Raw genomic sequence first — 56,281 nt, forward strand, 5'->3', positions numbered from 1 at the left:
GTCCTCAAGGACCTCCTTGAGGGTGACGATGTCCCCGGCGCGCTCGTACTCCATGGCCTCGACCACGTTGAGCGCCTCGTTGAGCATGACCTCCTGGCCGCGCCTGAGGTCCTCGAGGTCGACGCTCGGGCTGACGTTCACCCGGAGTTTCCGGCCTCCGGTGAAGATGTCGGCCGTGCCGTCCTCGTTGGCCTGTAGGAACACTCCGAAGCCGGCCGGGGGCTGCGCGAGCCGGTCGACCTCCTCTTTGAGGGCCACGATCTGGTCGCGGGCCTCACGGAGCGTGTTGGCGAGCCGCTCGTTCTGTGCGGACACGCCCGCCAGGTTGGTCTGCAACTCGACGATCCGCTCTTCGAGAATCCTCGTGTGCCGCGGAGAGTCGGCGAGCTTACGTCGCAGGACGGCGATTTCCTGCTCGAGATAGGCAACCTGGCCGGCTGGGTCATCAGACCCCCGCCCCGGCCGGATGCCGCGGTTGATGTCGTCGTCGTGGGCTGCCACGGTCCTCACCTCCTCCAAGGGGAGCTGGACGCTTCCTGACCCTACCTGGGCCGGTGCGGGTTGAAACCCCTAGATCACAAACCCGGTCGGCGTGTGTCCGATCTTCACCCTTGCGCACTCCCTCACGCCAGGTGAATACCCACCCAACAACATCGGAAAGCGACCGGTTGTATCGTCGAGATGGTCAACACCCGCCAAGGCTGGCGCTATTTAGTCAATGTTGAAACATGTATTAGGGGACGGCAGATCGTGACGGTGCGGAACGAGGAGCTCGGTGATCTTGAAGTCTGGATCGATCAGGATCTGTGCACGGGCGACGGCATCTGTGCCCAGTACGCACCCGAGATCTTCGAACTCGACATCGACGGTCTAGCTTACGTCAAGAGCGCCGACGACGAATTGTTGCAGGACAAGGGGGCGACGACACGGGTGCCGCTGCCCCTGCTCAAGGATGTCGCGGACTCCGCCAAGGAGTGTCCCGGCGACTGCATCCATGTACGGCGGGTATCCGACCAGGTCGAGGTGTACGGCCCGGACGCCGACTGACGGCGCGCCGGGCCGGCGCGGTACGTGGCGTGACGGGTCAGACACTGCCGGCGACCGGCAGCGCCTTGAGTACGAACTTGCCGTCCTCCCACTGCCAGTTGACCTTGCGCTGGAGGTCCGGGCAGCAGCGCGGCACCTGCTGCGAGGAGTATCCGAGCAGAGTGGCCGAAACCTTGGTTCCGCGCAGCGCGAAATCCGTGACGCTCATGCGTTCCTTGGGGTCGAGGAAGGTGGCCACGATCCTCGGCCGCCCCGCCTCACCCTTCCCCTTGCCATCCGGCTGGGCCAGCACATACATGCCGCTGGGCGGGGTGCCCGTCGCGGAGTGGCAGCGCACCACGGCCACGGTCTCGGGCCGGCCGTCACCGTCGAGATCCCCCGAGGCGCGGTCCGTGACGTCCACCGTCTCCGGGCCGCAGTCCACCGGGTAGTCCGCGGTGGTGGGGTCCGGGGCCTTGACGCCCGGGGCGCCGGGGGTGCCCGCGCCCGGTGCGGCCGCTGTCGTGGGGGTGTCGGTCGTGGCCTTGGCGTCGGAGGGCTGGAACACCGCCGCCCCGGCGACGACGGCGGCGAGGGCGGTCGCTGTCGCGAGCCAGTGCACCGGCCGGGGGTGGGTGTGCGGGAGGTCCGGGCCCAGGGGCTGCACGCGGCGTGACTCCTGTGAGAGCGGTGGCGTCAGGGGGTGCCCCGCATCGTGCCACATCTCACACGGCGCGGCCACCGCCTCCCCCGCGGAATTCCAGGGGAAGTCGGTGGCCGCGTACAGGTGTTGGCGCGGGGCGCCGGTACGGGTCCGGGTCAGCCTCGGTCGGCGGAGCCGTTCGCGGGGGTCTCCGCGCCCCCGGCCGACCCGCCGCTGCCCCAGCCCGCGTAGTCCTCGCCGTAGGCGCCCTTGGCGGGCCTGCGGCGGCGCAGCGGGGGCTCCACGCCGTCGGCGAGGCGGCGGGCGGTGAGCAGGAAGCCGGTGTGCCCGATCATCCGATGGTCGGGGCGCACCGCGAGCCCCTCGACGTGCCAGGTGCGGACCATGGTTTCCCAGGCCGCGGGCTCGTTGAAGGTGCCGTGCTCGCGGATGGCCTCGACGGTGCGGGCCAGCTGGGTGGTGGTGGCGACGTAGGCGCACAGGATGCCGCCGGGGACGAGCGCCTTGGAGACGGGCCCCAGGCACTCCCAGGGGGCCAGCATGTCCAGGATGACGCGGTCGACGTCGGTGTCGGAGAGGTTGTCCTGGAGGTCGCCGACGGTGAGCTGCCAGGCGGGGTGCGGGGAGCCGAAGTAGCGCTCCACGTTCTGCTTGGCGATCTCGGCGAAGTCGGCCCGGCGCTCGTAGGAGTGCAGCATGCCCTGGTCGCCGATGGCGCGCAGCAGGAAGGTGCTGAGCGACCCCGAGCCGACGCCCGCCTCGACGACGCGCGCGCCGGGGAAGATGTCGGCCATCGCCAGGATCTGCCCCGCGTCCTTGGGGTAGACCACGGCGGCACCGCGTGGCATGGACAGGACATAGTCGGGGAGCAGGGGGCGCAGCGCGAGGTACGCGACGTTTCCCGTGGTGCGCACGACGGTTCCCTCGGGGGCGCCGATCAGCTCGTCGTGGGGGAAGGAACCCTTGTGGGTGTGGAAGTTCTTCCCGGCCTCGAGCGTGAACGTGTAGTGGCGTCCCTTGGGATCGGTGAGCTGGACCTGGTCCCCGACCTGGAAGGGCCCGCGACGGCGGGCGGCACCGGTCGGTTCGGACATGTGGCCAGCCTACCGGGCCTGCGGGGACGCGCTGACCGCGGTCCGGCAAGCCTCAGCGCCCGGTGGGTGTCAGGAGGGTGTTCTTGCCATGGCGGCCACGAAGGCGCGCTCGACGTCGGCCGTCGACAGGACGCCGTAGATCTCCCCGGTCTCCTCGACCACCAGGTATTCGGTGGCGGGGGTGGCACGCAGGGTGTCCAGCAGTTCTTCGCCCGTGAGCTCGGCGGAGACCCGCATGCCGTCCTTGAGGTCCTGGGCCAGGCCGCTGACCGCGACCCAGGGGCGGCGGTGCTCGGGGATCCCGACGATGGCGGCCTCGCGGACCACGGCGGTGGGCGTGCCCTGGCCGTCGACCACGACGAGGGCTCGCGCCCCCGCCTCATTGGCGCGGCGCAGCGCCTCCGAGAGGGGGGTGTCGGCGGCGACTGGCACGGCACGCCGGGTGAGGGCGCGGGCCCGCAGGTCCGGGAGGCGTTCACGCAGCCGGGCCATGCGCAGGCTGTTTCCGGCGCCGGTCCAGATGATTGCGGCCAGTATGGCGGCGAGCAGCGCGTCGGTGAGCGAGTCGACGCTGCCGAAGCCCTCGGACTCGTCCCCGAGCCCGCCGGCCTGGGTGGCCAGCGGCAGGCCCACCAGGACCGCGACGGCGAGCGCCCGGCCGGTCCAGGCGGCGGCGATCGTGCCCGTCATGGGCTTGCCGCTGATCTTCCAGACGACGGCGCGCAGCATGCGGCCGCCGTCCAGGGGCAGGCCGGGCAGCAGGTTGAAGATGGCCACGATGAGGTTGGAGATCATCAGCCCGGCGAGCAGCACCCCGGGGACCGTGCCCGGCTCCACGACCAGCATGCCGAGGTAGAACAGGCCGGAGAGGATCAGGGAGAGCAGCGGGCCGACGAAGGCCAGGACGAACTCGCGGCCGGGCGTCTCGGACTCCTTCTCGATCTCCGAGACTCCGCCGAAGAACTGGAGCTGGATCCGGCGCACCGGGAGCTTGAAGCGCAGCGCCGCGATGGTGTGGGCGAGCTCGTGGACCAGCACGGAGGCGTAGAAGGCCACCGCGAAGAACAGCGAGACGATGTAGCGGGCGGCGCCCAGCTCGGGCAGCACCCGCTCCAGCTGGCCGCCGAAGACCCAGGTGATGAGCGCGGCGACCAGAAACCAGCTGGGCGAGACGTACACGGGCACACCGAACGGCCGGCCCATCAGGAAGCCGCCGCCCGCCTCACGGGGGCGCTGCGGCTTTTCGCCCTCGGGCTCGGTCGTACCGTCCGATCCCCCGCTGTCGGACTGCCGCTGCCCGCTGTTGTCCACGGTGTCCCCTCGTCGGATGCGTCGTTCGCACCGCTTCTTCGGTATGGTCCCCACGATCATGCAGTGCGAGGACCTCGGACGTCGATGGTATGCGTCCGGCTGTCGGTGGCGGGCCGTAGGGTCTGCGCCATGGGAACCTCCACCGGGAAGGCCGAGCGGGCCGATCGGACGCCGGAGTCCGAGCGGCCGTCCGCTGTGCCGCCGTCCGCGCGCAGCTTGTCACGGTCCGCGCCGTCGTTGTCGCCATCGCGCGCGGCGGACTTCATGCAGTGTCCGTTGCTCTACCGCTTCCGGGTGATCGACAAACTGCCGGAGAAGCCGAGCGCCGCCGCGACCCGCGGCACGGTGGTGCATGCGGTGCTCGAGCGCCTATTCGATTCCCCGGCCGTGGAGCGCACCGCCCCGCGCGCCCGCGCGTTGGTGCCTGGTGAGTGGGAGCGGCTGCTGAAGGCCCGGCCGGAGCTGGGAGAGCTGTTCCGTGCGGAGGACGGCACGGAGGACCCGGAGCGGCTGGAGCGATGGCTCGCGGATGCCGAGCGGCTGGTCGAGCAGTGGTTCTCGCTGGAGGACCCGACGCGCCTGGAGCCCGCCGAGCGGGAGCTGTACGTGGAGACGCGGCTGGACTCCGGGCTGACGCTGCGCGGCTATATCGACCGGGTCGACGTCGCTCCGAGTGGCGAGGTGCGGATCGTCGACTACAAGACCGGCAAGGCGCCCGCCCCGCAGTACGCGGCGGACGCGCTGTTCCAGATGAAGTTCTACGCCCTGGTGCTGTGGCGGCTGCGGGGGGCGGTGCCGCGCCGGCTCCAGCTGGTCTACCTGGGCAGCGGTGATGTGCTGACGTACGACCCGCAGGAGTCCGATCTGCTGGCCGTGGAGCGCAAGGTGCGGGCCCTGTGGGAGGCGATCGCGCAGGCGATGGCCGGCGGCGTCTTCCTGCCGCGCCGGACGAAGCTGTGCGGATGGTGCGACCACCAGGCGCATTGCCCGGAATTCGGTGGGACTCCCCCGCCTTATCCGCTGGCCATCGTCCCCGCGCAGTCCGGCAGAATGGGGCAGGTCTAGCGGTCCACCGAAGGAGATCCCGTGGCGATCCGCGTCCTACTGGTCGACGACCAGCCGCTGCTGCGCACCGGCTTCCGGATGATTCTCGAGGCCGAGCAGGATCTGGCGGTCGTCGGCGAGGCGGGAGACGGACTACAGGCCCTGGACCAGGTGCGGGCGCTCCAGCCGGACGTGGTGCTGATGGACATCCGCATGCCGCGGATGGACGGGGTGGAGGCGACCCGGCAGATCACCGGCCCGGGCCGGGACGGTCCGGCCAAGGTGCTGGTGCTGACCACCTTCGATCTGGACGAGTATGTGGTGGAGGCGCTGCGCGCGGGGGCCAGCGGCTTTCTGCTGAAGGACGCGCCGGCCCATGAGCTGGTGCAGGCGATCCGTGTGGTGGCGGCGGGCGAGGCGATGCTGGCGCCGAGCATCACGCGGCGGCTGCTCGACAAGTACGCGGGGCATCTGCCGTCCGGCGAGGAGCCGGTGCCGGACACCCTGCACACCCTCACCGAGCGCGAGGTGGAGGTCCTGAAGCTGGTCGCCAAGGGGCTGTCCAACGCGGAGATCGCGGCGGATCTGTTCGTCAGTGAGACGACGGTGAAGACCCATGTGGGGCATGTGCTGACGAAGCTGGGGCTGCGGGACCGGGTGCAGGCCGCGGTCTATGCGTATGAGAGCGGGCTGGTGCGGCCCGGCGCGCAGTAGCGCGCGAGCGCCTCTGCTCGCGCTTTCGCACCGGGCGCGCCCGCGCAGATCGGCGCGCGGCTATCGGCGCACGCGACAAGGGCCGTATCCCTCCGCCTCCTGGCGGCACGGGGTACGGCCCTTGTCACTGCTTGTCGCCGCCGGGCTCAGTCCCCGGTGGTGCGGCCGATCTCCCACAGCTGGAGCATGGTCGAGGAGTCGAGCAGGTACTCGGTTCCCACGATCCCGTCGCGGGCGGCCACGTACTGGTTGCCCTGCCACAGCGGCAGATACGGAACATCGTCCGCGATGATGTCCTGGATCTTCTGGAGGTCCTTGACCGCGAGGGCCCGCTGGGACTCCTGCCGGGTCTTGGGGATCAGATCGTCCTGGACGGTCTTGTTGTGGTACGGCGAGTTGAGGAAGTTGTCCTTGGTGAGGAACGGCGCGATGTAGGTGTCCGGGTCCGGGAAGTCCGGGAGCCAGCCCATGCCGTAGGCGGAGTACTCCCGCTTGGAGGCGGCCGGGCGGAACTCGGTCCACTTGAAGCCCTCGATCCGCACCGAGAACAGGCCGCTGGAGTTGAGCTGCGACTGGAGCTTCTTGAACTCCTGGGCCGTCTCCGGGCCGTAGTGGTCCGTGGTGTACGTCAGCGTCAGGTCCACCGGGGTCTCCACGCCGGCCTGCTGGAGCAGTGTGCGCGCGGCGGTGACGTCCGGGTCGCCGTACTCGTTGTGGAACGAGTTGGTGTGCGAGGAGATGTTGTTGGGGACCATCGAGTACAGCGGCTCGGCGGTGCGCTTGTACACATCGCGCACCAGCGCCTGGCGGTCCACGATGTGGGCGATGGCCTGGCGCACGGCCCTGTTCTTCACCGCCGGGGCCGTGGTGTCGAAGACGAGGTAGCGGATGCCCTGGCCGGAGGTCTCCTGGAGCCGGACGCCCTTGACCTCGCCGGTGTCCAGCCGCTCGATCTGCTCGGGCGAGAAGCCGCGGTTGACGACGTCGATATCGCCCTTGGTCAGCGCCTCCTCCATGGTCTTGGCGTCGTCGAAGAAGCGCATCTCGACCTTGTCGCTGCGCGGTTCGACGTCTCCCTTGTACTCGGAGTTCTTGGTGAAGACCACCTTCGTCAGCCGGTTGTTCCGCACCTCGGTCTTCGCGGTGTACGGGCCGGAGCCCACCATGTCGAAGCCCTTGAGCACCGCGTCCTTGCGGTAGACCTCGCTGTCGAGGATCGCGGCGGCCGGCGTGGTGAGCTTGGAGGGGAAGGTCGCGTCCGGGCTGGAGAGGTGGATGACGATCTCGCGGTCGTTGGGGGTCTCCACCTTGTCCACGTTGGAGAGCAGGGACCACACCCCGGTCTGGTCCTTGATCCGCAACACCCGCTCCAGGGAGAACTTCACATCGGCGGAGGTCAGATCGTGGCCGTTGGAGAACTTCAGCCCCTTGCGCAGCTTGCACCAGTACTGCTCGCTCTGCCGGTCCCGGAAGCCGCACTGCTCGGCGGCGTCGGGTATGGGGTCGGTCCCGGAGCGGGGCAGTCTCATCAGCGTCTGGAAGGTGCTGTGCAGCACGCTCCAGGAGGCGAAGTCATATGCCTGGGCGGGGTCCAGCGGCGCGTTCCCCACCTTCGACGCCTCGATGCGGTCGGTGCTCCCCACGATGATCGCGCCGCCGTCCGAGCCTGCGCCCTCGTCACCGCCGCACGCGGCGAGCGAGGAGGTCAGGAGGCCCGCCAGGGCCGGCAGCACCAGCGACTTGCGATTCATTCTCGGGAGTCTCCCTGGGATCGATCAACTACTCGCCGAAGAGATTAGTCCGCGGTGCCAGCCCTACTGGAACACAACGAAGTTGAGGCAATATCACGCCCCGATAACGTGTAACGGTTCACCGATATCCGGACGCCGTCATGTTTCACATGAGATGTGATCAATCCGGACACATAGGTCCACGCAAATCGCCCCAGAGAGGACCGGCAGCAGAGCGCGCGCGCCCTGTCGACGGTCCGCATGGTGAGAAACATCACGTCTATGGAGGGCCTCGCGAGGGCAAGCGGAATTGGCGCTTTCAGTTTCCCGACCCAGCTTCCGGCCCCGCTCCCGACCCGCTTCCGGCCCGCCCTTTACGGAAATACGCTCAGTGCGCGTTCAGCGCATTGCTGTGATCAGAGTGCGCAGAAATGGCACGTCGACTTCTTCCAGCGAGCCGACGACCGTGCGCCCCACCGCGGGCTCGATCGGCACCAGCGACGGCACGGCCACCACCCGGCACCCCGCCGCCTCGGCCGCCGTCACCCCGGTCACCGTGTCCTCCACCACCACACAGCGCGCCGGGTCCGCGCCCAGCCCCGCGGCGGCGTGCAGATACGGGTCGGGGTGCGGCTTGGTCCGGCCGATGTCGTCGCCCGCGACGGTGAGCGTGAAGTGCTCCGGGCCGATCGACCGCAGCACGGACTCCATCACGCGCCGGTGGGAGGCCGAGACCAGCGCGGTGGGCACCTGGTGCGCGGCCAGCTCGGTGAGCAGCCGGCGGGCGCCCGGGAGCAGCGGCACGGTGCCGTCGATCAGCTCGGTGAAGCGGCTGTTCAGCAGCCCGGTCAGCTCGGCGAGCGCGATGTCCGCGCCGGTGGCCTCGATCAGGAAGGAGGCGCTGCGGGTCATGGGCCCGCCCACGACGATCTGCCGGTACTCCTCGGCGAGTGCGTGGCCGAGCTCGGCGAAGATGGAGACCTCCGTGTCCCACCAGATGCCCTCGGTGTCCACCAGGGTGCCGTCCATGTCGAGCAGAACGGCTTGCAGGGCGGAGCCTTCGGCCGTACGGGTGTCGACGGCGGGGATGCTGCTGGTCATCCGATCACCTCCGGGCGAGGGGCAGGAAGGCCGGTCGTCATCCGCGGTTTCCGCGATTCGGAAGACGACCGGCCTCTACCGGATCGACCAGTGTACGTCGGCGCGCTCCGCGACGCCCGGCGGCTTCCCGGCGGGCGTCGCGGAGCGCGCCGGGCGCGTTACCGCGCGTTGAAGTACTTGGCCTCGGGGTGGTGGATGACGATCGCGTCGGTGGACTGCTCGGGGTGCAGCTGGAACTCCTCGGAGAGCTTGACCCCGATCCGCTCCGGGCGCAGCAGGTCGGCGATCTTCGCCCGGTCCTCCAGGTCCGGGCAGGCGCCGTAGCCCAGCGAGAAGCGCGCGCCCCGGTACTTGAGGTCGAACATGTCCGTGACGTCCTCGGGGTCCTCGGACGCGAAGCCCAGCTCGGCGCGCACCCGTGCGTGCCAGTATTCGGCGAGCGCCTCCGCCAGCTGGACGGACAGCCCGTGGAGCTCCAGGTAGTCGCGGTAGGAGTCGGCGGCGAACAGCTCGGCGGTGGCCTCGCCGATCTTCGATCCGACGGTGACGACCTGGAGCCCGACCACATCGGTCTCGCCGGACTCCTCCGGGCGGAAGAAGTCCGCCAGGCACAGGCGGCGGCCGCGCCGCTGGCGCGGGAAGGTGAAGCGGGTCAGCTCGCTGCCGTCGTCGTGCAGCAGCACCAGGTCGTCGCCCTTGGACACACACCGGTAGTAGCCGTAGACGACGGCCGCCTCCAGCAGGTTCTCGGTGTGCAGCTTGTCGAGCCAGCCGCGCAGCCGCGGCCGCCCCTCGGTCTCGGCCAGCTCCTCGTAGCTCGGCCCGTCGCCGGTACGGGCCTGCTTGAGGCCCCACTGGCCCTTGAACAGCGCGCCCTCGTCCAGCCAGGACGCGTAGTCCGCCTGCTGGATGCCCTTGACCACGCGGCTGCCCCAGAAGGGCGGGGTGGGCACCGGGTTGTCGGTGGCCACATCGGAGCGCACCGGCCCCTGCTCGGGCTCCGCCACCTCCACCGCCGCCGCGCGCTTGGCCACGCGGCGCTGCTTGAGCTCGGGCAGGGACGCGCCCGGCACGCCCCGCTTGACGGCGACCAGGGCGTCCATCAGCCGCAGGCCCTCGAAGGCGTCGCGGGCGTAGCGGACCTCGCCCTCGTAGATCTCGTGCAGGTCCTGCTCGACATACGCCCGGGTCAGCGCCGCCCCGCCGAGGATGACGGGGTACTCGGCCGCGAGCTTGCGCTGGTTGAGCTCCTCCAGGTTCTCCTTCATGATCACCGTGGACTTCACCAGCAGCCCGGACATGCCGATCACATCGGCGCGGTGCTCCTGGGCGGCGTCCAGGATCGCCGAGACCGGCTGCTTGATGCCCAGGTTGACCACGTTGTAGCCGTTGTTGGACAGGATGATGTCGACGAGGTTCTTGCCGATGTCATGGACGTCGCCGCGGACCGTGGCGAGCACGATGGTGCCCTTGCCCGCGTCCTCGCCGTCCTCGGCCTTCTCCATGTGCGGCTCCAGGTGCGCCACCGCCGCCTTCATCACCTCGGCGGACTGGAGGACGAACGGCAGCTGCATCTGCCCGGAGCCGAAGAGGTCGCCGACGACCTTCATGCCGTCCAGCAGGGTCTCGTTGACGATGTCCAGGGCGGGCCGCTCCTGGAGGGCCTCGTCCAGGTCGGCCTCCAGGCCGTTGCGCTCGCCGTCGATGATGCGGCGCTTGAGGCGCTCCTCCAGCGGCAGGGCGGCCAGCTCCTCGGCCTTGCCGGCCTTCAGGGACTTGGCGGTGGCGCCCTCGAACAGCGCCATCAGCTTCTGGAGCGGGTCGTAGCCCTCGGAGCGGCGGTCGTAGATCAGGTCGAGGGCGGTGGTGACCTGCTCCTCGTCGAAGCGCGCGATCGGAAGAATCTTGCTCGCGTGCACGATCGCCGAGTCGAGGCCCGCCTTGACGCACTCGTCGAGGAAGACGGAGTTGAGCAGGATGCGGGCGGCGGGGTTGAGGCCGAAGGAGATGTTGGACAGGCCCAGCGTGGTCTGCACATCCGGGTGGCGGCGCTTGAGCTCGCGGATCGCCTCGATGGTGGCGATGCCGTCCTTGCGGGACTCCTCCTGGCCGGTGCAGATGGTGAAGGTCAGGGTGTCGATGAGGATGTCCGCCTCGTGGATGCCCCAGTTGCCGGTCAGGTCGGCGATCAGCCGCTCGGCGATCTCGACCTTCTTCTCCGGGGTGCGGGCCTGGCCCTCCTCGTCGATGGTGAGCGCGATCAGCGCGGCGCCGTGCTCCTGGGCCAGACGGGTGACCTTGGCGAAGCGTGACTCGGGGCCGTCGCCGTCCTCGTAGTTGACGGAGTTGATGACCGCGCGGCCGCCCAGCTTCTCCAGGCCCGCGCGGATGACGTCGACCTCGGTGGAGTCCAGCACGAGGGGCAGGGTGGAGGCGGTGGCGAAGCGGCCGGCCAGCTCCTCCATGTCGGCGACGCCGTCCCGGCCGACGTAGTCCACACACAGGTCGAGGAGATGGGCGCCTTCGCGGATCTGCTCCCGGGCCATCTCCACACAGTCGTCCCAGCGGCCCTCCAGCATGGCCTCGCGGAACTTCTTGGAGCCGTTGGCGTTGGTCCGCTCGCCGATCGCCAGGTACGAGGTGTCCTGGCGGAACGGCACCGTCTGGTAGAGGGAGGCGGCGCCGGGCTCGGGGCGGGGCGTGCGCTCGGTGGGGGTCAGCTCGCGGACCCGCTCCACGACCTGGCGCAGATGCTCGGGCGTGGTGCCACAGCAGCCGCCGACCAGCGACAGCCCGTACTCGCGCACGAACGTCTCCTGGGCGTCGGCCAGCTCGGCCGGGGTGAGCGGGTAGTGCGCCCCGTCCTTGCCCAGCACCGGCAGGCCGGCGTTCGGCATGCAGGACAGCGGGATACGGGAGTGGCGGGCCAGATAGCGCAGGTGCTCGCTCATCTCGGCCGGGCCGGTCGCGCAGTTCAGGCCGATCATGTCGATGCCCAGCGGCTCCAGCGCGGTGAGCGCCGCGCCGATCTCCGAGCCGAGCAGCATGGTGCCGGTGGTCTCCACCGTCACCGAGCAGATCACCGGGACGTGGGTGCCCAGGGCGTCCAGGGCGCGGCGGGCGCCGAGGACCGACGCCTTGGTCTGGAGCAGGTCCTGGGTGGTCTCCACCAGCAGGGCGTCCGCGCCGCCGGCGATCAGGCCCTCGGCGTTCCGCTGGTAGGCGTCGCGCAGCACGGTGTACGGGGCGTGGCCCAGCGTCGGCAGCTTGGTGCCGGGGCCGATCGAGCCGAGCACCCAGCGGGGGCGGCCGTCGGCCGCGAAGCCGTCGGCGACCTCGCGGGCGACCCGGGCGCCCGCTTCGGACAGCTCGTACACCCGGTCCGAGATCTCGTATTCGCCCAGCGCCGAGTGGTTTGCGCCGAAGGTGTTGGTCTCCACGCAGTCGACGCCGGCCTCGAAGTAGGCCGAGTGGACCGAACGGACGATGTCGGGGCGGGTGACGTTGAGGATCTCGTTGCACCCCTCGAGCTGCTGGAAGTCCTCGAGGGTGGGGTCCTGGGCCTGGAGCATGGTGCCCATCGCGCCGTCCGCGACCACCACCCGGGTGGCGAGGGCCTCGCGGAGGGCGCCGACTCGGGCGGCGGAGTCGGTGGGGATGGAGGTGGGCGTGTGCGAGGCCATGGGTGAGCTCCCTGAGGTGCGACGGCTGTCGGCTTTGCGCCCTCCTCCCGGAGGGCGCACCAGGCCAGCGTAGCCGCCGGGGGGCTTCCGGCGCGGGCTGTTCCATCTGGCGGGACATCTTGTGAGGGGCCGAGGGGGTGCCGTCCACGGGGCACCTTTTGATCGTTTACCCTTTCCCCGCTGTACCGCGGGGTCGACATGGACCGATAGTGTTCAGCATTGTCGAACCGTAGTGTCAGGAGGGGTGCGCGATGGCACGGACCATCCAGTCGCTCGAGCGAGCTGCCGCGATGCTACGGCTGCTCGCCGGGGGCGAGCGCCGTCTGGGCCTGTCCGACATCGCCTCCTCGCTGGGGCTGGCCAAGGGCACCGCGCACGGCATCCTGCGCACGCTCCAGCAGGAGGGCTTCGTCGAGCAGGACGAGGCGTCGGGCCGCTATCAGCTCGGCGCCGAGCTGCTGCGTCTGGGCAACAGCTATCTGGACGTGCACGAGCTGCGCGCCCGCGCCCTGGTGTGGACCGACGACCTGGCCCGCTCCAGCGGGGAGAGCGTGTATCTGGGCGTGCTGCACCAGCAGGGCGTGCTCATCGTCCACCACGTGTTCCGCCCCGACGACAGCCGCCAGGTGCTGGAGGTCGGCGCGATGCAGCCGCTGCACTCCACGGCCCTGGGCAAGGTGCTGTCCGCGTACGACCCGGTGGCGCACAGCGAGGCGGTCGAGGCCGAGCGCGAGGCGTTCACCCCCCGCACGGTGACCTCCATGACCGGCTTCGAGTCCGTCCTGGACCTGACCCGGGCGCGCGGCTGGGGCTCGGACGTGGAGGAGACCTGGGAGGGCGTCGCGTCGATCGCCGCCCCGATCCACAACCGGCGGCGGATGCCGGTGGGCGCGGTGGGCGTCGCGGGCGCGGTGGAGCGGGTCTGCAAGGAGGGCGAGCTGCGCTCCGATCTGGTCGCCGCGGTACGGGACTGCGCGCGGGCCGTCTCGCGCGATCTGGGCGCCAGCCGCTTCTGAGAGTTACCGCTCGGTATCAGCCGGTTCACGCCCGTTCACCCCGGTACGAGTTTTCAGTCACACGACCCTTGACCTCAGCCTTCACCGTGCAGAAAACTGCCGTTCGTCGGTCGGCATTGTCGAACATCTGACGACAATATTCGCTAGGGTGTAACTCGCCGCGGGCCGACCAGCCCCTCACCGAGGGGCGCGGGCCACCGGTTGACCCCCGTGGTGCAGCGCTTCCCGGTGTCCATCTGGACGAAGGACAAAGGAGTCGCGGGTGTCCAGCTCCGACATCTTCATCGGCGAGACCATCGGTACCGCCGTTCTCATCCTGCTCGGCGGTGGTGTCGTCGCCGGCGTTGTCTTGAAGCGCTCCAAGGCGTTCGGCGCGGGGTGGCTGGCCATCACCTTCGGGTGGGGTTTCGCCGTGCTGACCGGCGCGTATATCTCGGCCCCCCTGTCCGGGGCACATCTGAACCCCGCCGTGACGCTGGGCCTCGCGATCGAGGGCGGCACGGAGTGGAGCGATGTGCCGATCTATGTGCTCGGTCAGATGACCGGCGCCATCATCGGGGCCACCTTGGTGTGGGTCGCCTACATGGGCCACTTCCAGGCGCATCTGACCGACCGCGAGATCGTCGGCGGCCCGGGCGCCCAGGACACGGCCAAGGCCGCGGCCCAGGCGAAGACCGACGCCGGCCCGGTGCTCGGCGTCTTCTCCACCGGCCCCGAGATCCGCAACACGGTGCAGAACCTGGCCACCGAGATCATCGCCACGACCGTGCTGGTGCTGGCCATCCTCACCCAGGGTCTGAACGGGGACGGCCACGGCCTGGGCGTCATCGGCGTCCTGATCACCTCGCTGGTCGTCGTCGGCATCGGCCTCTCGCTCGGCGGTCCGACCGGCTACGCCATCAACCCCGCCCGTGACCTCGGGCCCCGCATCGCCCACGCCCTCCTGCCGCTGCCCAACAAGGGCGGCTCGGACTGGGGCTACGCCTGGATCCCCGTCGTCGGCCCGCTCATCGGCGGCGCCATCGCCGGCGGCATCTACGAGATCGCCTTCGCCTAGCCCCACTCTCAAACCCCACCCCCTCTTGACGCGCAGGAGAGCCGCACACCATGACCGACACCCACTCCACCGGCCCGTTTATCGCAGCGATCGACCAGGGCACCACCTCGAGCCGTTGCATCGTCTTCGACCGGGACGGCCGCATCGTCTCGGTCGATCAGAAGGAGCACGAGCAGATCTTCCCCAAGCCCGGCTGGGTCGAACACAACGCGACCGAGATCTGGGAGAACGTCCGGGAAGTCGTCGACGGGGCCATCAGCAAGGCCGGCATCACCTCCGCCGATGTGAAGGCGATCGGCATCACCAACCAGCGTGAGACCACGCTGCTGTGGGACAAGAACACCGGCGAGCCGGTGCACAACGCCATCGTCTGGCAGGACACCCGCACCGACGCCCTGTGCAGGGAGCTCGGCCGCAACGTCGGCCAGGACCGGTTCCGCCGGGAGACCGGCCTGCCGCTCGCCTCGTACTTCGCGGGCCCGAAGATCCGCTGGCTGCTCGACAACGTCGAGGGGCTGCGCGAGCGCGCGGAGGCCGGCGAGATCCTCTTCGGCACCATGGACTCCTGGGTGATCTGGAACCTCACCGGCGGCACCGACGGGGGCGTGCACGTCACCGACGTCACCAACGCCTCGCGCACCCTGCTGATGAACCTCCAGACCCTCGACTGGGACGAGCGCATCCTGTCCTCGATGGAGATCCCGGCGGCCGTGCTGCCCGAGATCCGCTCCTCCGCCGAGGTGTACGGGACCACCGCCGAGGGCGTCCTGGCGGGCGTGCCGGTGGCCTCGGCGCTCGGTGACCAGCAGGCCGCCCTCTTCGGCCAGACCTGTTTCTCCGAGGGCGAGGCCAAGTCGACCTATGGCACCGGAACGTTCCTGCTGATGAACACCGGCGCCAAGCCGGTCAACTCGTACAACGGCCTGCTGACCACCGTCGGCTACCGCATCGGCGACCAGAAGCCGGTCTACGCCCTCGAGGGCTCGATCGCCGTCACCGGCTCGCTGGTGCAGTGGATGCGCGACCAGATGGGGCTGATCAACAGCGCGGCCGAGATCGAGACCCTGGCCAGCTCGGTCGAGGACAACGGCGGCGCCTACTTCGTGCCCGCCTTCTCCGGTCTGTTCGCCCCCTACTGGCGTGACGACGCGCGTGGCGTCATCGCGGGTCTGACCCGCTATGTCACCAAGGCGCACATCGCCCGCGCCGTGCTCGAGGCCACCGCCTGGCAGACCCGCGAGATCGTCGACGCGATGACCAAGGACTCCGGCGTCGAACTCACCGCGCTCAAGGTCGACGGCGGCATGACCTCCAACAACCTGCTGATGCAGACGCTCTCCGACGTCCTGGACGCACCCGTGGTGCGGCCGATGGTCGCCGAGACCACCTGCCTCGGCGCCGCCTACGCCGCCGGTCTCGCCGTCGGCTTCTGGCCGGACACCGACGCGCTGCGCGCCAACTGGCGCCGCGCCGCCGAGTGGACCCCCCGCATGGACGCGGAAGTCCGCGACCGCGAGTACAAGAACTGGCTCAAGGCCGTGCAGCGGACCATGGGCTGGATCGAAGACGAGGAGTAAGCAATGACCACCCCGCAGAGCGCCCCGGCACTCGGGACGCACCCGGCTGCCGGTTCCCTTCCAGCCGCCGCTGGGAGGCACCCCCTGCCGAGCCGCGCCGAGACCCGGGAGAGGCTGACCAGGGCAACGCACGACCTCCTGGTGATCGGCGGCGGCATCCTGGGCATCACCACTGCCTGGCACGCGGCGCAGTCGGGACTGCGGGTGGCCATGGTGGACGCCGGCGACTTCGCCGGCGCCACCTCCTCGGCCTCCTCCAAGCTGCTCCACGGCGGGCTGCGCTATCTCCAGACCGGCGCGGTCAAGCTGGTCGCCGAGAACCACTTCGAGCGACGCGCGGTCTCCCGCAGCGTCGCCCCCCACCTGGCGAACCCGCTCACCTTCTATCTGCCGGTCTACAAGGGCGGCCCGCACGGCGCGGCCAAGCTCGGCGCGGGCGTGTTCGCCTACTCGGCGCTCTCCGCCTTCCGGGACGGCGTCGGCCATGTCATCAGCCCCGACAAGGCCGTGCGGGACGTCCCCGAGCTGCGCACCGACGGCCTCAAGGCGGTCGCGGTCTACGGCGACGGCCAGATGAACGACAGCCGCATGGCCCTGATGACGGTGCGGGCGGCGGTCGAGGCGGGTGCGACCGTGCTCAACCACGCCGAGGTGGTGGGGCTGCGGACGACCGACGGCCGCGTCACCGGAGCGGAGCTCAAGGACCGCCTGGACGGCACCGAGTTCGGGGTGAACGCCCGCCTGGTGCTGAACGCCACGGGCCCGTGGGTGGACCACCTGCGCGCGATGGAGGACCCGAACGCGGCCCCGTCCATCCGGCTCTCCAAGGGCGCGCACCTGGTGCTGGGGCGCACCTCCCCGTGGCGGGCCGCGCTGGCCACGCCGATCGACAAGTACCGCATCACCTTCGCCCTCCCCTGGGAGGACATGCTGCTGCTCGGCACCACCGACGAGGCGTACGAGGGCGACCCGGCCGAGGTGCGGGTGAACGAGAAGGACATCGCCCAGATCCTCGACGAGGCCGCCTTCTCCATCCGGGACCAGCAGCTGTCCCGCGACCTGATCACCTACTCGTTCGCCGGGCTGCGGGTGCTGCCCGGCGGCCCCGGGGACACCGCCAAGGCCAAGCGGGAGACCGTGGTCACCGAGGGCCGCGGCGGCATGCTCTCCATCGCGGGCGGCAAGTGGACCACCTTCCGCCACATAGGCCGCACCGTGATGAACAAGCTCGCGCAGCTGCCGGGGCACCCGCTGGCGGAGGACATGGAGCCCATATCGCGGCTGCCCAAGCACATGCCGCTGCCGGGCCTGGCCAGCCCGCACGCGGTCGCGCACCGGCTGCTGGTGGACGGCGGCACCCCCGGCCCGCGGATGGCCGGGGACACCGCGCGCCACTTGGCGACGCACTACGGTTCGCTCTCCTTCGACATCGCCCGGCTGGCCGACGAGGACCCGGCGCTCGGCGAGCGGATCCACCCGGACGCCCCGGAGATCTGGGCGCAGGTCGTCTACGCCCGTGACCACGAGTGGGCGGAGACCGCGGACGATGTGCTGCGCCGCCGCACCACGTTGACGATCCGTGGGCTGGACACGGAGGAGGTGCGGGCGCGGGTCCAGGAGCTGCTGGACCGCCGCGCGGCCTGACAGGCCCTATAAGGCCCGGGCCCCATAAGGCCCGAAGGGGAGGCTCCGCTGCGGAGCCTCCCCTTCGCCGCGTCCCCCGGTGGCCGCTACGGCGCAGTGCCGACCCGCTCGGCCAGCGCCCGGACGCCGGCGGCGTCCGGGAGGCGGTCGCGGCCCAGGATGAGCTCGCGGCCGAGCAGCAGGGCGCGGCGGGAGGCGGGGCCGGGGTCGGGCAGGGTGGTCAGGTCGGTGAGGTGGGCGAAGCCGATGACGCGGCGGATGATCTCCGTACCGGCGAAGCCCAGGCTCTCCGACCACACCTGGCGCAGAAAGCGGTCCAGGTAGGCGTCGTCGAAGAAGGTGTCGACCCGGGTCGGCCACAGCCGGCGCAGCTCCGCCTCGAAGGCGTCCCAGCTGAGGGCGAGCTGGTCGGCGTGGTCGCCCGGGGTGCCGAGCGCCCGGGCGCGCAGCTCGGAGACGAGGACGTTGCCCCAGTACAGGCCGAGGTCGAAGCCGATCGGGCCGACGAAGGAGAACTCCGGGTCGAAGACCCGGACCACGTCGGCGCCCTGACGGGTGCCCACCATGACGCTGCCGGTGTGCAGATCGCCGTGCAGCAGCGCCTGGGCGCTGGTCATGAAGACATGCCGCAGGGCCGCGACCTCGGTGCGAAGTGCGGGGTCGGCGCGGAAGGCGGCGGCGAGGTCGTCGAGGCTGTCGTGCCAGTGGTTGTGCTCGTGGTCGAGATAGGGCTCGCTGAGCACCACATCCTCGGTGATCTTGCATAGCTCGGGGCTGACCGAGGTGGCGATCAGCTCCTTGCGGGTGGCGGAGGCCATGCCGAAGTCGCTGGTGGCGAAGGAGAGCGCGGCGACGAAGGCACCGATGTGGCGGGACACCTCGCCGTAGTCCCCGCCCTCGTTGAGGTGGGTCCGCAGCACCCGCAGATCGGACATGTCCTCCATGGTGAGGGCGTAGTTGCCGGCGTCGTAGCCGTGGATGGCCGGGATGGTGTCCGGGGCGACGGCGGCGACCTGCCGGTAGGCGCGGGCCTCGGCGTCGGCGCGGGCGGGGCTCATGGGCCAGGAGGGGCCGGCGACGCGGACCCAGGGCAGCGCCTGCTTGACGGCGAGGCTGCGGGTGCCGTCGGGGGTGCGGGCGATGAACACCCGGTTCATGTTGCCGTCGGAGACCTCGTGGACCTCGATGGCGTCGCCGTTCCAGTGGCCCAGGCCCCGCAGATAGCCGGGGATGTCCTCGGGCTCCAGGACCCGGTAGGCGGGCGGGGTGTCGGGGTGCGGCGGGTGCGTCATCGGCGGTTTCCTCGGGACAGTGTGAAGCTGAAGACCAGGGCGAGGATCAGCACCGCGCCCTCGACCACGTCCTGTGTGTAGTACGGCAGGCCCTTGATGGTCAGGCCGGTGGTGATGACGCCGATGAGGACGGCACCGAGCGCGGTCCCCCAGACGTTGGGCTTGCCGCGGCCGAGCACGGAGGTGCCGACCAGCGCCACGGCGACCGCCTCCAGCAGCTGGGAGGTGCCGGCGGAGACATCGCCCTGGCCGATCCTGGAGGCCAGGATCAGTCCGCCGATGGAGGCGAGGACGCCCGACAGGACGTAGGCGAGGGCGCGGTAGGCGCCGACGCGGACGCCGGCGAGCCGGGTCGCCTCCGGGTTCGACCCGATCGCGTACAGCACCCGGCCCCAGCGGGTGCGGGAGAGGAAGACCCAGGCGACGAGGGTGAGTCCGGCGAAGATGACCACCGAGACGGGCACCCCGGCGACGGTGCCCCGGTCGATGGACAGAAAGCCCTCGGTGAACTTGCCGGGCGCGGTGGTGCCGTCGTCCAGGGTCATGCCGGGCGAGATCGACTGGCCGTCGACGAGGATCAGTTTCAGGCCCTGGATGACGAACATGGTGCCGAGGGTGGCCAGCATGTCGGGGACCTTGAGGACCACGATCAGCAAGGCGTTGACGAGTCCGGCGAGCGCGCCCGCCACGATCACCGCGATCACCGCGACCGTGCCGACCTGGTTGTAGACGACCATCGTCTTGGCGGCGACGGTCACGCCGAGTCCGGCCACCGCCCCCACCGACATGTCCATTCCGCCGACGGCCATGGTGAGGGTGACGCCGAGGCCGAGGATGGCGGCGACGGAGACATAGCGGAGGGTGTCCAGGAGCGTCGCCGAGTCGCGGAAGGTGGGCTCGGTGAGCGAGAAGAACGCGAAGAGGGCGACAGTGACGAAGATGAAGCCGTATTTGATGACGGCGCCCTGGACGCGCTGACCGGCGCCCGCCGCGGCCGTCTTCCCGGCCGTCACCGGTGGGGCGGTGGAAGGGGTGAGGGTCATCGCAGGGCCTGCTTCTTCCTTCGTCTCGTGCTGCTTGTGGTGCTGGTCTGTGGTGGTGCCGCGCGGGGTGCCCCGGTGCGGCGTCACACGGATGCCGAGATGGCCTGGATGACCTGGTCGCGCTCGGCGTCGGCGCCGTACGCGTCGAGGCGGATCTCCCCGTCGGCGAGGACGACGACGCGGTCGGCGACCTCCAGGACCTCATCCACGTCGGCGCTGAGCACGACGACGGCCGAACCGTCGGCGGCCAGGGCGCGGGCGCGGCGGCCGATGTCGCGGCGGGCGCCGATGTCCACGCCTCGGAACGGCTCGTCCAGCATCAGGACGCGGGGGCGCTCGGCGAGCCAGCGCCCGACCACGACCTTCTGCTGATTTCCGCCGGAGAGCTCCTCGACGGGGCTGGTCTCGTCGCGGGCCACGACGCCGAGTTCGGCGATGGTGCGGCGGCCCAGCTCGGCCTCCTGGCCGCCCCGGACCAGTCCGGCGAGGGAGAGGGAGGACAGGAAGGGCAGTGAGATGTTGCGCGCCACGGACCAGCCGGGGATCAGCGCGTCCGCGTGCCGGTCCTCGGGCACCAGGTGGACGCCGCGGCGGATGGCGTCGGCGGGGCGGCGCGGCCGGTACGGCTCGCCGTCCAGCTCCAGCTCCCCCACGCGGAACGGCTCGGCGCCGAACACCCCGCGCGCCAGCTCGGTCTTGCCCGCCCCGAGGAGCCCCACGACGCCGGTGACCTCGCCCTCGCGCAGATCGAGGTCCTGGGGCAGCCGGCCGGGCAGCAGCGGTACGCCGCGCAGCGAGAGCGCGACGGCCCCGCCGCGCCGGCCGTCGGCCGGCCGGGCGGTGGTCGCGGCCTGCGGCTGGGCGAGCATGGCGCGCAGCGCGCGGTCCCAGTCGAAGGGCCGGGAGAGGTCTTCGGTGAGACGGCCGTCTCGCAGAACGACCAGCCGGTCGGCGAGGGAGTCGATCTCGCCGAGCCGGTGGGACACATAGAGCACCGCGATCCCCTCGGCCCGCAGCCGCTCCACGATCGCGAACAGCCGCGTCGCCTCGGCCGAGGACAGGGCCGAGGTCGGCTCGTCGAGGATCAGCAGCCGGGGGCGGGTGGACAGGGCGCGGGCGAGGATCAGCAGCTGCTGGTCGGAGATGCCGAGCTCGGCGACGTCGCGGCGCAGCAGGTCCGTGGACCAGCCGAGGCCGAGGGTGTCCTGGATCTCGCGGGCGCGGGCGAGGACCTGACGGGTGCCCAGGAAGGGGTTGCCGCCGCGCTGGGCCAGCTCCTCGAAGACCAGGTTCTCGGCGACGGACAGGCCGGGCACCACGCCCTCGCCGATCCGCTGGTGCACGGTGCGGATGCCCAGGGCGTGCGCGGCGGCGGGCGAGGGCAGGGCGGCGGGCTCGCCGCCGACGAGCACCCGGCCGCCGTGTCCCGCGTGCACCCCGGAGAGCACCTTGATCAGGGTGGACTTGCCCGCCCCGTTGGCTCCCAGCAGCGCGACCACGCTGCCGGGAGCGATGTCCAGGGACACCGAGGTGAGTACGGGCTTGCCGCCGAAGGCCATGCTGACCTCGCGCAGCGAGACCGCGGGCACCTCCGCGCGGGCGCCCGGCGCGGGGCCGTCCCCGGCCGCGGAGCCGTCTCCGGAGTCGGCGTCGGCGTCGGCCGTCGGCTCAGTGGGCGACATTGGGGATCCAGTCCGCCGTGCTGACCTTGCTGAGGTTGAGGGCGGGGAGCGCGGTGCGCAGCTGGTTCAGGTTCTGGATCTTCTTGCTCACCAGGAAGTCGCGGGTGATCGCGACGGCCGGGAACTCGACCGACTTGGTCGTCAGCTGACCGGCGAGTTCCAGGGCGGTGGTGCGGACCACGGCGGCCCCGACGGCGGACGGGTCGGTGCCCGCCGTGGCGGTCCAGGGGCTGTTCTTGGCGGTGATGACCTGGATGTCGGCGTTGGAGACATCGGCGCCGAACACCTTGACCTTGCCCGCCAGCTTCTTGTTCTGGACCGCGAGGACGGTGCCCTTGGCCAGCTCGTCGTACGGGGCGAAGATGCCCGCGACGCCGGAGTGCTGGGTGAGGGCGGCGCTGACCAGCGGGACGTTGTCGGTGGCGGTGGAGTCGGTGACCTTGCCGACCTTGAACGCCTGCTTCCAGCCGTTGTCGGTGAGCCGCTTCTTCCAGACGCTGTCGCGCTTGTCGAGCGCGGCGTATCCGGCGACGTTGACGTAGCCGACCTCGGCCTTCTCGCCGAGCTCCTTGGTCATCACGTCCAGGACGGCGTTGGCCATGCTGGCGTCGTCCTGCTTGGTGGAGATGACCTCGGGGTTCTTGGTCTCGACGTCGTAGACGACGACCTTGATGCCCTTCTTGACCGCCTTGTCGATCTCCGGCTGGATGGTCGAGGGGAAGCCGTGGTCGACGATGATCGCCTTAGCCCCGGAGTTGATCGCGGCCGACAGGTCGGTGGCCTGCTTGGCGTTGTCCGCCTGGGCGTCGTAGACGGTGAGGTCGATGCCGAGCGCCTTGGCCTGCGCCTTGGCGCCGTTGCCCCACTGCTCGAAGTAGTCGCCCGCGCCGCTCTGCCGGACCAGGGCGACCTTGACCTTCCCCTGGTCGAAGGGCGCGGGCTTCTTGCCGGTCGCGGCCTTCGCCGAGGCGGGGGTGTCCCCGGAGGGTCCGGTGTCCGAGGCGGAGGAGGACTGGGAGCAGCCGGTGGCGACCAGGGCGGTGAGCGAGACGAGGGAGGCCGCGGCGAGGGGCAGTCTGGAGCGGGACATGGGGATCTCCGGGTGATGCGGCGGCACGGGGGTGCCGGGTTGTGGGACGGGAAGGACTACGGCGGCAAGGGTCAGCTACAGCTGGCCGTAGTCGTCCGATGGAGATCCACGTACAGCCGCCGAACGAGCAGCAGCGTCTTCATGACCACATCATGAGAACGGTTTCAGCCATACGTCAAAGGTCAGGGCGTTCCTTCTCACGTCCTGAGACGCGTTCTTCCTCACACCTCGCGATATGTCGGCCCCGGGTTACTATCCGGCTTCAACCCCTCCCTTCTCCCGGCTTGGAGTCCTTGATGACCCTTCTGACCACCTGGCCGGAGTCCGGCCCGGACACCGTGGTGCGCCGCACCGAGGACCCCGCCGAGATCGCCGCGGCGCTCGCCCCGATCGGTGTGCGCTACGAGCGGTGGCCCGTCCGCGAGGACGTGCCCCAGGACGCCGACAGCGACACCGTCTTCGCCGCGTACCGCGCCGAGATCGACAAGTTGGTCGGGGAGGAGTCCTTCGCCACCGTCGACGTGGTCGCCCTGCACCCCGGCGACGACGCCGAGTGGCCCGCGAAGGCCAGGGCGGCGCGCGAGAAGTTCCTCAGGGAGCACACCCACGACGATGACGACGAGGTCCGCTTCTTCGTCGCGGGCGCGGGCGTCTTCTATCTGCACGTGGGCGGCGAGGTGCACGCCGTGCTGTGCGAGGCGGGCGACCTCCTCGGGGTGCCGCGCGGCACCACCCACTGGTTCGACATGGGCGTCTCCCCCTCCTTCACCGCCATCCGCTTCTTCCACGAGGAGGACGGCTGGATCGGCAACTTCACCGGCAGCGAGATCGCCCTGCGCTTCCCCGACTTCGACGCGCTGAAGGCCGGGCGGACCGCCGCGTGAGCCCTGCCGTCTCCTTCGCCGGCGTCGAGTCGGTGGTGCTCGACATCGAGGGCACCACCAGCGCCACCGGGTTCGTCGTCGAGGTGCTCTACCCGTACTCGCGCGAGCGGTTCGGCGCGCTGCTGGCCGAGCGGGCGCAGGAGCCGGCGGTGCGACGGGCGGCGGAGCAGGTCCGCGAGGCGGCGGGCGAGCCGGAGGCCGACGCCGCCCGGATCGAGCGGATCCTGGGGTCGTGGCTGGACGAGGACCGCAAGGCCACGCCGCTGAAGACGCTTCAGGGCATCATCTGGTCGGAGGGGTTCGCGCGCGGCGAGCTGGTCTCGCACTTCTACCCCGACACCATCCCGGCGCTGCGCCACTGGCAGGCGGCGGGGCTGCGGCTGCACATCTACTCCTCCGGGTCGGTGGCCGCGCAGCGCGCATGGTTCGGCCACACGCCCGAGGGGGATCTGATCCCCCTGCTCGACGGGTTCTACGACACGGAGAACGCGGGCCCCAAGCAGTCCCCCGGGTCCTACGCCGCGATCACCGCGGCCATCGGCACCGCCCCGGCCCGCACCCTCTTCCTCTCCGACCGCCCCGGCGAGCTGGACGCGGCCCGCGCGGCGGGCTGGCGCACCGTCGGCGTACGGCGGCCCGGCGAGCCGTACTTCGAGCAGGGCGTCGGCGACCACCCCGAGGCCGCGGGCCTCGACGAGATCACTCTCACAAGGAGCACCCCGTGACGGAGACCGCGGACCTGGAGCAGGGACCGGACCAGGACCTGGAGCGGGCCGGAGCCGTGCTGGCGGCCGAGGCGGCGCGCTTCGCGTCGTTCGGCTGGATGCGCGGCACCTCCGGCAATCTGTCGATGGTGCTCTCGCGCGACCCGCTGCGCCTCGCCGTCACCGCGAGCGGCCGGGACAAGGGCGAGCTGGCCCCCTCCGATGTGGTCCTGGTGGACGCGGCGGGCGCGGCGGTGCCGCTGCCGGACGGCCGCGCGCCGGGCAGGCCCTCGGCCGAGGCCGAGCTGCATGCCCGTGTGGCCCGGCTGACGGGTGCGGGCGCGGTGGTCCATGTGCACACCGTCGCCTCGGTGGCCCTGGGCCGCCGCCACCCCGGCGGGCTGGTGTTCAAGGACCTGGAGATGCTCAAGGGCGTGGGCCACCCGGCGGAGGGCGAGGAGATCACCCTGCCGGTGATCGCCAACAGCCAGGACATGCGGGTCCTCGGCGACCGCCTGGAGGAGGCCCGCGACCCGCGGATGCCGGCGGTGGTGGTCGCCGGACACGGGCTGTACGTATGGGGCGCGGATCCGCGGCAGGCGCGCCACCACACGGAGGTCGTGGAGTGGCTGCTGGAACTGGAGCTGGCGGGCGGGCGGTAGCCCGGCGCCGCGCTCGTGCCGGGGCGCGCCGCGCGCGCTCCGGCCCCGCGAACTGACTCGCCAGTAAAAAATCAGTGAATCGCTCTTGCGTTCTTCGGTGGCGCGCGCATCAATAACAGCGCCCCGCCTGACGGTCAGTCAGGGTCGGTGGCGGTCTGTGCGAGGCCCGAGCCGCAGCCCCGCGCGATCTCACCCCCCGCACCGCGCACACGTACGCAGCGACGCGCCCTCGGGCGCGCCGGGATCCCGCCGCGCCTCGTGTGCGCCGCTCCACCAAGGACGCGGCTGGCAGGCACCTCCCCCACACCGGAAGGCAGTCCCATGAGACGCATGAAACTCGGGATCGGCACGGCACTGGGAGCAGCGGGCATGGCCATGGGCGCGCTCGCACTGGCGCCGACCGCCACCGCGGTCACCCCGACCACCGCGACCCTGACGGCCGACTGCGGGACCTACGGCTCCGGCCTGGCCACGCTCACGGCCACGCAGAGCGGGACGTCCGCGACCATCACCCTGTCCTCGGCCGCCATCAAGGCGCCGATCGATGTTCCGGCCGGCTCGGTCAACTCGACGCTGACCCTGTCGAAGAACGGCTCCGGAACCACCACCTTCACCGGCAGCTCCAACCCGGCCATTCCGACCGGGTCCGATGTGACCACCGGCCCGCTCAAGGGCACGGTCGCCACCGGTGACGTCCTCGAGGCCAAGTCGCTGAAGCTGGTGATCTTCGGCCTCATCACGGTGAACTGCACCGCCACCTCGGCTCAGTCGCCGGGTCCGTTCACCTTCTGATCGCGTACAGCGCGTCCGGGCACCATGTGATCGTCGGCGGACCGGCGTCCCCCCGGCAGGGGGCGCCGGTCCGCTCGGCGTCAGGTCAGGTGCTCGCCCGGCAGTTGCCCCGCCGCCACCTCCAGCACACCGCGCTCGGTGACCAGCGCGGTGACCAGCCGTCCGGGGGTGACGTCGAAGGCCGGGTTGTGGCCGCGCGAGGCCGCCGGGGCGGTGCGCACCCCGCCCCACTCCAGGACCTCCCGCTCGCCGCGCAGCTCGATGTGGATGTCCGTGCCGCTGCCGGTGGCCAGGTCGACGGTGGTCGTCGGGGCCGCGACCAGGAACGGGATGCCCGCGTCGGCGCAGGCCAGGGCGATGCCGACGGTGCCGACCTTGTTGGCGGTGTCCCCGTTGGCGGCGATGCGGTCCGCGCCCACGAGGGCCGCGTCCACCTCCCCGCGCAGGATCGTGCCCGCGGCCGCGCCGTCGGCCTGGACGTAGTGCGGGATGCCCTCGTGGGCCAGCTCCCAGGCGGTGAGCCGGGACCCCTGGAGCAGCGGGCGGGTCTCGTCCGCGTACACCACCTCCACCAGGCCGCGCGCGTGCAGCTCCCGGACCACGCCGAGCGCGGTGCCCCAGCCCGCGGTGGCCAGGGCGCCGGTGTTGCAGTGCGTCAGCAGGCGCAGCGGCCGGTCCGCGGCCAGCCGCTTCACCAGCCAGTCGGCGCCGTACGCGCCCATGGCGCGGTTGGCCAGCTGGTCCTCGCGCAGCACGGCGTGCGCCTCGGCCAGCGCCGCGTCCCTCCCCCGGTCGAGCAGCGGCAGCACCCGGTCCACGCAGACGGCCAGGTTCACGGCGGTGGGCCGGGCCTCGCGGATGCGCGAGACGGCGGCCAGGAGCGCCGTACGGTCCCAGCCCTCGCGCTCGGCCTGCCGCTGCGCCACCACCACGCCGTACGCCCCGGCGGCGCCGATGGCCGGGGCGCCGCGCACGACCAGCCGCTGGATGGCGTCCACCAGGGCGTCCACGTCGTCGACGCGGAGCCGCTCCAGCCGGTCCGGCAAGGCGGTCTGGTCGATCAGCCACAGGCCGTCTTCGGCCCACTCGACGGCGCGCAGTTCCTGGCTCACGGGTGACGCTCCTGGACGTACGGGAGGGGTGGTGTGGGGGTGGCGCCACCGTACATGAGCTGCGCGAACCACACTTCGAGACGCCCGGGCGGCGGGCCCGGGCCGGTGCTAGCCTCCTTGCGTCATGAGCACCACCCGCGGCTTCACCGGCCGCCCCCGTACCGCCGGCCCCGATCCGCGGCTGCCTCCCGGGCAGTACGACGCGGGCGACGCCTTCCCCGTACTCGCCGCCGAGGTCACGCCCCGGCTGGCCGCCGCCGACTGGACCTTCCGCATCGACGGCCTGGTGGCCCGGCCCCGCACCTGGGGCCACGAGGAGCTGCGGGAGCTGCCGCGCGCGGAGTACCGCGGCGACATCCACTGTGTGACCGGCTGGTCCAAGTTCGGGGTGCGGTTCGCCGGGGTCAGTCTGGACGACCTCCTCGCGCAGGCGGGGCCCACGGCCGGCGCCACCCACGCGATCGCCTACTCGCACACCGGCTACACCACCGACCTGGAGCTGGCGGATCTGACCGGCGGCCGGGCCTGGATCGCCTTCGAGTACGACGGGCGGCCGCTGGCCCCCGAGCACGGCGGCCCGGCCCGGCTGCTGGTGCCGCACCTGTACTTCTGGAAGAGCGCCAAGTGGATCGCCGGGCTGAGGCTGCTCGACCACGACGAGCCCGGCTTCTGGGAGCAGAACGGCTACCACCGGCGCGGCAACCCGTGGCGGGAGGAGCGCTACGCCGGTGACTGACGCCCCCGCCGTGCCCCCGCCCTTCGTGCCCGACACCGCGTTCGCGGTCCCGGGCCGGATCGTGCCCAGCAATCGCGCCGCCGCCCGCTGGCAGCCCGCGCGCGTCGCCGCGATCCGCCGGGAGACCCCGCGCGCCACCACCTTCCGGCTCGCGCTGTCCCACTGGACGCCGCATGCGCCGGGCCAGCACTACATGGTGCGGCTGACCGCGCCGGACGGCTACACCGCGACGCGCCACTACTCGGTGGCCTCCCCGCCCGAGGACGAGGGCTTCATCGAGCTCACCGTCGGCCATGTGGCGGGCGGCGAGGTGTCCGGCCATCTGCACACCACCGCCCGCCCCGGCGACACGGTGGAGGTGCGCGGCCCGCTCGGCGGCTTCTTCGCCTGGCCCGGCGACCGGCCCGCGCTGCTGCTGGGCGCGGGCACGGGGGTGGTGCCGCTGATGGCGATGGTGCGCCACCACCGGCGCCGTGGGCTGAGTGTGCCGCTGCGGCTGATCGTCAGCGCCCGTACCCGCGAGGACCTGCTCTACGCCGACGAGTACGGCGCGGAGACCACGGCCGTACTGACCCGCACCGCCGGGCGGCTGTCCGCCGCCCATGTGTCCCCGTATCTTCGGGGCGGCGAGCAGGCGGCGGACTGGGAGGCGTATGTGTGCGGCGGCAACGGCTTCGCCGAACACGCCTCCCGGATCCTGGTCGACGGCGGACAGCCGGTGAACCGCATCCGTATCGAACGCTTCGGGTGAGCGGCGGGCGGGCGACGGAAGGCGCCATAATGGGGGCAGACATCGGATGTCTGAACCGGGGAGGTCCATCATGGCGGTCACCGACGAGGCGATCGAAAAGATCAAGGGCATGATCGTCTCGGGTGCGCTGCGCCCGGGTGACCGGCTCCCGAAGGAGAGCGAACTCGCCGCCGAGCTCGGCCTGTCCCGCAACTCGCTGCGCGAGGCGGTGCGCGCCCTGTCGCTGATCCGCATCCTGGACGTGCGCCAGGGCGACGGGACCTATGTCACCAGCCTGGACCCGCAGTTGCTGCTGGAGGCGCTGAGCTTCGTCGTCGACTTCCACCGCGACGACACCGTGCTGGAGTTCCTCGCGGTCCGCCGCATCCTGGAGCCCGCGGCCACGGCGCTGGCCTGCACCCGGATCAGCGACGCCACGCTGGACGCGCTGGGCGCGCAGCTGGACGCGCTCGGGCCGGAGCCCTCGGTGGAGGAACTGGTCGCATGCGACCTGGACTTCCACCGGGGCATCGTCCAGGCCTCCGGGAACTCGGTGCTGTGCTCGCTGCTGGACGGGCTGTCCGGGCCGACGACGCGCGCCCGGGTCTGGCGCGGGCTGACCCAGGAGGACGCGGTCAGCCGCACGCTGCATGAGCATCGGGCGATTTTGGGGGCGCTGCGGGATCGGGATGTGGAGGCGGCGCGGTCCTGGGCGACGGTGCATGTCGCGAGCGTGGAGCAGTGGCTGCGGTCCACGCTGTGACCCCACCGGGGCTCCGCCCCGGGACCCCGCGCCTGCGGCGGGCCTTTCCCCTCCCCGCCCCTTCCCGAAACTGAGGGCAAGCCCCCAGACCCCCGGACGCCCTCCGGGCGTGTCCTCAATCGCCGGACGGGCTGGCCAGCCCGTCCGGCGACTGAGGACCGGGGTCCGGGGCAGAGCCCCCCACGCGGCGGATCCGCATATCGATGCTGCGGGAAGGGGCGGGGAGGGGAGCAAGCCCGCCGCAGGCGCTACGCGCCGAGGCCGTACGCGCGGGTCGCCGAGGTGCCGAAGACCGCCGCCCGCTCCGCCTCCGTGAGGCGCCGCGTGGCGCGGTCGGCCAGGTCGACCACCTGGTCGTAGGTCGCGGCGAGGGTGCATACGGGCCAGTCGGAGCCGAAGAGCACCCGGTCGGGGCCGAAAGTGTCGAGCACATGCTCCGCGTAGGGCAGCACGTGCTCCGGGAGCCAGGAGTCCCACGCGGCCTCGGTCACCAGACCGGAGAGCTTGCAGACGACGTTCGGCAGCGCCGCCAGCGCGGCCAGTTCCCCGTCCCAGGGGTCGCGGGCGCCGCTCGCGACGGGCGGCTTGGCCGCGTGGTCGAGGACGAAGCGCAGGCCGGGCAGATCGCGGACGGCGTCGATGGCGGCGGGCAGTTCGCGCGGGGTGATCAGCAGGTCGTAGGCGAGGTCCGCGTCCGCGAGGTGGGCGAGCCCGCGGCGGACGTCGGGGCGGGCCAGCCAGTGCCGGTCCGGCTCGTCCTGCACCTGGTGGCGCAGGCCGACCAGGCGGTCCCCGCCGGGCGCGGCGCGCAGGGCCGCGAGGACGTCGGGCAGGGCGGGGTCGGTGAGATCGGCCCAGCCGACGACGCCCGCGACGCGGGCCGAGGCGTGGGCCACGGCGAGGAGTTCGACCGTCTCGTCGTGGGAGGAGCTGGACTGCACCACGACCGTGGCGTCGACGCCGTTCGCCCCGAGGTGCGGCTCCAGGTCCTCGAGGGTGAACGTACGGTGGATCGGGTCGGCCCAGGGGCCGTCCATCCAGGGCTGGTCGCGGCGGGCCAGGTCCCACAGATGGTGGTGGGCGTCGATGCGCGGCACGGGAGTGCGCTCCTCCGGGTAGGCAGTGGGGCGTCAGCGGGCGGTCGTCGTCGGCAGGGGGAGGTCCTCGTCCAGCAGGCCGCGGTCCACCAGGGCCGGCCACAGCTCGTCCGGGATGTCGTATCCGAACATCTCGGCGTTGTCGCGCACTTCTTCCGGCGAGGCGCAGCCGACGACCGCCGCGGCCACGGCCGGGTGGCCGAAGGGGAAGCGCAGGGCCGCCGCCCGCAGCGGCACGCCGAACTCGGCGCAGACCGCGGCCAGGCGCCGGGCGCGCTCCAGGATGTCGGCGGGCGCCTGCTGGTAGTTGTAGTGCGCGTTCGGGCCGGGGTCGGCGAGCAGGCCGGAGTTGTAGACGCCACCGACGACCACGGAGGTGCCGCGCCGCTCGCACACGGGCAGCAGGTCGTCGTGGGCGGTGCGCTCCAGGAGGGTCCAGCGGCCGGCGCACAGCACGACGTCGACGTCGAGGTCGGCCACGAACCGGGCGAGCACATCGCTGTGGTTCATGCCGAAGCCGATGGCGCGTACGCGCTTCTGGTCGCGGAGTTCGGCCAGGGCCGGGAAGGCGGTCTCATAGACCTCGGGGATGTGGTTTTCCACATCGTGGAGGTAGACGATGTCGACGCTCTCCAGGCCGAGGCGGTCCAGGGAGGACTCCAGGGTGGCGCGGATCCCGTCCCGGGTCAGATCCCACTCGCGGACGCGGTCCGGGGTCGCCACGAACCCCTGGGCGTCGACCGGCTCCCCGGGTCTGCGCGGCCGCAGGGCGCGCCCCACCTTGGTGGAGAGGGTGTACGAGGCGCGGTCGCGGCCCGCCAGCGCGCGCCCGAGGCGCTCCTCGGAGAGGCCGACCCCGTAGTGCGGCGCGGTGTCCATATAGGTGCACCCGGCCTCGAAGGCGGCCTGGACGGTGGCCAGGGCGCGCTCGTCGGGCATAGCGGTGTACAGATTGCCCAGGGTCGCGCAGCCGAGCCCGAGCGCCGGTACGTGTACGCCCGTGCGCCTGAGCTCGCGCGGCCCCTCGGGTGGCTGCGCCATGGGTCACTCGCCTTTCTCGCCGGTCATGCTGTCGGTCAGTCCTGCTTCTCGCCGCTGGCATAGCGGGAGATGATGAGCGCGACGATGATGATCGAGCCGTTGATGAACTGGTTCCACAGCGGCGGAACGCCGCCGAGCGTCATCACATTGACCACCAACTGAAGCGTAAGCACACCCGTGAGCGCGCCGAAGAGCGTGCCGCGCCCGCCCTTGAGGCTGATGCCTCCGATGACCGCGGCGGCGAACACCTGGAAGATCCAGCCGTTGCCCTGGGTGGCCGCCACCGAGCCGTAGTGGCCGGTGTAGAGGATGCCGGCGAAGGCGGCGAGCAGCCCGCCGACGGACAGCACGATCCAGGTGATCCGGTCGACCCGGATCCCGGCGGCGCGCGCGGCCTCCGGGTTGCCGCCGATGGCGTACAGCGCGCGCCCGTGGCGCAGATAGGCCAGCGCCAGGCCGCCGACCGCGTACAGCCCCAGGCAGATCCACACGGCGGCGGGGGCGCCCATCCAGCTCGCCTTGCCCAGGTAGCGGAAGGACTCGGGGACGTTGATGATCGACTGGCCCTCGGCGACGCCCACCTGGAGGCCGCGCAGCATGGTGAGCATGCCGAGCGTGGCGATGAACCCGTTGACGCGGAGCTTGAGGATGAGGAAGCCGTTGGCCGCCCCGATCGCGGCGCCGACGGCCAGGCACAGCGGGATCGCGGTCCAGGTGGGCAGCAGGCCCAGGCCCTCGAACCGGGCGCCGTGGGCGGGCAGCACCAGCCACAGGGCGATCACGGGGGCGACGGCGATGGTGGACTCCAGGGAGAGGTCCATCCGCCCGCAGATCAGGATCAGCGCCTCGCCCAGCACCAGCAGCCCCAGCTCGGTGGACTGCTGGACGACGCCGATCAGATTGTCCTGGGTGAGGAAGGCGGGCGAGACGATGAAGCCGATCACGCCCAGGACGAAGATCACCGGGACCAGGGAGAGATCCCGCCAGCGGGCGATGTCGATCTTCGGCCGCGCCCGTCCCGCCGTCGCCGGGTCGCCGGCCGCCACCACCTCGGCGGGGCGCTGCCGTGCGGTATCGGTCATGACTGGCTTCCCTCTTTCCCCTCAATTCCGGCGTTTTCCCTTGCCTGTTCCGCGCCGTGCCCCGCTTCGACCGCCGCGGACGCCGCGGTTTCCCGGTCGGCCATCCCCTCCATCGCGGCGACCAGCCCGTGGTCGCTCCAGTCGCTGCCGAACTCGGCGACGACCCGCCCGTGGAAGAACGCCAGCACGCGGTCGCACACCCGCAGGTCGTCCAGCTCGTCGGAGACGATCACGGCGCCGCTGCCGGCCGCCGCCACCTCCCGTACGACGCCCAGCAGAGAGTCCTTGGACTTCACGTCCACCCCGGCGGTCGGGCGGATGGCCACCAGGACGCTCGGCTCGCGGGCGAGCGCCCGCGCGATGACCACCTTCTGCTGATTGCCGCCGGAGAGGCCGGAGACGGGCTGTCCGGGGCCCGAGGTCTTGATGTCGAGCGAGGTGATCATGCGCTGGGCGAAGGCCCGGGTCCGGGAGGGCAGCACCGTCCCGAAGGGCCCGAGCTGGTCGGCCACGGTCAGCGTGGCGTTCTCGGCGACGCTGCGGCCCAGGACCAGGCCCTGGCGGTGCCGGTCCTCGGGTACGTAGCCGATGCCCGCGTCGATGGCGTGCGGCACGCTTCCGGGGCGTACGGCGCGGCCGCGCACCGCCACCCGCCCGCCGTCCGGCTTGCGCAGCCCGACGAGGGTCTCGCCGACCGCGGTGTTGCCGCTGGCCGTGGCCCCGGCCAGGCCCACCACCTCGCCCGGCCGCACCACCAGGTCCAGCGGGTCGAACTCGCCCGCGCGGGCGAGCCCTTCGGTGCGCAGCACCGGCTCCGCCCCCGGGCCGGTCTCCCGGCCCGGGCGGGGCGCGGGCACGGCTCCGCGCGCCCGCTCGGGCGGCCCGGCCTCGGCGTCCCCGGTCATCGCCGCGACCAGCTCGTCCTTGGGCAGTTCGGCGACCGGGGCGGTCACCACGTGCCGGGCGTCACGGAAGACGGTGACGGTGTCGCAGAGCTCGTAGACCTCCTGGAGGTGGTGCGAGATGAACAGGAAGGCCACGCCCTGGCGGCGCAGCTCCAGCAGCTTGGTGAAGAGCCGGTCGATGCCGCCCGCGTCGAGCTGGGCGGTGGGCTCGTCGAGGATGATCAGGCGGGCGCCGAAGGACAGCGCCCTGGCGATCTCGACGAACTGCCCCTGCTCGACGGTGAGGTCCTTGGCGCGGGTCTGCGGGTCGACGTCCACCCCGTACTCGGCCAGCAGGGCGCGGGCGTCCTCGCGCAGCGCGCGCCAGCGGATCCGCGCGGTGCCCTGGAAGCGGCCCAGGTAGAGGTTCTCGGCGACCGTCAGATCGGGCACCACCATGGACTTCTGGTAGACGCAGGCCACCTTGCGCTGCCAGGCGGCGGTGTCGCCGTAGCCGGGGGCGGGCTCGTCGGAGAAGGTGACGGTGCCCTCGTCCGGGCGCTCCATGCCGGTGAGCACGGACACCAGCGTGGACTTGCCCGCGCCGTTGCGCCCGACCAGCGCATGGGCCTCCCCGGGCCGTACGGACAGCTGCGCGCGGTCCAGGGCCAGGGTCGGCCCGAACCGTTTGACGATGCGCTCCGCCCGTACGGCGGTGGGCTCGGCCCCGGTGGCGGCGGGCTGGTCTGCGGCGGCCATGGCTACTTCTTCTCGAGCTGGTTGGCCCACAGCGCCTTGTCGTCGACGTTCTCCTTGGTGACCAGCGGCGCCGGAAGCTGGTCCTCCAGACCGTTCTTGATCTTGACGATCTCGGAGCCGTGGTCGGTCTTGCCGGGTTTGAACGTCTTGCCGTCCAGAGCCGCCTTGGCGTACTCCAGCGCGTACTTGGCGTAGAGGTCGGCGGGCTGGGAGAGGGTGGCGTCGATCTTCCCGGAGCGGATCGCGTCCAGCTCCTCCGGGATGCCGTCGTTGGAGATGATCGTGATGTGCCCGTCCGAACCGGCGGGCTTGAGCAGCTTCTTCTGCTCGAGCAGCGCGAGTGTGGGCTGGAGGAAGGCGCCGCCGGCCTGCATGTAGATGCCGTCGACGTCCTTGTGCTGGGCCAGCAGGCTCTGGAGCTTGGCGGAGGCGACGTCGCCCTTCCAGTCGGTGGGCAGCTCGTGCACCGTGATGCCGGGGAACTTGTCCTTCATGCACGACGCGAACGCCTCGGACCGGTCACGGCCGTTGATGGAGCTCAGATCGCCCTGGAGTTCGGCGACCCGGCCCTTGCCGCCCAGCTGCTTGCCCAGGTACTCGCAGGCCTTGGTGCCGTAGGCGCGGTTGTCGGCCCGTACGACCATGTAGACCTCGCCCGCGTCGGGGCGGGTGTCCACGCTGACGACGGGGATCTTCTTCTCCTTCAGCTGGTCGAGGGTGGAGGAGATCGCGCCGGTGTCCTGCGGGGCCATGATGATCGCCTTGGCGCCCTGGTCGGTGAAGGCCTGGACGTTGGCGACGAGCTTGGCGATGTCGTTCTGGGAGTTGGACAGCGGCAGCGCGTTGACCGTGCCGTCGTCGATGCCCTTCTCGAGGTACTGCTGGTAGGAGTTCCAGAAGTCCGTGTCCGTGCGCGGCATGTCGATACCGACCTTGCCCCCGCCGGCGCCGTTGCTCTCGCGGTTGCAGCCCGCGAGTGCGGCGGCGGCGAGCAGCACGGCACAGGCGACGGTGCCGGTCGTGCGGAGTCTCCTCATCGAGTCCCGTCCTTGATCGAATGGTGCGGCTCTGTGCTCCGGGGCTGTGGGGTGGTGCGACTGCGGTGGCGCTGTGCGGCGGTTGGGCCGGTAACTGTGGGCTGCCGGCCGTGGGCCGTGGGCCGAGTTACGTGGCGGGGCGCAGGCGCAGGCCCTGCATCCCCCCGTCGACGGCCAGCGCGGTGCCGGTGACGGCCGCGGCGGCGGGGCTCGCCAGATACGCGACGGCCGCGGCCACCTCGTCGGCGGACACCAGCCGTCCGGTCGGCTGCCGGGCCTCCAGGGCGGCGCGCTCGGCGGCCGGGTCGGCGGCCTGGCCGAGCAGCCGGCCGACCCAGGGGGTGTCGACGGTGCCGGGGTTGACGCAGTTGACGCGGATGCCGTCGCGCACATGGTCGGCGGCCATGGCCAGGGTCAGCGAGAGCACGGCGCCCTTGCTGGCGCTGTAGGCGGCGCGCTGCGGCAGCCCCGCGGTGGCCGCGATCGAGCAGGTGTGGGTGATGGAGACGCTGCCGGGCCGCTCGGCCGCGGCGGCGCGCAGATGGGGCAGCGCGGCCCGGGCGGTACGGACCAGGCCCAGGACGTTGACGTCCAGCACCCGCAGCCACTCCTCGTCGGAGTTGTCCTCGACGGTGCCGATGGCGCCGATCCCGGCGTTCCCGACGACGGTGTGCAGCACGCCGAACTCGGCGACGGCCTCGGCGACCCCGTTGCGTATCGCCTCGTCGGAGGTGACGTCGGCCTTCACCGGGAGGGTGCCGGCCGGGGCGCCGGCCGGGGCGCGGTCGAGCACCGCGACCCGCGCGCCGCCGTCGCGCAGCCGGGCGGCGATCGCGGCGCCGATACCGGAGGCGCCGCCGGTGACGAGCGCGGCCATGCCCTCGAAGTCGCCGGTCGGGTGGGCCTGGTTCACGAGGTTCCCTCCTGTTGTGCGGCGTTCCGGGCCTGCCATTCGGGCCCGTCGGGATAGCGGTAGGCGGCGATGGACTCGGGGTGCATCCGGGCGGAGAAGCCGGGCTCGGCCGGGGCGCGGTAGCGGCCGCGCTCGATGACGACCGGGTCGGCGAAGTGTTCGTGGAGGTGGTCGACGTACTCGATGACCCGGTCCTCCCAGCTGCCCGAGACCGCGACGAAGTCGAACATGGCCAGGTGCTGGACGAGTTCGCACAGGCCCACGCCGCCGGCGTGCGGGCAGACCGGCACCCCGTACTTGGCGGCGAGCAACAGGATCGCCAGGTTCTCGTTGACGCCGGCCACCCGTGCCGCGTCGATCTGCACGAAGTCGACGGCGCCGGCCTGGAGCAGCTGCTTGAACACCACGCGGTTGGCGACATGCTCGCCGGTGGCGACCTTGACGGGCTGTCCGCTGCGGATGGCGGCGTGCCCGAGGACGTCGTCGGGGCTGGTGGGCTCCTCGATCCAGTGCGGCTCGTACGGGGCGAGGGCGCGCATCCAGCTCAGCGCCTCGGCGACGTCCCAGCGCTGGTTGGCGTCGACCGCGATCCGCACCTCGGGGCCGACGGCCTCGCGCGCCAGGCGCATCCGGCGCAGGTCCTCGTCGAGGTCGCCGCCGACCTTGAGCTTGATCTGGCCGAAGCCGTCGGCGACGGCCTCCTGGGCGAGCTTGATCATCTTCTCGTCGGAGTAGCCGAGCCACCCCGGGGAGGTGGTGTAGGCCGGATACCCTCGCTCGCGCAGTTGCGCGGCGCGCTCGGCGCGGCCCGGCTCGGCGGCGCGCAGGATCTCCAGCGCCTCCTCGGGGGTGAGGGCGTCGGAGAGGTAGCGGAAGTCGACCAGTTGGACCAGGTCCTCCGGCGGCATGTCGGCGAGGAACTGCCACAGCGGCTTGCCCGCCTGCCGGGCGGCCAGGTCCCAGGCGGCGTTCACCACCGCGCCGGCCGCCATATGCATGACCCCCTTCTCGGGGCCGAGCCAGCGCAGCTGCGAATCGTGTGTCAGATCCCGGTAGAGCGCGCCCAGGTCGGCCGCGGTCAGCGGGGCGGGGCGGCCCACGACATGGGGGCGCAGCGAGCGGATCGCGGCCGCGGTGACATCGTTGCCACGGCCGATCGTGAAGACGAAGCCATGTCCCTCGGCCGGGGCGCCGCCGGTCTCGTCCTGCGCATCGGTGCGCAGCACGACGTACGCCGCCGAGTAGTCGGGGTCGGGGTTCATGGCGTCCGAGCCGTCAAGCTCTTCCGAGGTGGGGAACCGGACGTCATGGACCTCGATCTCGGTGACGGTCGGGCGCAATCTCAACAGTGACTCCCTGCGTAACATGACTGACGCCGATAGAACATCGGACCTTTGGCGGTGATCCGATGTATAGCGCTGCACGGGCCCGGCCGTCCAGAGGTCTGCGCGAACTTTCCTCGAACCGATCGGACAACAGGTCGGATGAATCTGGGCCTACGCTTGTGCCTGCCCTGCTCCCTACCCCTTCCTCACCCCTTCGCCGCCTTTTCCTCGCCGCTTCGCCGCCTTTTCCCCGCGCCTTCCTCGCTCCCTTCCGCACCCTCACATGGGGGCTGCGGCGCCAGGCCCCGGAAGCCTTAGGCTTGGGACGCACGCGAATGGAACTGCAACCGGAGGCGGTACGACCCGTCCGCCCCGGTCGGAAGGAGGCGCTGGGTGATCGAGCTTGAGGGGGTTCCCGAGCTGATCGACCCGGTCATGATCTGTGCCTTCGAGGGCTGGAACGACGCCGGAGACGCCGCCTCCACGGCGGTCGGGCACCTGGATCGGGAATGGAAGGGCGAGGTCTTCGCCGCGCTCGACGCGGAGGACTACTACGACTTCCAGGTCAACCGGCCCACCGTGGCGCTCGAGGGGGGCATCCGCAAGGTCACCTGGCCGACCACCCGGCTCTCGGTGGTCCGCGCCGCGGGCGGCGACAAGCCGCGCGACCTGGTGCTGGTGCGCGGCATCGAACCGAGCATGCGCTGGCGGTCGTTCTGCAACGAGATCCTCGGGTACGCCCATGAACTGGGCGTCGAGATGGTCGTGGTCCTCGGCGCGCTGCTCGGCGACACCCCGCACACCCGGCCGGTGCCGGTCAGCGGCGTCACCTCCGACCCGGATCTGGCCCGCAGCCTCGACCTGGAGGAGTCGCGGTACGAAGGCCCGACGGGCATCGTCGGCATCCTCCAGGAGGCGTGCACCCACGCGGGCGTCCCGGCGGTGAGCCTGTGGGCGGCCGTGCCGCACTATGTCTCGCAGCCGCCGAACCCCAAGGCCACCCTGGCGCTGCTCAACCGCCTCGAGGACCTGATCGGTGTGCGCATCCCGCTCGGCGAGCTGACGGAGGACGCGCGCGCCTGGCAGCTGGGCGTCGATCAACTCGCCTCGGAGGACAGCGAGGTCGCGGAGTACGTCCAGTCCCTGGAGGAGGCGCGCGACACGGCGGAGCTGCCGGAGGCGTCCGGCGAGGCGATCGCCCGCGAGTTCGAGCGCTATCTGCGGCGGCGGGACGGCCAGCCGGGCCCGGGCGGACACGCGACGGACGCGGGCGGGATCGCGGACCGGGGGGACGGGGTCGCGGGCGGCTCGGGCTCGTATCTGCGCGACGCCTCCGGCCCGGGTGCCGGCCCCGGCACGGGCAGCGGCCCCGGCACCGGCTCCGCGCGGCCGCGCAGGCCCTCGGCGCAGGACGAAGCGGCACAGGACGAAGCGGCGGGGGACGGCCCGGCCCAGGACGGCGCGGCCCAGGACGGCCCGGCCCAGGAGCCGGGCACGGGCGGCGGCGAAGGGGACGAGGGCGGCCGCGACCGCCCCGACGACCAGGACTGACCGGCTCTGACCAGCGCTGAGCAGCAGTGAGCAGCACTGACCGGCGCTGACCAGGACTGCCCGGCAGAGCCCCGATGACTGCCCGGGTGGCGCGGTGACGCGGCCCCGGGCAGCACACGGGCAGCCCCTGGGGCGGATCTCCCGGAGCGCCCCGCCCCGCCGCCCGAACGGCCCCGCCCGTTCCCGCGAATGGCCGCCCCGCGATTGTCGCGCCCCCCGTGACGCCGCAGCGTGGCCGTACCGGAAGAAAGGGCTGGGCGGCGATGGCGGGAGACGAGGCCTGGTACGCGCGCACGCCGCAGGAGGCGGCGGCCGCACTCGGGGTGGATCCGGCGGTCGGGCTGCCCGCCGCGCGGGCGGCCGAACTACTGGCCGCGCACGGCCGGAACGCGCTGCCCGAGGAGAAGCCGCCGCCGACCTGGCGGCGCTTTCTCGCGCAGTACCGCAGCTATATGCAGATCATTCTCGTGATCGCCGCGGTGGTCTCCTTCGCGATCAAGGAGTGGAGCACCGGGATCCTGCTCGCCGCGCTGACCCTGCTGAACGCGGTCGTGGGCCTGCGCCAGGAGGGCAAGGCCGAGAGCGCGATGAACGCGCTGAAGTCGATGATGGAAGTGACCGCCCGGGTGCGGCGCGACGGGACCGAGTCACAGATCCCGGCCGAGGAACTCGTCCCCGGCGACATCGTGCTGATCGCCGCGGGCGACCAGGTGGCGGCGGACGGCCGGATCGTCGAGGCCAACACCCTCCAGATCGACGAGTCCGCGCTCACCGGCGAGAGCGTCCCCGCCGTCAAGGACGCCGGCACGCGGCCGGGCACCGGACTGGCGCCGGGCGACCAGACCAACATGGCGTTCATGAACACCCCGGTGACGCACGGCAGCGGCGTGCTGATCGTCACCGGGACCGGCGAGCACACCGAGCTCGGCAAGATCTCCGGGATGCTGTCGACCACCGCGCGGGAGGAGTCGCCGCTCACCAAGGAGCTCAACACCCTGACGCTGTGGATCGCGGGGGCGGCCGGCCTGACCATGATCGTGATGTTCGCCCTCGGCCGCGGCCGGGGCGAGGCGTGGGACGCGCTGTTCATCAGCGCCGTGTCGCTGGCCATCGCGGCGATCCCCGAGGCGCTGCCGACGGTGACCCAGGTGATCCTGTCCGTCGGCAGTCTCAGCCTGGCCAGGCGCAACGCGATCGTGAAGGAGCTGCCCTCGGTCGAGACCCTGGGGTTCACCTCGGCGATCAACTCGGACAAGACCGGCACCCTGACGATGAACCAGATGACCGCCGTCGAGGTCATCAGCCCCACCGACCGGTACACGGTCTCCGGCACCGGGTACGGCCTGGAAGGGCGCGTCCACCACGCCGCCGGCTCGTCCGCGGGCATCGAGGACGCGATCCTCCCCTATGTGGTGGCCAACGACGCGGAACTGGTCGACGGCCAGGTCGTCGGCGACCCGACCGAGGGCGCGCTGCTCGTGCTCGGCCACAAGGCGGGCCTGGACATCGGGGCCACGCGGGAGCGGCTGTCCCGCCTCGCCACGCTGCCGTTCGACCCGGACTACAAGCTGATGGCCACCTTCAACTCCACCGTCGACGCCTCGGGCCGGCCGGTGGTGCGCTGCTTCGTCAAGGGCGCGGCGCCCGCGGTGATGGCGCGGGCCGCCACCGCGCTCTCGGGCGGCGAAAGCATCCCGTGGGACGAGGGGCTGCGCCGGCGCGCGGAGGAGGCGACCGAGCGGATGGGCGCGCAGGGGCGCCGGGTGATGGCGGCCGCCATCCGCGATCTGGACCCGGAGCGGTTCCACCCCGACGGGGACCTCCTGGCCCTCGTCACCGATCTGAAGATGACGAGCCTGGTCGGCATGGTCGACCCGCCGCGTGCGGAGTCCCGGGACGCGGTGGCCAGCGCCCAGCAGGCCCATATCCGGGTCCGCATGGTGACCGGGGACGATGTCACCACCGGCGCCGCCATCGCCCGGCAGCTCGGGATCCCCGGTGAGGCCGTCCTGGGCGCCGACTTCGCCGCGCTGCCGGAGGACGAGCAGCTGGCCCGGATCGACGACATCGGCGTGGTCGGGCGCGTCGCCCCCGAGCACAAGGTGCAGCTCGCGGCCACGCTCAAGAAGAAGGGCGAGGTCGTGGCGATGACCGGCGACGGCGTCAATGACGCGCCCGCCATCAAGGCCGCCGACATCGGCATCGCGATGGGCAGCGGCACGGACGTGGCGAAGAACGCCGGCCGGATGATCCTTTCCGACGACAACTTCTCCACGATCGTCTTCGCCGTGGAGGAGGGCCGGAAGCTGTACGACAACCTGACGAAGTACATCCGGTTCGTTCTGCTGCTGCTGGTCGCCTTCGTGCTGACCTTTCTCGGCGCCACCGTCTTCAACATCGCCTCGGGTGAGCCCTTCCCGCCGCCGCAGGTCCTGTGGATCCACTTCATCGTGAACGCGCCCTTCGGCTTCGCTCTGGGCTTCGACCGGCAGAGCCCGGGGCTGATGCGCCGTACCCCCCGCCCTCGCGGGGAGTCCGTGCTGACCAGGGCCGTCATGCTCACCGTCGGCCTCAGTGGGCTGGCTCTCACCGTCATCCTGCTCGGCCTGATCAAACTGGGCGAGACCCGTTTCGGCAGCGTCCACATCGGCAGCTCCATCGCGTTCACCGCCTTCGCGCTGTGCCTGATCGTCGCGGCCTTCGAATGCCGCAGCGAGACCGGCTCCGTGCTCACCGCGACCACCTTCGACAGCAAGCAGATGAACTGGACCGCCCTGGCCCAGTTCGTGCTCGCCGTCATGGCCACCCAGCTCGACGGCTTCCGCCGCATCCTGGGCACCACCAGCCTGGACGCCCGCCAGTTCGGCTGGGCCCTGCTGTCCGCCGTGGTCTTCCTCGGCCTGTGGGAATTCGGCAAGCTCCTCGCCCGCCGTGCCCGGACCGCCGTCCGGACGGCTCCGGCCACGCAGCCCGTCTGACGGCGGCCGAGGCCCACCGGCGCGTTTGACGTGCCACTCCGCAGGGCGGAGTGTGACAAACAGGACGAAGAGAGGGGCTGTCGGCGATGGCGGACAAGAGGGCCGAGCGCATCGCGGAGTTCATCGCGCCGCTGCGGGTGAAGCCGGGGTCGACCGTGGACCTGGTCGCGGACTTCGACCCCCGCTACAAGGCCGGTCTGAACAAGCAGACCGGCGTCGAGCTGCTCCGGACCGGGGTGTCGCTGCTGGCCGAGTACCAGACGCGGCTGGCCGCTCAGGACACGTACGGGGTGCTGCTCTGTCTCCAGGCGCTCGACGCCGGGGGCAAGGACGGCACCATCCGCCATGTCATGAGCGGGGTCAACCCGCAGGGCGTGCGGGTCAGCAGCTTCAAGGTGCCCTCCTCCGAGGAGCTCGACCACGACTATCTGTGGCGCTACGCCCGCAGGCTGCCCGCGCGCGGCGACATCGCGATCTTCAACCGTTCGCACTACGAGGAGGTTCTCGTGGTCCGGGTGCACCCGGAGGTCCTGGACCGGCAGAAACTGCCGTCCCGGCCGTCGGGGCGGCGGCTGTGGGAGCGCCGTTACCGCGAGATCAACAACTGGGAGCGCTATCTCACCGACAACGGGTTCAAGGTGGTGAAGATCCTCCTGAATCTGTCCAGGGAGGAGCAGCGCATCCGCTTCATGAAGCGGATCGACCTGCCGGAGAAGAACTGGAAGTTCTCCGCGGCCGACATCCGGGAGCGCCGGTGGTGGGACGACTACCAGCAGGCGTTCTCCGAGATGCTGTCGGCCACGAGCACGTCGTGGGCGCCCTGGTACGTCGTACCGGCGGACCGGAAGTGGTTCGCCCGCATCTGCACGGCGGCGGTGCTGGCGCACACGCTGATCGAGATCGATCCGCAGTACCCGAAGGTCGACGCCAAGGCGCGGAAGGAACTGCTCACCGCCAGGCGTGAGCTGGAGGCGGAGGCCCCTGAGGGCGCCCCGCCCGACCCGTACGCGGCGCGGCACCCGGCGCCGGGCCGGGCCGGGGACCACGGCTGAGACCCGGCGGCCCCCGGCCCGGTGGCACGGGCACGGGGGCCGCCCTTTGGGACTCTTCCAGCCCTTACAGGGCCTACAGCGCGACGCCGAGCAGCGCGTCCACCGCGCGGGACACCAACCCGGGCGCGCCCTCGTCCGTGCCGCCCTCGGACTCCTGCGCCGCCGCCCAGCGGTCGACCGCGGCGAGCGCGGACGGGGCGTCGAGGTCGTCGGCCAGGGCGGTGCGGATCTCGTCGAGGAGGGCGTCGGCAGGGGGGCCGTCGGGGCGGGAGACGGCGGCGCGCCAGCGCGCGAGGCGCTCCTGGGCCTCCTGGAGGACGCCGTCGGTCCACTCCCAGTCCGCGCGGTAGTGGTGCGCGAGGAGGGCCAGGCGGATCGCCGCCGGGTCCACGCCGTCGCGGCGCAGCGCGGAGACGAAGACGAGGTTGCCCTTGGACTTGGACATCTTCTCGCCGTCGAGGGCGACCATGCCGGCGTGCACATACGCCTTGGCGAACGGCCGCTCCCCGGTGAGCACCTGGGCGTGCGAGGCGCCCATCTCGTGGTGCGGGAAGGCGAGATCGGAGCCGCCGCCCTGTACGTCGAAGCCCATGCCGAGGTGGTCGAGGGCGATGGCCACGCACTCAATGTGCCAGCCGGGGCGGCCGCGCCCCAGGGATCCGCCGTCCCAACTCGGTTCGCCCGGGCGGGCGGCCAGCCACAGCATGGGGTCCAGGGGGTTCTTCTTGCCGGGGCGGTCCGGGTCGCCGCCGCGCTCGGCCGACAGCAGCCGCATGGCCTCGGCGTCGAGTCCGGAGACCGAGCCGAAGGACGGGTCCGACTCGACGGAGAAGTAGACGTCGCCCTCGAGCTCGTAGGCGGCGCCCGCGTCGCGCAGCCGCTCCACGAGCGGAACGATCCCCGGGATCGCCTCCACGGCGCCTATGTAGTGGCGCGGCGGCAGCATCCGCAGGGCCGTCATGTCCTCGCGGAACAGGGTGGTCTCGCGCTCGGCGAGGGCCGTCCAGTCGTCGCCGTTCGCCTCGGCCCGCTCGAGCAGGGGATCGTCGATATCGGTGACGTTCTGGACGTAGTGAACCTGCCGCTTGGTGTCGAGCCACACGCGTTGCACAAGGTCAAACGCGTTGTAGGTCGCCGCATGTCCCATGTGGGTGGCGTCGTACGGGGTGATACCGCAGACGTAGATACGGGCGACGGGGCCGGGGTCGAGGGTGATCGCTCCCCCGGTCGCGGTGTCGTGGATCCTCAGGTCGCGGCCTCTGCCAGGCAGGGCGGGCACCTCGGAAGCGGGCCAGGCATACATGTGTCGAGCGTAACCGGATGCCGCTTCCGGATACGAACCGGATGGCCCCTAGTTGGCTCGATAGGCGGTCTTGCGGAATCGCCCGTGACCTGCTGTGTCTGCCGGCTCTGCCCGGTACGCCGTCAGACCGGGGGCCAGGGGATGGCGGGCCACTGCCCGCTGGGCTTGGGGTGACACCCGGACCGCAGCAGGGCCGCGACCCGGGCGCGCAGCGCCGCGATCTCGGCTTCTGTGATCAGCTCGGCCAGCCGGGCGGTGAGCGGATCGCCGTCGGCCAGCCGGTCCGCGAGCCGCCGCAGCACGGTGAGCGCCTCGTCGGACAGCGGCTCCCCCGCCCAGCCCCACAGCAGGGTGCGCAGCTTGTCGTCGGCGTTGAAGGTCACACCGTGATCAATCGCATAGAGCCGCCCGTCGGGGGCGGGCAGCAGATGCCCGCCCTTGCGGTCGCCGTTGTTGATCACGGCGTCGAGGACGGCCAGCCGGCGCAGCCGCTCGTCGTCGGCGTGCACCAGCAGCGCGGTGCGGCCCTCCTCGACCTCGGCGAAGGCGACGGCCTTCCAGCCCGGGCCCGGCTCGTCTCCGTCGACGAGCGCGAGCAGCTCCGGGGCGTCGTCGCCGTCCTCGCCGGTGGCCGCCTCGATCCACAGCTGGCACATGCCCTGCCCGTACGGCCCGTCCCGCAGCACGGTCGGCGGCACCAGGCCCCACCCGGTGGCCTCGGAGAGCTCGTAGGCCGCGACCTCGCGCTGGGCGAGGGTGCCGTCCGGGAAGTCCCACAGCGGGCGCTCCCCGGCCACCGGCTTGTAGACGCAGGCGGCGCTGTGGCCCTCGTACTCGACCGTGCAGTACAGCACGGCGTTGGACGCCTCCCGGACCCGGCCGCGCACCGTCAGCTCACCCCGCGCCAGCAGCTCGGACGGCTCCGGAGGCGTCACGCCCCGCGGCGATATCCGTTCTGGCGCGGACATACGTGTCCCTCCGGGTCGAGCGGCAGACTGCACAGCGGGCACGGCGGGCGGCCGGCGTTGACGACCTCCAGGGCGCGCTTGGCGAACGCGCGCGCCTGGGGCCCGGTGAGCCGCACCCGGAGCATCGGCGGCCCGTTGACCTCGTCCTGGAGCAGCCGCTCCTCGGCCTCGGCGAGGTCCTCCTCGGACTCCGCCTCCAGCTCGACGAGGGCCTGCGCCTCCACGATCATGCGCTGCTCCTCGCCGTCCCAGGCGAGCGCCATGGTGCCGACGCGGAACTCCTCCTCCACCGGGACCTCCAGCGGCGCGGTGTCGGAGAGGTCCGGGGGCGCGACGGCGGGCACCGGGGCGTTTCCGCCGGTGCGCCGCACCACCTCGTCCAGCAGCTCGTCTATCCGCTCGGCGAGCGCGGCGACCTGGGTCTTCTCAAGCGCGACGCTGGTGGTCCGGCCGCCCCCTGACGCCTGGAGGAAAAAGGTGCGGCGCCCGGGCAGCCCGACCGTGCCGGCGACGAAACGGTCCGGCGGGTCATAGAGGAACACCTGACGGGACAACGTCCTGCTCCATTTGGTTCGACGTGGTTTTCAGGGTTTTGGGTGTCGACTGCTGGGGTCGCGCGACTGCCCGGCCACGGCTGTGCGCGGTTGGGCAGCGCCGCGGCACCACCCTACTGCGCTCGGCGATCACGGTGCTCCCGCGCCGCCGCCCACCTCCGCGTCCCCGGCCCGGTCTTCGTCCGTGCCGCCGCCCACGTCCGCGCTCGTGTCTTCGGCAGCCTCGGCGCCCGCGTCGTCCTGCCGGGGTGCGAGGGAGCCGAAGTCGCCGGTGTCGCCGAGCCGCACGAGGAAGGGGCGCAGCCGGGTGTAGCGGACGGCGGTGACCGAGCAGGGCTCGACCGAGATGCGCTGGAAGAGATCCAGGTGCAGGCCGAGGGCGTCGGCGATGAGCGCCTTGATGACGTCGCCGTGCGAGCACATCAGGTAGACCGCGTCGGCACCGTGCTCCTCCTCGATCCGGGCGTTCCAGTCGCGCACCGCGTCGACCGCGCGCGCCTGCATGGCCCGCATGGATTCGCCGCCCGGGAAGGCGGCGGCGGAGGGGTGCTGCTGGACGACCTTCATGAGGGGCTCGTCGGCGAGCTCGGCGAGCTTGCGCCCGGACCAGTCGCCGTAGTGGCACTCCCCGATGCGCTCGTCGGTGTGCAGGGGCAGCTCGGGCCGGGCGGCCAGCAGCGGGGCCAGGGTCTCCCGGCAGCGCTGGAGCGGGCTGGTGACGGCGGCGGCGAGCGGCAGAGCGGCGAGCCGCCCGGGCAGGGCCTCGGCCTGGGCCGTGCCGCGCTCGTCGAGGGCGACGCCGGGCGTCCAGCCCGCGAGGACTCCCGCGGTGTTTGCGGTGGACCGGCCGTGCCGGACGAGGATCAGCGTGGGCATGCCTGCCACCCTACGGCCCCCGCACCGCGCCTCCGGGGGCCGCCCGGGGCCGCCCGGAGGGCCTCCCCGTGCGCTTTTGCCGTAAGCGGGGCAGAATGCCCCGCGTGATCGTGGACTGTGCCATCTACCGGGACGGGCGGCGTACCGAGGGGCCCGCCGACTTCTCCGACGCCCTCGACCAGGCGAGAGCGTCCGGTGACTCGTTCCTGTGGATCGGCCTGCACGAGCCGACGGAGAAGGAGTTCGAGCTGGTCACCAGCGAGTTCGGGCTGCACCCGCTGGCCGTCGAGGACGCGCTGCGCGCCCACCAGCGGCCCAAGCTGGAGGTCTACGACGACTCGCTGTTCCTGGTGCTCAAGCCGGTCGAGTACGACGACGCGGCGGACACCGTGACCGCCGGAGAGCTGATGGTGTTCGTCGGCGACTCGTTCGCGGTGACCGTGCGGCACGGCCGGGCCAATCCGCTGAGCGCGGTCCGCGAGCGGCTGGAGAAGACCCCCGAGGTGCTCCAGCACGGACCCACGGCCGTGATGTACGCGGTGTCCGACGCGGTCGTGGACCATTATCTGGACGTGGCCGACTCACTCCGTGTGGACCTGGACGAGCTGGAGACGGAGGTGTTCGGCCCGTCGGGGGCGGTGGCGAACACGGCCGGGCGGATCTACGCCTTCAAGCGCCAGGTGCTCGAATTCCGGCGGGCCACAGGCCCGTTGGCGGACCCGATGGCGCGGCTCGCGGGTGCGGGGGTGCCGTTCGTCGACGAGGGGTCGCGGCCGTTCTTCCGTGACGTCAGCGACCATCTGACCCGGGTGAACGAGCATGTCGAGGGGCTCGACCGGCTGCTGTCGGACATACTCGCCGCGCATCTGGCGCAGATGGGTGTGCGGCAGAACGACGACATGCGGAAGATCTCGGCGTGGGCGGCGATGGCCGCGGTGCCCACGCTGATCGCCGGGGTCTACGGCATGAACTTCAAGCACATGCCCGAGCTCAGCCAGCCCTGGGGCTATCCGGCGGCGCTGATGCTCATGATCGTGGCGGTCTTCGGGCTGTACCGCTTCTTCAAGGGACGCGGCTGGCTCTGAGCGGCCGGCTCCGACGGGGGTGGCGCCGTGGCCGACCGGCCAGGAGCGGGACGTACGCGGGCTAGGCGAACTCGGGGGCGGGCGTCGCGGGCCCGCCGAGCGCGTCCCGCCGCTCGGGCATCCGCAGCGCCACCATGCGCCGCCAGCCGCCGAGCCGCTCGAACACGTACAGGGCGCGGATGCCCGCCGCCAGCAGCGCCGCTCTGGCCCTCGACCAGCCCAGGATGCGGCCCATGCGCGCCATCACGGCGAGGCCGACGTCGCGGTGGACCCGCGATTCGGCAAGCGCGCACTCCTTGAGGGCGCGCTGAATGGTCCGGCCGTGCCCGGCGGTGGCCAGGCGCAGCAGTTCCTCGTGGCAGTAGGCGAGGTGGTTGTCCTCGTCGCCCGAGATCATCCCGATCGCGCGGCCGAGGAGCGGATCGTCCCCGAAGTACCGGCACAGCTGCGCCATCTGGCCGGCGGCCCGCTGCTCGGTGACCCGGCTGTGGGCGAGGTAGATGACGATGTCGCGCTCGGTCAGCGGCTCGTCGCGGCGCAGCTTGTCGTGGGCGAGGCCGATGCCGCGCGCTTCGAGCAGCATCGTGTAGTCGGTCTCACGCGGGATCTCGACCGGGTCGAGGCCGCGCCGGCGCAGCAGGGCGTTGAAGATCCTGCCGTGCTTGTCCTCGTCCGCGCCGTGCCGGGCGATCTTCGGGGCGAGGGCGCGCTGGCTCTCCGGCACGAGGGCGGCGATCCGTCCGTTCTCCCAGCCGCCCTGGGCCTCGCCGCTGGCGGCGATGGAGCAGAAGAGCCGGAACGACTCGTCGTTGTCGAGGATCTCCTGGAACAGCTTCTTCGCCGAGAGCATCTCCGCCACCTCCGTGCACGGCGTCGCACGACGTTCCGCGCAGCAAAAGTCAAATGCCGCGGGTCGGCGGCGGCAACAGATGGGCGGCCCGGCTGCGCCGGACGGACGAGTGGGAGGGCGCCGGGCCCGCGTAACCGCGCGGGCCCCGAGGCGTTGTGCTGAGTGACGGCCGTGGCGGGGAAGACACCCCGAGCCCCCACCACGGCCGTAGAACCCCCCGGCTTCCCCGGCCCGGCCGGTGTCCCCCGCCGGAACGCCTCTAGGCCAGCCCGGCTCGCTCCAGGGCCTCGACGCCCGCGCGGAGGCCCGCGAGGCGCTCGTCGAGGGTGAAGCCCGACGGGGACAGCGAGAGCGTGGTGACCCCGGCCTCGGCGTAGGCCCGCATCCGGTCGGCGATGCGCTCGACGGGCCCGAGCAGCGCCGTGGAGTCGATCAGCTCGCGCGGGATGGCGGCCGCGGCGCCCTCCTTGTCGCCGGTCAGGTACTTCTCCTGGATCTCGGCGGCCTCCTTCTCGTACCCCATCCGCCGCGCCAGCTTGTTGTAGAAGTTCTGCTTCGCGCTGCCCATGCCGCCCACGTACAGCGCGGTGTAGGGGCGGAAGCGGTCCGCGAGGTCGTCGATGTCCTCGCCGACCGCCATCGGCACGGTGGGCACCAGGTCGAAGCCGTTCAGGTCCTTGCCGGCCTTCTCCCGGCCCGCGCGGATCGGGCCCAGGGTCGTCGCCTCGGCGTGCTCGGGTGCGAAGAAGACGACCAGCGCGCCGTCCGCGATCTCACCGGTCTGCTCGAGGTTCTTCGGGCCGATGGCGGCGATGTACAGCGGGATGTGCTCGCGCACCGGGTGCACGGTGAGCTTGATGGGCTTGCCGGGGCCGCCGGGCAGCGGCAGGGTCCAGTTCTCGCCCTCGTGGGTCAGTCGCTCGCGGGACATGGCCTTGCGGATGATCTCCACGTACTCGCGGGTGCGGGCCAGCGGCTTGTCGAAGCGCACGCCGTACCAGCCCTCGGAGACCTGCGGTCCCGAGACGCCGAGGCCGAGCCGGAAGCGGCCCCCGGAGAGCGAGTCGAGGGTCGCCGCGGTCATCGCCGTCATCGCGGGCGTACGGGCCGGGATCTGGAAGATGGCGGACCCGACGTCGATGCGCTCGGTCTGCGCGGCCACCCAGGAGAGCACGGTGGCGGCGTCGGAGCCGTACGCCTCGGCGGCCCAGCAGACCGCGTAGCCGAGGCGGTCGGCCTCCCGGGCGACCGCGAGGTTGTCCGCGTCCATCCCGGCGCCCCAGTAGCCGAGGTTGATTCCGAGCCTCATGCCGCACCCCTTACCCATCAGTAACGTCCTTGTCGCCCGGACTCTAGCGCGCCGCGTCGGGGTACGTCAGGACCGGGTTATCCACAGGCCGAACACGGTTCGATCTCCGGCCAGTAATCTCAACGTTCATGGAGCTAAGGCACCTCGGCCGCACGGGCCTGCGCGTATCCCGGCTCGGGCTCGGCACGCTCACCTGGGGGCGGGACACCGAAGAACACGACGCCGCCGATCAGCTCAAGGCGTTCTGGGACGCGGGCGGGACACTCGTGGACACCGCCGATGTGTACGCGGACGGCGGCGCCGAGTACCTCCTGGGCCAGCTGATGGAAGGTCTCGTGCCGCGCCGCGACCTCCAGATCGCCACCAAGGCGGGCAGCGTCCCCGATCCCGACCGCCGCTTCGACGGCTCGCGGGGCCATCTGCTGGCCGCGCTCGACGGCTCGCTCGCGCGGCTCGGCACCGACTATGTCGACCTGTGGCAGGTGCACGCCTTCGACCCGGTCACCCCGATCGAGGAGACGCTCCAGGCGCTGGACATCGCGGTCAGCAGTGGGCGGGCGCGGTATGTGGGGGTGTCCAACTTCTCCGGCTGGCAGCTCGCCAAGGCGGCCACCTGGCAGCTCGCCTCGCCCGGCGCGCACACCCGGCTCGCCAGCACGCAGATGGAGTATTCGCTGCTCCAGCGCGGAATCGAGCGGGAGGTGCTGCCCGCCGCCCTGGACCTGGGCCTGGGCATACTGCCCTCCTCCCCGCTGGGCCGCGGGGTGCTGACCGGCAAGTACCGCCACACGACCCCGGCCGACTCGCGCGGCGCCTCCGAGCAGCTGGCGGCCTTCGTCGCCCCGTATCTCGACGAGGAGGCGAGCCGGATCGTCGAGGCCGTCTGCACCGCGGCCGACGGCCTGGCGACCACCCCGCTGCATGTGGCGCTCGCCTGGGTCCGGGACCGCCCGGGCGTCACCGCGCCGATCGTCGGCGCGCGGAACGCACAGCAGCTCAGGGCGGCGCTGTCAGTGGAGGCGCTTAGTCTTCCCGAGGAAATCTGCCGGGCGCTCGACGATGTGTCGGCGCCCGTGCACCGCTATCCCGATCAGGACTGGAGCACCCTGTGAGCACCGACCGCCTCGCCGGCGAGGCCGCCTCCGCCCCCGAGGAGGAGCCCACCCCCGACACCCCCGCGGCGCGGACGGCTACGGACGCGGCCGACGGGGCCGACGGGGCCCCCGACAGCGGTGGCGACGAAAAGGGCAAAGCCCAGGCGGCGTCCGCCTCCGGCACGGGGAGCGAGGAGTCCCCGGCCAAGCCCGCAGAGGGCGGCAAGCGGTCCGCCGCGGCCGAGGCGCTGGCCGCGGCGGTGCGGGCCGTGGAGAGCGGCGAGCGGTCGGCGGCCTCGTTCTTCAACGACGCACCCGCGGCCCGCCCCGGCGGTGCCGCGGCGCGGGCCGCGGGGGGCGGCGGGGCCCGCCCTGACGGTGCCCGGGAGCGTACGGGCGGCCCGGGGCCCGAGCGGCCCCGGTCGGCCGGGCCCGGCGGGCCGGGCGCCGGGCAGCCGGTCCGCACGACTGTCCCGCCCGGCCCGGTGCCGCGCCCGGCGGGGGACGTCCCCGGCGCCGGCGAGGTCCGGCAGGTGCTGGTCGAGGGCGGCGCCCCCGAGGCCCTGGCCGGTGCGGTCGCGGCCGCTCTGGGCGAGGGGGCCGCGGAGGTGCTGTGCGAGGACCCCTGGCAGCTGCTGGCCGTGCCCGGTGTGCGCCACGACCAGGCGGACGGCTTCGCCCGGGCCCTGCTCGGGCCGGACTGCGGGCCGGGCGACGAGCGCCGGTCGCAGGCGCTCACGGTCTGGCTGCTCGAGCGCGCGGCGCTCGAAGGGCACACCGCGCTGGAGTCCTCCGCGCTGCGCGCCGGGCTCGCCGAGCTGTCCGTGCCGGATCCGGACGCGGGGCTCCGTTCCGCGATCGCGGACGGCCGGGTGCTGGTCTTCCAGGACGCCCTCGACACCCCGGGGGCCGCCCGTCCGGCGGCCGGGAACGGGGAGGACGAGGAGCGGCCGGTGCGGGTCCTCCTGGGGCTGGACCGCTTCGCCCTGGCGGAGGAGAGCCTGGCCGACGGCCTGGCCCGGCTCGCCGGCACCTTCGCCGACCGGTCCGGCGGCCCAGCGCCCGATACCGAGGAGAGCGGGGCCGACGGCGAGTCCGGCGACTCCGGTGACGGCGATGCGGAGGTGGCCGCGGGCGCACCGGGCGCGGCCGACTGGGAGGCCGCGGCCGGCGCCGCAGCGAGCCCGTCCGCCGCGGAGCTGATCCGCGCGGCGGCGGACCACGGGCTGGTCGCGCACAGCGGCGGCGAGGCCGCCCGGGCCGAACCGGCGGCGCTCGTCGCCGCGGCCAGGTCCCTGGGGCTGCGGGCGTACGCGGCGGCGCACACCGAGGACGGCAGGCAGCGGCTGGCCGCGCTGGTCGACGCCGCCTCGGCGGTCACCGTCGCCGGGCTGCTCTCCGGTCACGAGGGCCCGGGCCGCGACGAGGACGGGGCGCTCGCGCTCGATCTGCTCGCCGTGCTGGACGCCCCGCAGCTGGACGTGGAGACCGCGGCGATGCTCGTGGAGTCGCTGCCGGACGGTGCGCGGCTGGTGCTGAGCGGGGACCCCGGTGTGCTGGGCTCGGCGGGCCCGGGCAAGGTCTTCGCGGATCTGCTGGCCGCCCGCCGCTGCCCCCAGCTGGTCTCCCGGACGCCGGACCCCGGGCCGATCGGCGAGCTGGTCTCGGGCATCGGGATCGGTGAGCTCAACCAGGTCGAGGCCCCCGGCAAGGAGGTCGTGATCGTCCCGGCGCGGGACGCGGGCGAGGCCGTGCACCGCGCGGTCCAGCTGGTCGCCGACTCGGTGCCGCGCGCGATCGGCGTGGAGCCGGAGCACACACAGGTGATCACCCCGGGCCACGGCGGCGGCGCGGGGACCCGCGCGCTCAACGCCGCCCTGAAGGAGCGGCTGAACCCCGGCCCCGGCCGGTTCGGCGGCTTCGACCCGGGCGACCGGGTCGCCTATGTCCCGGCGCCGGGCCGTGCGCTGCCGGGCACGGTGGTCTCGGCGGATGCCGACGGTCTGCATCTGGACTGCGCGGGCACCGCCGTCGTGGTGCCCCGTGAGCAGGTCGCCGACACGGTCCGCCTCGGCTGGGCGCTCACCGCCCACCAGGCGGTCGGGGCCCGCTGGCCGGCGGTGGTCGTGGTGCTGCCCGGCGACGCGGCCGCGGGTCTGACCAGGGCCTGGGCGTACACGGCCTTCGGCCGGGGCGAGCGCCATCTGTCCGTGGTGCACGGCGCCGAGGCGGCCCTGGCGCGGGCGGTGGCGGAGATCCCGGCGGCAGAGCGGACCACCCGGCTGCGGTCGCTGCTCCAGACGCAGCTCCCGTCCGCCGGGTAGGCCCTCACATGGAACGACGCCCCGTCCGCGGATTCGCCGGACGGGGCGTCCAAGGCGCCGTCGTGCGCGACGGGCGCCTCAAGCAGGTGCTCGGGGCTCAGCTCCCCGGGCCCAGTACCTCCAGGTCGTCCTCGTCGTCCAGCTCCTCGTCGAAGACCGAGCTCACATCGAAGCGGCAGACGACCTGCTCCGGATCCGGCTGGTCGAAGGGGGTGGCCAGCCACTCCCCCGGCTCCGGGAGCTCGTCCCCGGCCGCCACCCACAGGGTCGAGTCGCCCTCCTCCAGGCCGAACTCCTTGTGGCGGGAGGCGATCTCGTCCGGTTCGTACTCGCCGAAGATCACGCCGACGGCGGCCTGCACGCTGTCGCCGACGGCAGCCGCGCCGCCCGGCCCGCCGGCGTCGCCGGCCCCGGTGCCCTGGTCCGGCTCGGCGACCCGCCGGGCCTGCGCGAGCAGGCGCTGCGGTTCGACGACCGCGTAGTCCCTGCGGATCAGCACGGTCAGTGCGCTCGGTTCCTCGGGCCCGGTATAGGCGGGCAGGGAGTCGTCCCCAGGGATCTCGAAGGGCGTCACCTCGTCGTAGGCGTCGTAGAGCAGCTCGTCGTACACCTCGGCTGCCGCGGCCAGTTCGTTGAACGCGTCGTAGACGGCCCGGTCGTCCTCCCCGGACCGGCGTTCGACAGCGTCGAGGTGACGATCCAGTGCGGCTTTCACCGCTTCGGCGGCGGCGCGTACCTCGGCAGCGGATGGCTGCGCAGCATCAGACATAGTGCAGACGCTATCCGTAGCGGGCCTGGTCCCGCACAATAGATGCGATGCCGGAATACGAATTCTGTGACGTGTATGTGCCGCGCGGGGTCTCCCGCAAGGCCGCCACACGCCTGCTGACCGACCATGCCGAGTACGGACACTGGGAGCTGGACCGCCTTCGCCTGAATCCAGACGGCAGCCGCAGAGTGCGGTTGCGCCGCCGGATCATCCGCCAGCTCCGCGCCACGTGGTGAGCCGCTGACGCGCTGAGCGGGCCCCGCCGGTGTGCGGGGCCCGCTCGTGATCACGCCGGAGCGCGATGTGCCGGTCTCAGTACCGGCTCAGTGCGGCCTCAGGGCCGCCTCAGTGCCGCCTCAGTGCTGTCCGGCCCGCGCCCTGCGGTAGAGCACGGTGCCCGCGAGCAGCATGCCCGCGGCCGCCGGGATGGCCAGCGCGACCGGCCCGGCGCCGGTGTGCGCGAGCTGCTCACTGCCGGCCAGCTGGGAGCCCCCGAGGTGCGAGGAGGCGTCCACGCCGTTCGCACCGACCTGCTGGGCTCCGTGGTTCCCGCCGTGGCCCGCCGCGTGGCCGCCGCCGTTCCCCGGCGAGGAGGGCGTGGGCGTGTGGCCGCCCGGGTTGTTGTGCCCGGGGTTGTGCGGCTTGCCCGGGTCGTCCGGCTTTCCGGGGTTGCCCGGGTCACCCGGCTCGTCGGGGTTGCCCGGCTCATCGGGGTTACCGGGCTCGTCGGGGTTGCCCGGCTCCTCGGGGTCGTCCGGAACGGCGTCCACGACGCCGCCGCACTCGCCACCCATGTCGCTGTTCCCGACCGTGCCGACCCCGACGCCGTTACCGCAGACGTTCGCCGGCACATGGACCGGGACCTGGACGGCGTTGCCGGAGCCGACGCCCGACGAGCTCTCGGTGCCGCCCTCCGCGCTGGAGCCGCTCTGCTGGGAGCCCCCGGAGGCGCCCGTCTTGTTGCCGCAGCCGCTTCCCCCACCGCTGTTGAACACCCCGAGGACGGTCGCGGTGTTGCCACACACATTGACCGGGACCTCGGCGGGCACCTGGATCAAGTTGCCGGACACCGCTCCCGGCGAGTGCGCGGCGCTGCCGCCGGCCCCCGTGTCCGCGTAGGCGTAGCCGCCGGTCACGGCAAGTACCCCGCCCGCCGCCGCGATGGTGATCAGGCCCTTTTTCGCAACCTGTCGCATAACTCTCTCGCTCCCCTGCCTTCCGTCCCGCGGAATGCGCACGGGCCGAATCGCCCGCCCCCCACCCGGGCCTCCCCGGAGCACCTCACCGGTCTCCGGGGCCACCCGGGATCGCACACCTCGGGACTGTGACTCCACGTCACATGATCGATGCAACGGCCCTGTTGGGGGCCGCACACCATGTAACGAGGAAGGAGCAATCGAGCTATGAAGCTACGACACCATTCACCCTTATTGATTCAGTCAGTATGTGTGATCGATTAGCCCATCCGGTCAGCAGGCGTCGATGAACCGGTCCAGCACCCTGACGCCGAACTTGAGCCCCTCCACCGGCACCCGCTCGTCGACGCCGTGGAACATGCCGGCGAAGTCCAGCTCCGGGGGCAGCTGGAGCGGCGCGAAGCCGAAGCAGCGGATGCCGAGGTCGTCGAAGGACTTGGCGTCGGTGCCGCCCGAGAGGCAGTACGGCACGGCGCGGGCGATCGGGTCCTCGGCCTTGAGCGCCGACTGCATGGCGTCGACCAGCGCGCCGTCGAAGGTGGTCTCCAGGGCCTTGTCCGCGTGCACGTCCTCGCGCCTGACCCGCGGGCCGAGGATCCGGTCCAGGTCGGCCAGGAACTCCTCCTCGTACCCCGGCAGGAAGCGGCCGTCCACATGGGCCGTGGCCTGGCCCGGGATGACGTTGACCTTGTAGCCGGCGCCGAGCATGGTCGGCGCGGCGGTGTTCTGGAGCGTGGCCCCGATCAGCTTGGCGATGCCGCCGAGCTTGGCGAGCGTCTCGTCCATGTTCTCCGGGTCGAGCGGGGTGCCGAGCGCGTCGGACAGCTCGTCGAGGAAGGACCGCACCGTCTTGGTGACACGGACCGGGAACTTGTGCCGCCCGAGCCGCCCGACCGCCTCGCAGAGCTCGGTGATCGCGTTGTCGTTGTTGGTCATCGAGCCGTGCCCGGCGGTGCCGTCCACGGTCAGCCGCATCCAGTGCATGCCCTTCTGAGCGGTCTCGATCAGGTAGAGCCGCAGATTCTCGTTGACCGTGAAGGAGAAGCCGCCGACCTCGCCGATCGCCTCGGTCACGCCCTCGAA

At 72.1% G+C, this 56,281-nt stretch carries 49 protein-coding genes (2 of these 49 running past the window's edge); 21 read left to right on the forward strand and 28 right to left on the reverse strand.

Annotated features, from left to right (window positions below; translation table 11 throughout):
- On the reverse strand, window positions 1-501 hold the start of the coding sequence (gene arc, locus ACZ4WQ_RS14895) for a proteasome ATPase (RefSeq protein ID WP_311725295.1). Its footprint begins 1,266 nt before the window's first position; the window shows 501 of its 1,767 coding nt (coding positions 1-501); its start codon is at window positions 499-501; its stop codon lies off the left edge, out of view.
- A gap of 255 nt (window positions 502-756) precedes the next feature.
- On the opposite strand from arc, the gene ACZ4WQ_RS14900 reads away from it, so the two are divergent.
- Window positions 757-1,047: a ferredoxin gene (locus ACZ4WQ_RS14900; protein ID WP_311725344.1), complete on the forward strand. Its 291-nt coding sequence runs from the start codon at window positions 757-759 to the stop codon at window positions 1,045-1,047.
- 37 nt (window positions 1,048-1,084) lie between these two features.
- Here the strand turns inward: ACZ4WQ_RS14900 and ACZ4WQ_RS14905 are convergent, their stop codons facing one another.
- From ACZ4WQ_RS14905 to ACZ4WQ_RS14915, 3 genes are all read right to left on the reverse strand, one after another.
- Window positions 1,085-1,693, reverse strand: coding sequence for a hypothetical protein (locus tag ACZ4WQ_RS14905; protein ID WP_398371926.1), 609 nt, complete (start codon window positions 1,691-1,693; stop codon window positions 1,085-1,087).
- Window positions 1,694-1,845: 152 nt separating this feature from the next.
- Window positions 1,846-2,784, reverse strand: a complete 939-nt coding sequence (locus ACZ4WQ_RS14910) for a tRNA (adenine-N1)-methyltransferase (protein ID WP_311725293.1) — start codon at window positions 2,782-2,784, stop codon at window positions 1,846-1,848.
- A 69-nt stretch (window positions 2,785-2,853) separates the two neighbouring features.
- On the reverse strand, window positions 2,854-4,095 hold the full coding sequence (locus tag ACZ4WQ_RS14915; protein ID WP_311725292.1) for a site-2 protease family protein: 1,242 nt from the start codon (window positions 4,093-4,095) through the stop codon (window positions 2,854-2,856).
- A gap of 84 nt (window positions 4,096-4,179) precedes the next feature.
- On the opposite strand from ACZ4WQ_RS14915, the gene ACZ4WQ_RS14920 reads away from it, so the two are divergent.
- Window positions 4,180-5,160: a RecB family exonuclease gene (locus ACZ4WQ_RS14920; RefSeq protein ID WP_311725291.1), complete on the forward strand. Its 981-nt coding sequence runs from the start codon at window positions 4,180-4,182 to the stop codon at window positions 5,158-5,160.
- Window positions 5,161-5,181: 21 nt separating this feature from the next.
- Window positions 5,182-5,853, forward strand: coding sequence for a response regulator (locus ACZ4WQ_RS14925; RefSeq protein WP_014181038.1), 672 nt, complete (start codon window positions 5,182-5,184; stop codon window positions 5,851-5,853).
- Between the two features lie 146 nt (window positions 5,854-5,999).
- Here the strand turns inward: ACZ4WQ_RS14925 and ACZ4WQ_RS14930 are convergent, their stop codons facing one another.
- The 3 genes from ACZ4WQ_RS14930 to metH all read right to left on the reverse strand — a co-directional run bounded on the left by ACZ4WQ_RS14930 (window position 6,000) and on the right by metH (window position 12,367).
- Window positions 6,000-7,604 carry an ABC transporter substrate-binding protein gene (locus ACZ4WQ_RS14930; protein ID WP_311725290.1) on the reverse strand — a complete coding sequence of 535 codons (1,605 nt, stop codon included), beginning with the start codon at window positions 7,602-7,604 and terminating at the stop codon, window positions 6,000-6,002.
- Between the two features lie 378 nt (window positions 7,605-7,982).
- Window positions 7,983-8,684, reverse strand: a complete 702-nt coding sequence (locus ACZ4WQ_RS14935; protein WP_352133369.1) for an HAD family hydrolase — start codon at window positions 8,682-8,684, stop codon at window positions 7,983-7,985.
- A 158-nt stretch (window positions 8,685-8,842) separates the two neighbouring features.
- Window positions 8,843-12,367 (reverse strand): methionine synthase, encoded by a 3,525-nt coding sequence (metH, locus tag ACZ4WQ_RS14940; protein WP_398371922.1) that lies wholly within the window; start codon window positions 12,365-12,367, stop codon window positions 8,843-8,845.
- A gap of 251 nt (window positions 12,368-12,618) precedes the next feature.
- Between metH and ACZ4WQ_RS14945 the strand changes: the two genes are divergently transcribed.
- The 4 genes from ACZ4WQ_RS14945 (at window position 12,619) to ACZ4WQ_RS14960 (ending at window position 17,661) form a co-directional block, all read left to right on the forward strand.
- Window positions 12,619-13,383: an IclR family transcriptional regulator gene (locus ACZ4WQ_RS14945; RefSeq protein WP_311725287.1), complete on the forward strand. Its 765-nt coding sequence runs from the start codon at window positions 12,619-12,621 to the stop codon at window positions 13,381-13,383.
- 262 nt (window positions 13,384-13,645) lie between these two features.
- On the forward strand, window positions 13,646-14,440 hold the full coding sequence (locus ACZ4WQ_RS14950; protein WP_311725286.1) for an MIP/aquaporin family protein: 795 nt from the start codon (window positions 13,646-13,648) through the stop codon (window positions 14,438-14,440).
- Between the two features lie 50 nt (window positions 14,441-14,490).
- On the forward strand, window positions 14,491-16,017 hold the full coding sequence (glpK, locus tag ACZ4WQ_RS14955; RefSeq protein WP_311725285.1) for a glycerol kinase GlpK: 1,527 nt from the start codon (window positions 14,491-14,493) through the stop codon (window positions 16,015-16,017).
- Between the two features lie 3 nt (window positions 16,018-16,020).
- On the forward strand, window positions 16,021-17,661 hold the full coding sequence (locus ACZ4WQ_RS14960) for a glycerol-3-phosphate dehydrogenase/oxidase (RefSeq protein WP_358845558.1): 1,641 nt from the start codon (window positions 16,021-16,023) through the stop codon (window positions 17,659-17,661).
- 86 nt (window positions 17,662-17,747) lie between these two features.
- On the opposite strand, the gene mtnK is transcribed toward ACZ4WQ_RS14960, so the two are convergent.
- The 4 genes from mtnK to ACZ4WQ_RS14980 form a co-directional block, all read right to left on the reverse strand.
- On the reverse strand, window positions 17,748-18,953 hold the full coding sequence (gene mtnK / locus ACZ4WQ_RS14965; protein ID WP_398371918.1) for an S-methyl-5-thioribose kinase: 1,206 nt from the start codon (window positions 18,951-18,953) through the stop codon (window positions 17,748-17,750).
- On the reverse strand, window positions 18,950-19,996 hold the full coding sequence (locus tag ACZ4WQ_RS14970) for an ABC transporter permease (RefSeq protein WP_311725282.1): 1,047 nt from the start codon (window positions 19,994-19,996) through the stop codon (window positions 18,950-18,952). Before ACZ4WQ_RS14970 ends, mtnK begins: the two co-directional genes overlap by 4 nt.
- Window positions 19,997-20,079: 83 nt before the next feature.
- Window positions 20,080-21,678 (reverse strand): sugar ABC transporter ATP-binding protein, encoded by a 1,599-nt coding sequence (locus ACZ4WQ_RS14975; protein ID WP_468022211.1) that lies wholly within the window; start codon window positions 21,676-21,678, stop codon window positions 20,080-20,082.
- The gene (locus ACZ4WQ_RS14980; protein ID WP_468022212.1) at window positions 21,665-22,768 is read right to left on the reverse strand and encodes a substrate-binding domain-containing protein; all 1,104 of its coding nucleotides are present in this window, start codon (window positions 22,766-22,768) and stop codon (window positions 21,665-21,667) included. The genes ACZ4WQ_RS14975 and ACZ4WQ_RS14980 overlap by 14 nt, the downstream gene beginning before the upstream one ends.
- 296 nt (window positions 22,769-23,064) lie before the next feature.
- On the opposite strand from ACZ4WQ_RS14980, the gene ACZ4WQ_RS14985 reads away from it, so the two are divergent.
- The 4 genes from ACZ4WQ_RS14985 (at window position 23,065) to ACZ4WQ_RS15000 (ending at window position 25,810) form a co-directional block, all read left to right on the forward strand.
- Complete coding sequence (locus ACZ4WQ_RS14985) at window positions 23,065-23,652, forward strand: 1,2-dihydroxy-3-keto-5-methylthiopentene dioxygenase (protein WP_385351188.1); 588 nt, start codon at window positions 23,065-23,067, stop codon at window positions 23,650-23,652.
- Window positions 23,649-24,377: an acireductone synthase gene (gene mtnC / locus ACZ4WQ_RS14990; RefSeq protein WP_468022213.1), complete on the forward strand. Its 729-nt coding sequence runs from the start codon at window positions 23,649-23,651 to the stop codon at window positions 24,375-24,377. The genes ACZ4WQ_RS14985 and mtnC overlap by 4 nt, the downstream gene beginning before the upstream one ends.
- Window positions 24,374-25,018, forward strand: coding sequence for a methylthioribulose 1-phosphate dehydratase (gene mtnB, locus ACZ4WQ_RS14995; RefSeq protein WP_311725278.1), 645 nt, complete (start codon window positions 24,374-24,376; stop codon window positions 25,016-25,018). Before mtnC ends, mtnB begins: the two co-directional genes overlap by 4 nt.
- A 321-nt stretch (window positions 25,019-25,339) precedes the next feature.
- On the forward strand, window positions 25,340-25,810 hold the full coding sequence (locus tag ACZ4WQ_RS15000) for a hypothetical protein (protein WP_311725277.1): 471 nt from the start codon (window positions 25,340-25,342) through the stop codon (window positions 25,808-25,810).
- An 80-nt stretch (window positions 25,811-25,890) separates the two neighbouring features.
- Here the strand turns inward: ACZ4WQ_RS15000 and mtnA are convergent, their stop codons facing one another.
- Window positions 25,891-26,922 (reverse strand): S-methyl-5-thioribose-1-phosphate isomerase, encoded by a 1,032-nt coding sequence (gene mtnA, locus ACZ4WQ_RS15005; RefSeq protein ID WP_311725276.1) that lies wholly within the window; start codon window positions 26,920-26,922, stop codon window positions 25,891-25,893.
- 124 nt (window positions 26,923-27,046) lie between these two features.
- On the opposite strand from mtnA, the gene ACZ4WQ_RS15010 reads away from it, so the two are divergent.
- From ACZ4WQ_RS15010 to ACZ4WQ_RS15020, 3 genes are all read left to right on the forward strand, one after another.
- Entirely contained in the window at window positions 27,047-27,658 is a 612-nt protein-coding gene (locus ACZ4WQ_RS15010; RefSeq protein ID WP_311725275.1) for a sulfite oxidase-like oxidoreductase, read from the forward strand.
- Entirely contained in the window at window positions 27,651-28,409 is a 759-nt protein-coding gene (locus ACZ4WQ_RS15015; RefSeq protein WP_468022214.1) for a ferredoxin reductase, read from the forward strand. The genes ACZ4WQ_RS15010 and ACZ4WQ_RS15015 overlap by 8 nt, the downstream gene beginning before the upstream one ends.
- 70 nt (window positions 28,410-28,479) lie before the next feature.
- Window positions 28,480-29,151 (forward strand): FadR/GntR family transcriptional regulator, encoded by a 672-nt coding sequence (locus ACZ4WQ_RS15020; protein ID WP_311725274.1) that lies wholly within the window; start codon window positions 28,480-28,482, stop codon window positions 29,149-29,151.
- Between the two features lie 248 nt (window positions 29,152-29,399).
- Here ACZ4WQ_RS15020 and ACZ4WQ_RS15025 read toward each other — a convergent pair whose 3' ends face one another.
- From ACZ4WQ_RS15025 to ACZ4WQ_RS15055, 7 genes are all read right to left on the reverse strand, one after another.
- Window positions 29,400-30,248: an amidohydrolase family protein gene (locus ACZ4WQ_RS15025; RefSeq protein WP_311725273.1), complete on the reverse strand. Its 849-nt coding sequence runs from the start codon at window positions 30,246-30,248 to the stop codon at window positions 29,400-29,402.
- Between the two features lie 33 nt (window positions 30,249-30,281).
- The gene (locus ACZ4WQ_RS15030; RefSeq protein ID WP_385350692.1) at window positions 30,282-31,289 is read right to left on the reverse strand and encodes an aldo/keto reductase; all 1,008 of its coding nucleotides are present in this window, start codon (window positions 31,287-31,289) and stop codon (window positions 30,282-30,284) included.
- A 35-nt stretch (window positions 31,290-31,324) separates the two neighbouring features.
- Window positions 31,325-32,371, reverse strand: coding sequence for an ABC transporter permease (locus tag ACZ4WQ_RS15035; RefSeq protein WP_361191263.1), 1,047 nt, complete (start codon window positions 32,369-32,371; stop codon window positions 31,325-31,327).
- On the reverse strand, window positions 32,368-34,014 hold the full coding sequence (locus ACZ4WQ_RS15040) for a sugar ABC transporter ATP-binding protein (protein WP_385350688.1): 1,647 nt from the start codon (window positions 34,012-34,014) through the stop codon (window positions 32,368-32,370). Before ACZ4WQ_RS15040 ends, ACZ4WQ_RS15035 begins: the two co-directional genes overlap by 4 nt.
- Before the next feature lie 2 nt (window positions 34,015-34,016).
- On the reverse strand, window positions 34,017-35,051 hold the full coding sequence (locus tag ACZ4WQ_RS15045) for a sugar ABC transporter substrate-binding protein (RefSeq protein WP_311725269.1): 1,035 nt from the start codon (window positions 35,049-35,051) through the stop codon (window positions 34,017-34,019).
- A gap of 127 nt (window positions 35,052-35,178) precedes the next feature.
- On the reverse strand, window positions 35,179-35,928 hold the full coding sequence (locus ACZ4WQ_RS15050; RefSeq protein WP_468022234.1) for an SDR family NAD(P)-dependent oxidoreductase: 750 nt from the start codon (window positions 35,926-35,928) through the stop codon (window positions 35,179-35,181).
- Window positions 35,929-35,960: 32 nt separating this feature from the next.
- Entirely contained in the window at window positions 35,961-37,304 is a 1,344-nt protein-coding gene (locus ACZ4WQ_RS15055) for an L-fuconate dehydratase (RefSeq protein ID WP_468022235.1), read from the reverse strand.
- Window positions 37,305-37,682: 378 nt separating this feature from the next.
- Here ACZ4WQ_RS15055 and ACZ4WQ_RS15060 point away from each other — a divergent pair, with 378 nt between their 5' ends.
- From ACZ4WQ_RS15060 to ACZ4WQ_RS15070, 3 genes are all read left to right on the forward strand, one after another.
- Window positions 37,683-38,840, forward strand: a complete 1,158-nt coding sequence (locus ACZ4WQ_RS15060) for a PAC2 family protein (RefSeq protein ID WP_468022215.1) — start codon at window positions 37,683-37,685, stop codon at window positions 38,838-38,840.
- 263 nt (window positions 38,841-39,103) lie between these two features.
- The gene (locus ACZ4WQ_RS15065; protein WP_468022216.1) at window positions 39,104-41,818 is read left to right on the forward strand and encodes a cation-translocating P-type ATPase; all 2,715 of its coding nucleotides are present in this window, start codon (window positions 39,104-39,106) and stop codon (window positions 41,816-41,818) included.
- Between the two features lie 86 nt (window positions 41,819-41,904).
- Window positions 41,905-42,870: a polyphosphate kinase 2 family protein gene (locus tag ACZ4WQ_RS15070; protein ID WP_358847065.1), complete on the forward strand. Its 966-nt coding sequence runs from the start codon at window positions 41,905-41,907 to the stop codon at window positions 42,868-42,870.
- A gap of 73 nt (window positions 42,871-42,943) precedes the next feature.
- On the opposite strand, the gene mshC is transcribed toward ACZ4WQ_RS15070, so the two are convergent.
- The 4 genes from mshC to ACZ4WQ_RS15090 all read right to left on the reverse strand — a co-directional run bounded on the left by mshC (window position 42,944) and on the right by ACZ4WQ_RS15090 (window position 46,571).
- Window positions 42,944-44,173: a cysteine--1-D-myo-inosityl 2-amino-2-deoxy-alpha-D-glucopyranoside ligase gene (gene mshC, locus ACZ4WQ_RS15075; protein ID WP_311725265.1), complete on the reverse strand. Its 1,230-nt coding sequence runs from the start codon at window positions 44,171-44,173 to the stop codon at window positions 42,944-42,946.
- Window positions 44,174-44,295: 122 nt separating this feature from the next.
- Entirely contained in the window at window positions 44,296-45,141 is an 846-nt protein-coding gene (locus ACZ4WQ_RS15080; RefSeq protein WP_311725264.1) for an SCO1664 family protein, read from the reverse strand.
- On the reverse strand, window positions 45,105-45,695 hold the full coding sequence (locus ACZ4WQ_RS15085; RefSeq protein ID WP_311725263.1) for a DUF3090 domain-containing protein: 591 nt from the start codon (window positions 45,693-45,695) through the stop codon (window positions 45,105-45,107). Before ACZ4WQ_RS15085 ends, ACZ4WQ_RS15080 begins: the two co-directional genes overlap by 37 nt.
- A gap of 129 nt (window positions 45,696-45,824) precedes the next feature.
- Window positions 45,825-46,571, reverse strand: a complete 747-nt coding sequence (locus tag ACZ4WQ_RS15090; protein ID WP_311725262.1) for a histidine phosphatase family protein — start codon at window positions 46,569-46,571, stop codon at window positions 45,825-45,827.
- A gap of 95 nt (window positions 46,572-46,666) precedes the next feature.
- On the opposite strand from ACZ4WQ_RS15090, the gene corA reads away from it, so the two are divergent.
- Window positions 46,667-47,656, forward strand: coding sequence for a magnesium/cobalt transporter CorA (gene corA / locus ACZ4WQ_RS15095; RefSeq protein ID WP_311725261.1), 990 nt, complete (start codon window positions 46,667-46,669; stop codon window positions 47,654-47,656).
- 61 nt (window positions 47,657-47,717) lie between these two features.
- Here corA and ACZ4WQ_RS15100 read toward each other — a convergent pair whose 3' ends face one another.
- Together ACZ4WQ_RS15100 and ACZ4WQ_RS15105 are read right to left on the reverse strand one after the other, a co-directional pair.
- Window positions 47,718-48,506: a ferritin-like domain-containing protein gene (locus ACZ4WQ_RS15100; protein WP_311725260.1), complete on the reverse strand. Its 789-nt coding sequence runs from the start codon at window positions 48,504-48,506 to the stop codon at window positions 47,718-47,720.
- 259 nt (window positions 48,507-48,765) lie between these two features.
- Window positions 48,766-49,815 (reverse strand): LLM class F420-dependent oxidoreductase, encoded by a 1,050-nt coding sequence (locus ACZ4WQ_RS15105; protein WP_311725259.1) that lies wholly within the window; start codon window positions 49,813-49,815, stop codon window positions 48,766-48,768.
- Window positions 49,816-49,943: 128 nt separating this feature from the next.
- Here ACZ4WQ_RS15105 and ACZ4WQ_RS15110 point away from each other — a divergent pair, with 128 nt between their 5' ends.
- Both ACZ4WQ_RS15110 and ACZ4WQ_RS15115 read left to right on the forward strand, forming a co-directional pair.
- A complete protein-coding gene (locus ACZ4WQ_RS15110; protein WP_311725258.1) occupies window positions 49,944-50,927 on the forward strand; it encodes an aldo/keto reductase in 984 nt (327 codons plus the stop codon).
- Window positions 50,924-53,233, forward strand: a complete 2,310-nt coding sequence (locus ACZ4WQ_RS15115) for a helix-hairpin-helix domain-containing protein (protein WP_398371896.1) — start codon at window positions 50,924-50,926, stop codon at window positions 53,231-53,233. Before ACZ4WQ_RS15110 ends, ACZ4WQ_RS15115 begins: the two co-directional genes overlap by 4 nt.
- A 97-nt stretch (window positions 53,234-53,330) precedes the next feature.
- Here the strand turns inward: ACZ4WQ_RS15115 and ACZ4WQ_RS15120 are convergent, their stop codons facing one another.
- Complete coding sequence (locus ACZ4WQ_RS15120) at window positions 53,331-54,002, reverse strand: hypothetical protein (RefSeq protein ID WP_358847059.1); 672 nt, start codon at window positions 54,000-54,002, stop codon at window positions 53,331-53,333.
- 47 nt (window positions 54,003-54,049) lie between these two features.
- Here ACZ4WQ_RS15120 and ACZ4WQ_RS15125 point away from each other — a divergent pair, with 47 nt between their 5' ends.
- Window positions 54,050-54,238, forward strand: a complete 189-nt coding sequence (locus ACZ4WQ_RS15125; RefSeq protein WP_018537156.1) for a DUF5703 family protein — start codon at window positions 54,050-54,052, stop codon at window positions 54,236-54,238.
- 120 nt (window positions 54,239-54,358) lie between these two features.
- Here the strand turns inward: ACZ4WQ_RS15125 and ACZ4WQ_RS15130 are convergent, their stop codons facing one another.
- The gene (locus ACZ4WQ_RS15130) at window positions 54,359-55,198 is read right to left on the reverse strand and encodes a chaplin (RefSeq protein ID WP_358847058.1); all 840 of its coding nucleotides are present in this window, start codon (window positions 55,196-55,198) and stop codon (window positions 54,359-54,361) included.
- Window positions 55,199-55,471: 273 nt separating this feature from the next.
- Window positions 55,472-56,281 carry the 3' portion of a M20/M25/M40 family metallo-hydrolase gene (locus tag ACZ4WQ_RS15135; protein WP_311725254.1) on the reverse strand. 528 nt of this gene lie beyond the right edge of the window, so only the last 810 of its 1,338 coding nucleotides appear in the window; its start codon lies off the right edge, out of view; the stop codon is at window positions 55,472-55,474.

The organism is Streptomyces sp. NPDC028305 (assembly GCF_055569495.1).

Bases quoted from the DNA above. Each gene is read 5' to 3' on its own strand.
- ACZ4WQ_RS15110 (WP_311725258.1), top strand. From the start codon at position 49,944: ATGGAGCTAAGGCACCTCGGCCGCACGGGCCTGCGCGTATCCCGGCTC.
- ACZ4WQ_RS15010 (WP_311725275.1), top strand. From the start codon at position 27,047: ATGAGCACCACCCGCGGCTTCACCGGCCGCCCCCGTACCGCCGGCCCC.
- ACZ4WQ_RS14945 (WP_311725287.1), top strand. From the start codon at position 12,619: ATGGCACGGACCATCCAGTCGCTCGAGCGAGCTGCCGCGATGCTACGG.
- ACZ4WQ_RS14975 (WP_468022211.1), bottom strand. From the start codon at position 21,678: ATGTCGCCCACTGAGCCGACGGCCGACGCCGACGCCGACTCCGGAGAC.
- ACZ4WQ_RS15000 (WP_311725277.1), top strand. From the start codon at position 25,340: ATGAGACGCATGAAACTCGGGATCGGCACGGCACTGGGAGCAGCGGGC.
- ACZ4WQ_RS15045 (WP_311725269.1), bottom strand. From the start codon at position 35,051: ATGAGGAGACTCCGCACGACCGGCACCGTCGCCTGTGCCGTGCTGCTC.
- corA (WP_311725261.1), top strand. From the start codon at position 46,667: ATGCCCCGCGTGATCGTGGACTGTGCCATCTACCGGGACGGGCGGCGT.
- ACZ4WQ_RS14910 (WP_311725293.1), bottom strand. From the start codon at position 2,784: ATGTCCGAACCGACCGGTGCCGCCCGCCGTCGCGGGCCCTTCCAGGTC.
- ACZ4WQ_RS15065 (WP_468022216.1), top strand. From the start codon at position 39,104: ATGGCGGGAGACGAGGCCTGGTACGCGCGCACGCCGCAGGAGGCGGCG.
- ACZ4WQ_RS14980 (WP_468022212.1), bottom strand. From the start codon at position 22,768: ATGTCCCGCTCCAGACTGCCCCTCGCCGCGGCCTCCCTCGTCTCGCTC.
- ACZ4WQ_RS14930 (WP_311725290.1), bottom strand. From the start codon at position 7,604: ATGAATCGCAAGTCGCTGGTGCTGCCGGCCCTGGCGGGCCTCCTGACC.
- ACZ4WQ_RS15080 (WP_311725264.1), bottom strand. From the start codon at position 45,141: ATGTCCGCGCCAGAACGGATATCGCCGCGGGGCGTGACGCCTCCGGAG.
- ACZ4WQ_RS15120 (WP_358847059.1), bottom strand. From the start codon at position 54,002: ATGTCTGATGCTGCGCAGCCATCCGCTGCCGAGGTACGCGCCGCCGCC.
- ACZ4WQ_RS14970 (WP_311725282.1), bottom strand. From the start codon at position 19,996: ATGACCCTCACCCCTTCCACCGCCCCACCGGTGACGGCCGGGAAGACG.
- ACZ4WQ_RS14920 (WP_311725291.1), top strand. From the start codon at position 4,180: ATGGTATGCGTCCGGCTGTCGGTGGCGGGCCGTAGGGTCTGCGCCATG.
- ACZ4WQ_RS15050 (WP_468022234.1), bottom strand. From the start codon at position 35,928: ATGGCCGCGCTCGTCACCGGCGGCGCCTCCGGTATCGGCGCCGCGATC.
- ACZ4WQ_RS15090 (WP_311725262.1), bottom strand. From the start codon at position 46,571: ATGCCCACGCTGATCCTCGTCCGGCACGGCCGGTCCACCGCAAACACC.
- ACZ4WQ_RS15070 (WP_358847065.1), top strand. From the start codon at position 41,905: ATGGCGGACAAGAGGGCCGAGCGCATCGCGGAGTTCATCGCGCCGCTG.
- ACZ4WQ_RS15105 (WP_311725259.1), bottom strand. From the start codon at position 49,815: ATGAGGCTCGGAATCAACCTCGGCTACTGGGGCGCCGGGATGGACGCG.
- glpK (WP_311725285.1), top strand. From the start codon at position 14,491: ATGACCGACACCCACTCCACCGGCCCGTTTATCGCAGCGATCGACCAG.
- mtnK (WP_398371918.1), bottom strand. From the start codon at position 18,953: ATGACGCACCCGCCGCACCCCGACACCCCGCCCGCCTACCGGGTCCTG.
- ACZ4WQ_RS15020 (WP_311725274.1), top strand. From the start codon at position 28,480: ATGGCGGTCACCGACGAGGCGATCGAAAAGATCAAGGGCATGATCGTC.
- ACZ4WQ_RS15125 (WP_018537156.1), top strand. From the start codon at position 54,050: ATGCCGGAATACGAATTCTGTGACGTGTATGTGCCGCGCGGGGTCTCC.
- ACZ4WQ_RS14985 (WP_385351188.1), top strand. From the start codon at position 23,065: ATGACCCTTCTGACCACCTGGCCGGAGTCCGGCCCGGACACCGTGGTG.
- ACZ4WQ_RS15035 (WP_361191263.1), bottom strand. From the start codon at position 32,371: ATGACCGATACCGCACGGCAGCGCCCCGCCGAGGTGGTGGCGGCCGGC.
- ACZ4WQ_RS14960 (WP_358845558.1), top strand. From the start codon at position 16,021: ATGACCACCCCGCAGAGCGCCCCGGCACTCGGGACGCACCCGGCTGCC.
- metH (WP_398371922.1), bottom strand. From the start codon at position 12,367: ATGGCCTCGCACACGCCCACCTCCATCCCCACCGACTCCGCCGCCCGA.
- ACZ4WQ_RS14935 (WP_352133369.1), bottom strand. From the start codon at position 8,684: ATGACCAGCAGCATCCCCGCCGTCGACACCCGTACGGCCGAAGGCTCC.
- mshC (WP_311725265.1), bottom strand. From the start codon at position 44,173: ATGTATGCCTGGCCCGCTTCCGAGGTGCCCGCCCTGCCTGGCAGAGGC.
- ACZ4WQ_RS15030 (WP_385350692.1), bottom strand. From the start codon at position 31,289: ATGGCGCAGCCACCCGAGGGGCCGCGCGAGCTCAGGCGCACGGGCGTA.
- ACZ4WQ_RS15040 (WP_385350688.1), bottom strand. From the start codon at position 34,014: ATGGCCGCCGCAGACCAGCCCGCCGCCACCGGGGCCGAGCCCACCGCC.
- ACZ4WQ_RS15100 (WP_311725260.1), bottom strand. From the start codon at position 48,506: ATGCTCTCGGCGAAGAAGCTGTTCCAGGAGATCCTCGACAACGACGAG.
- ACZ4WQ_RS15130 (WP_358847058.1), bottom strand. From the start codon at position 55,198: ATGCGACAGGTTGCGAAAAAGGGCCTGATCACCATCGCGGCGGCGGGC.